The 54,088-nt window shown below is 62.1% G+C and carries 55 protein-coding genes, 1 pseudogene and 1 riboswitch; of the genes and pseudogenes, 24 read left to right on the top strand and 32 right to left on the bottom strand.

Annotation, left to right across the window (positions count from 1 at the left end; all coding sequences use genetic code 11):
- Positions 1-47: 47 nt before the first annotated feature.
- A complete protein-coding gene (locus J3481_RS15080; protein ID WP_407929335.1) occupies positions 48-452 on the top strand; it encodes an L-lactate permease in 405 nt (134 codons plus the stop codon).
- A gap of 137 nt (positions 453-589) precedes the next feature.
- On the opposite strand, the gene J3481_RS11810 is transcribed toward J3481_RS15080, so the two are convergent.
- Together J3481_RS11810 and J3481_RS11805 are read right to left on the bottom strand one after the other, a co-directional pair.
- Entirely contained in the window at positions 590-2,347 is a 1,758-nt protein-coding gene (locus J3481_RS11810) for an acyl-CoA dehydrogenase family protein (RefSeq protein ID WP_206832302.1), read from the bottom strand.
- Positions 2,348-2,351: 4 nt separating this feature from the next.
- Positions 2,352-3,374, bottom strand: a complete 1,023-nt coding sequence (locus tag J3481_RS11805; protein ID WP_206832303.1) for an NADPH:quinone oxidoreductase family protein — start codon at positions 3,372-3,374, stop codon at positions 2,352-2,354.
- A 198-nt stretch (positions 3,375-3,572) separates the two neighbouring features.
- On the opposite strand from J3481_RS11805, the gene J3481_RS11800 reads away from it, so the two are divergent.
- Positions 3,573-5,606 carry a transglycosylase domain-containing protein gene (locus tag J3481_RS11800; protein WP_206832304.1) on the top strand — a complete coding sequence of 678 codons (2,034 nt, stop codon included), beginning with the start codon at positions 3,573-3,575 and terminating at the stop codon, positions 5,604-5,606.
- 132 nt (positions 5,607-5,738) lie between these two features.
- The gene (locus J3481_RS11795) at positions 5,739-6,929 is read left to right on the top strand and encodes a pyridoxal phosphate-dependent aminotransferase (protein WP_206832305.1); all 1,191 of its coding nucleotides are present in this window, start codon (positions 5,739-5,741) and stop codon (positions 6,927-6,929) included.
- A 59-nt stretch (positions 6,930-6,988) separates the two neighbouring features.
- Here the strand turns inward: J3481_RS11795 and J3481_RS11790 are convergent, their stop codons facing one another.
- Positions 6,989-7,231 carry a hypothetical protein gene (locus J3481_RS11790; RefSeq protein WP_206832306.1) on the bottom strand — a complete coding sequence of 81 codons (243 nt, stop codon included), beginning with the start codon at positions 7,229-7,231 and terminating at the stop codon, positions 6,989-6,991.
- Positions 7,232-7,372: 141 nt separating this feature from the next.
- Here J3481_RS11790 and J3481_RS11785 point away from each other — a divergent pair, with 141 nt between their 5' ends.
- Positions 7,373-8,116, top strand: coding sequence for a hypothetical protein (locus tag J3481_RS11785; protein WP_206832307.1), 744 nt, complete (start codon positions 7,373-7,375; stop codon positions 8,114-8,116).
- Between the two features lie 140 nt (positions 8,117-8,256).
- On the top strand, positions 8,257-8,535 hold the full coding sequence (locus J3481_RS11780; protein WP_206832308.1) for a hypothetical protein: 279 nt from the start codon (positions 8,257-8,259) through the stop codon (positions 8,533-8,535).
- Between the two features lie 67 nt (positions 8,536-8,602).
- Here J3481_RS11780 and J3481_RS11775 read toward each other — a convergent pair whose 3' ends face one another.
- The 3 genes from J3481_RS11775 to moaA all read right to left on the bottom strand — a co-directional run bounded on the left by J3481_RS11775 (position 8,603) and on the right by moaA (position 10,449).
- The gene (locus tag J3481_RS11775; RefSeq protein WP_206832309.1) at positions 8,603-9,043 is read right to left on the bottom strand and encodes a Rho GTPase-activating protein; all 441 of its coding nucleotides are present in this window, start codon (positions 9,041-9,043) and stop codon (positions 8,603-8,605) included.
- Between the two features lie 110 nt (positions 9,044-9,153).
- Positions 9,154-9,360, bottom strand: coding sequence for a hypothetical protein (locus J3481_RS11770; RefSeq protein ID WP_012812010.1), 207 nt, complete (start codon positions 9,358-9,360; stop codon positions 9,154-9,156).
- 63 nt (positions 9,361-9,423) lie between these two features.
- On the bottom strand, positions 9,424-10,449 hold the full coding sequence (gene moaA / locus J3481_RS11765; protein ID WP_206832310.1) for a GTP 3',8-cyclase MoaA: 1,026 nt from the start codon (positions 10,447-10,449) through the stop codon (positions 9,424-9,426).
- 121 nt (positions 10,450-10,570) lie between these two features.
- Here moaA and J3481_RS11760 point away from each other — a divergent pair, with 121 nt between their 5' ends.
- From J3481_RS11760 to J3481_RS11750, 3 genes are all read left to right on the top strand, one after another.
- On the top strand, positions 10,571-10,972 hold the full coding sequence (locus tag J3481_RS11760; RefSeq protein WP_206832311.1) for a methylglyoxal synthase: 402 nt from the start codon (positions 10,571-10,573) through the stop codon (positions 10,970-10,972).
- A 61-nt stretch (positions 10,973-11,033) separates the two neighbouring features.
- Positions 11,034-12,284 carry an aminopeptidase P family protein gene (locus J3481_RS11755; RefSeq protein ID WP_206832312.1) on the top strand — a complete coding sequence of 417 codons (1,251 nt, stop codon included), beginning with the start codon at positions 11,034-11,036 and terminating at the stop codon, positions 12,282-12,284.
- Between the two features lie 199 nt (positions 12,285-12,483).
- On the top strand, positions 12,484-13,422 hold the full coding sequence (locus J3481_RS11750) for an alpha/beta hydrolase (protein ID WP_206832313.1): 939 nt from the start codon (positions 12,484-12,486) through the stop codon (positions 13,420-13,422).
- 3 nt (positions 13,423-13,425) lie between these two features.
- Here the strand turns inward: J3481_RS11750 and J3481_RS11745 are convergent, their stop codons facing one another.
- Positions 13,426-13,755: an MTH1187 family thiamine-binding protein gene (locus J3481_RS11745; protein ID WP_206832314.1), complete on the bottom strand. Its 330-nt coding sequence runs from the start codon at positions 13,753-13,755 to the stop codon at positions 13,426-13,428.
- A gap of 372 nt (positions 13,756-14,127) precedes the next feature.
- Entirely contained in the window at positions 14,128-14,232 is a 105-nt protein-coding gene (locus J3481_RS11740; protein ID WP_236011610.1) for a putative holin-like toxin, read from the bottom strand.
- A gap of 468 nt (positions 14,233-14,700) precedes the next feature.
- On the opposite strand from J3481_RS11740, the gene J3481_RS11735 reads away from it, so the two are divergent.
- Positions 14,701-15,960: an MFS transporter gene (locus tag J3481_RS11735; protein WP_206832316.1), complete on the top strand. Its 1,260-nt coding sequence runs from the start codon at positions 14,701-14,703 to the stop codon at positions 15,958-15,960.
- Positions 15,961-15,965: 5 nt separating this feature from the next.
- On the top strand, positions 15,966-17,417 hold the full coding sequence (locus tag J3481_RS11730; RefSeq protein ID WP_206832317.1) for a gluconokinase: 1,452 nt from the start codon (positions 15,966-15,968) through the stop codon (positions 17,415-17,417).
- Between the two features lie 107 nt (positions 17,418-17,524).
- On the opposite strand, the gene J3481_RS11725 is transcribed toward J3481_RS11730, so the two are convergent.
- Positions 17,525-18,235, bottom strand: a complete 711-nt coding sequence (locus tag J3481_RS11725) for a metallophosphoesterase family protein (RefSeq protein WP_206832318.1) — start codon at positions 18,233-18,235, stop codon at positions 17,525-17,527.
- A gap of 212 nt (positions 18,236-18,447) precedes the next feature.
- On the opposite strand from J3481_RS11725, the gene J3481_RS11720 reads away from it, so the two are divergent.
- The 4 genes from J3481_RS11720 to J3481_RS11705 all read left to right on the top strand — a co-directional run bounded on the left by J3481_RS11720 (position 18,448) and on the right by J3481_RS11705 (position 23,100).
- Positions 18,448-19,740 (top strand): homocysteine synthase, encoded by a 1,293-nt coding sequence (locus tag J3481_RS11720; RefSeq protein ID WP_206832319.1) that lies wholly within the window; start codon positions 18,448-18,450, stop codon positions 19,738-19,740.
- A 246-nt stretch (positions 19,741-19,986) separates the two neighbouring features.
- Positions 19,987-21,294: a YeiH family protein gene (locus J3481_RS11715; protein WP_328702128.1), complete on the top strand. Its 1,308-nt coding sequence runs from the start codon at positions 19,987-19,989 to the stop codon at positions 21,292-21,294.
- 396 nt (positions 21,295-21,690) lie between these two features.
- Positions 21,691-22,203, top strand: coding sequence for a DinB family protein (locus tag J3481_RS11710; protein WP_206832321.1), 513 nt, complete (start codon positions 21,691-21,693; stop codon positions 22,201-22,203).
- 465 nt (positions 22,204-22,668) lie between these two features.
- Positions 22,669-23,100 carry a PhnD/SsuA/transferrin family substrate-binding protein gene (locus J3481_RS11705; RefSeq protein WP_206832322.1) on the top strand — a complete coding sequence of 144 codons (432 nt, stop codon included), beginning with the start codon at positions 22,669-22,671 and terminating at the stop codon, positions 23,098-23,100.
- A gap of 52 nt (positions 23,101-23,152) precedes the next feature.
- Here J3481_RS11705 and J3481_RS11700 read toward each other — a convergent pair whose 3' ends face one another.
- Entirely contained in the window at positions 23,153-24,388 is a 1,236-nt protein-coding gene (locus tag J3481_RS11700) for an MFS transporter (protein ID WP_206832323.1), read from the bottom strand.
- A gap of 136 nt (positions 24,389-24,524) precedes the next feature.
- Between J3481_RS11700 and J3481_RS11695 the strand changes: the two genes are divergently transcribed.
- Together J3481_RS11695 and J3481_RS11690 are read left to right on the top strand one after the other, a co-directional pair.
- The gene (locus J3481_RS11695) at positions 24,525-24,980 is read left to right on the top strand and encodes an Lrp/AsnC family transcriptional regulator (RefSeq protein WP_206832324.1); all 456 of its coding nucleotides are present in this window, start codon (positions 24,525-24,527) and stop codon (positions 24,978-24,980) included.
- Positions 24,981-25,071: 91 nt separating this feature from the next.
- Positions 25,072-25,209, top strand: a complete 138-nt coding sequence (locus J3481_RS11690; protein ID WP_206832353.1) for a hypothetical protein — start codon at positions 25,072-25,074, stop codon at positions 25,207-25,209.
- A 135-nt stretch (positions 25,210-25,344) separates the two neighbouring features.
- On the opposite strand, the pseudogene J3481_RS11685 reads toward J3481_RS11690, so the two are convergent.
- The 4 genes and pseudogenes from J3481_RS11685 to deoD all read right to left on the bottom strand — a co-directional run.
- Positions 25,345-25,506 (bottom strand): annotated as a pseudogene (locus tag J3481_RS11685) (DinB family protein); the annotation flags it as partial.
- A 53-nt stretch (positions 25,507-25,559) separates the two neighbouring features.
- A complete protein-coding gene (locus J3481_RS11680; RefSeq protein WP_206832325.1) occupies positions 25,560-26,603 on the bottom strand; it encodes a LacI family DNA-binding transcriptional regulator in 1,044 nt (347 codons plus the stop codon).
- Between the two features lie 63 nt (positions 26,604-26,666).
- Entirely contained in the window at positions 26,667-27,563 is an 897-nt protein-coding gene (gnd, locus tag J3481_RS11675; RefSeq protein ID WP_206832326.1) for a phosphogluconate dehydrogenase (NAD(+)-dependent, decarboxylating), read from the bottom strand.
- Between the two features lie 126 nt (positions 27,564-27,689).
- A complete protein-coding gene (gene deoD, locus J3481_RS11670) occupies positions 27,690-28,397 on the bottom strand; it encodes a purine-nucleoside phosphorylase (protein WP_206832327.1) in 708 nt (235 codons plus the stop codon).
- A gap of 95 nt (positions 28,398-28,492) precedes the next feature.
- On the opposite strand from deoD, the gene dapD reads away from it, so the two are divergent.
- Both dapD and J3481_RS11660 read left to right on the top strand, forming a co-directional pair.
- Positions 28,493-29,200 carry a 2,3,4,5-tetrahydropyridine-2,6-dicarboxylate N-acetyltransferase gene (gene dapD / locus J3481_RS11665; protein ID WP_206832351.1) on the top strand — a complete coding sequence of 236 codons (708 nt, stop codon included), beginning with the start codon at positions 28,493-28,495 and terminating at the stop codon, positions 29,198-29,200.
- Complete coding sequence (locus J3481_RS11660) at positions 29,200-30,327, top strand: N-acetyldiaminopimelate deacetylase (RefSeq protein ID WP_206832328.1); 1,128 nt, start codon at positions 29,200-29,202, stop codon at positions 30,325-30,327. The genes dapD and J3481_RS11660 overlap by 1 nt, the downstream gene beginning before the upstream one ends.
- A 263-nt stretch (positions 30,328-30,590) precedes the next feature.
- Here J3481_RS11660 and J3481_RS11655 read toward each other — a convergent pair whose 3' ends face one another.
- Positions 30,591-31,754, bottom strand: a complete 1,164-nt coding sequence (locus J3481_RS11655) for an aminotransferase class I/II-fold pyridoxal phosphate-dependent enzyme (protein ID WP_206832329.1) — start codon at positions 31,752-31,754, stop codon at positions 30,591-30,593.
- A gap of 137 nt (positions 31,755-31,891) precedes the next feature.
- Between J3481_RS11655 and J3481_RS11650 the strand changes: the two genes are divergently transcribed.
- Both J3481_RS11650 and J3481_RS11645 read left to right on the top strand, forming a co-directional pair.
- Positions 31,892-32,422 carry a hypothetical protein gene (locus J3481_RS11650; protein ID WP_206832330.1) on the top strand — a complete coding sequence of 177 codons (531 nt, stop codon included), beginning with the start codon at positions 31,892-31,894 and terminating at the stop codon, positions 32,420-32,422.
- Between the two features lie 118 nt (positions 32,423-32,540).
- Positions 32,541-33,356 (top strand): G1 family glutamic endopeptidase, encoded by an 816-nt coding sequence (locus J3481_RS11645; RefSeq protein WP_206832331.1) that lies wholly within the window; start codon positions 32,541-32,543, stop codon positions 33,354-33,356.
- A 126-nt stretch (positions 33,357-33,482) separates the two neighbouring features.
- Here the strand turns inward: J3481_RS11645 and J3481_RS11640 are convergent, their stop codons facing one another.
- Together J3481_RS11640 and J3481_RS11635 are read right to left on the bottom strand one after the other, a co-directional pair.
- Positions 33,483-33,974, bottom strand: a complete 492-nt coding sequence (locus J3481_RS11640; protein ID WP_206832332.1) for an MFS transporter — start codon at positions 33,972-33,974, stop codon at positions 33,483-33,485.
- Between the two features lie 74 nt (positions 33,975-34,048).
- On the bottom strand, positions 34,049-34,729 hold the full coding sequence (locus J3481_RS11635; RefSeq protein ID WP_328702129.1) for an MFS transporter: 681 nt from the start codon (positions 34,727-34,729) through the stop codon (positions 34,049-34,051).
- A 410-nt stretch (positions 34,730-35,139) separates the two neighbouring features.
- Positions 35,140-35,220, top strand: a riboswitch (ZMP/ZTP riboswitch).
- A gap of 88 nt (positions 35,221-35,308) precedes the next feature.
- Here J3481_RS11635 and J3481_RS11630 point away from each other — a divergent pair.
- Positions 35,309-36,166, top strand: coding sequence for a bifunctional 5,10-methylenetetrahydrofolate dehydrogenase/5,10-methenyltetrahydrofolate cyclohydrolase (locus J3481_RS11630; protein WP_206832334.1), 858 nt, complete (start codon positions 35,309-35,311; stop codon positions 36,164-36,166).
- Between the two features lie 105 nt (positions 36,167-36,271).
- Here J3481_RS11630 and J3481_RS14980 read toward each other — a convergent pair whose 3' ends face one another.
- From J3481_RS14980 to J3481_RS11580, 10 genes are all read right to left on the bottom strand, one after another.
- On the bottom strand, positions 36,272-37,303 hold the full coding sequence (locus J3481_RS14980) for an ABC transporter ATP-binding protein (protein WP_206832335.1): 1,032 nt from the start codon (positions 37,301-37,303) through the stop codon (positions 36,272-36,274).
- A complete protein-coding gene (locus J3481_RS11620; RefSeq protein ID WP_206832336.1) occupies positions 37,293-38,105 on the bottom strand; it encodes a sulfate ABC transporter permease subunit in 813 nt (270 codons plus the stop codon). Before J3481_RS11620 ends, J3481_RS14980 begins: the two co-directional genes overlap by 11 nt.
- On the bottom strand, positions 38,098-38,940 hold the full coding sequence (locus J3481_RS11615) for an ABC transporter permease (protein WP_206832337.1): 843 nt from the start codon (positions 38,938-38,940) through the stop codon (positions 38,098-38,100). The genes J3481_RS11620 and J3481_RS11615 overlap by 8 nt, the downstream gene beginning before the upstream one ends.
- Positions 38,940-40,022: a sulfate ABC transporter substrate-binding protein gene (locus J3481_RS11610; RefSeq protein WP_206832338.1), complete on the bottom strand. Its 1,083-nt coding sequence runs from the start codon at positions 40,020-40,022 to the stop codon at positions 38,940-38,942. Before J3481_RS11610 ends, J3481_RS11615 begins: the two co-directional genes overlap by 1 nt.
- Positions 40,023-40,211: 189 nt before the next feature.
- Positions 40,212-41,000, bottom strand: coding sequence for an ABC transporter ATP-binding protein (locus J3481_RS11605; RefSeq protein WP_206832339.1), 789 nt, complete (start codon positions 40,998-41,000; stop codon positions 40,212-40,214).
- Positions 41,001-41,026: 26 nt separating this feature from the next.
- Complete coding sequence (locus J3481_RS11600; RefSeq protein WP_206832340.1) at positions 41,027-41,809, bottom strand: ABC transporter permease subunit; 783 nt, start codon at positions 41,807-41,809, stop codon at positions 41,027-41,029.
- Positions 41,806-42,951, bottom strand: a complete 1,146-nt coding sequence (gene ssuD, locus J3481_RS11595; protein ID WP_206832341.1) for an FMNH2-dependent alkanesulfonate monooxygenase — start codon at positions 42,949-42,951, stop codon at positions 41,806-41,808. The genes J3481_RS11600 and ssuD overlap by 4 nt, the downstream gene beginning before the upstream one ends.
- A gap of 18 nt (positions 42,952-42,969) precedes the next feature.
- Positions 42,970-44,016, bottom strand: coding sequence for a sulfonate ABC transporter substrate-binding protein (locus J3481_RS11590; protein WP_328702130.1), 1,047 nt, complete (start codon positions 44,014-44,016; stop codon positions 42,970-42,972).
- A 44-nt stretch (positions 44,017-44,060) separates the two neighbouring features.
- Positions 44,061-44,606: an NADPH-dependent FMN reductase gene (gene ssuE, locus J3481_RS11585; protein WP_206832342.1), complete on the bottom strand. Its 546-nt coding sequence runs from the start codon at positions 44,604-44,606 to the stop codon at positions 44,061-44,063.
- Positions 44,607-44,734: 128 nt separating this feature from the next.
- Positions 44,735-44,893: a YezD family protein gene (locus J3481_RS11580; protein WP_206832343.1), complete on the bottom strand. Its 159-nt coding sequence runs from the start codon at positions 44,891-44,893 to the stop codon at positions 44,735-44,737.
- A 228-nt stretch (positions 44,894-45,121) separates the two neighbouring features.
- Here J3481_RS11580 and J3481_RS11575 point away from each other — a divergent pair, with 228 nt between their 5' ends.
- The 3 genes from J3481_RS11575 to J3481_RS11565 are packed head-to-tail and all read left to right on the top strand — an operon-like array spanning position 45,122 to position 48,709.
- Positions 45,122-45,529: a MerR family transcriptional regulator gene (locus J3481_RS11575; protein ID WP_206832344.1), complete on the top strand. Its 408-nt coding sequence runs from the start codon at positions 45,122-45,124 to the stop codon at positions 45,527-45,529.
- Positions 45,529-47,121, top strand: a complete 1,593-nt coding sequence (locus J3481_RS11570) for an acyl-CoA dehydrogenase family protein (RefSeq protein ID WP_206832345.1) — start codon at positions 45,529-45,531, stop codon at positions 47,119-47,121. The genes J3481_RS11575 and J3481_RS11570 overlap by 1 nt, the downstream gene beginning before the upstream one ends.
- Position 47,122: 1 nt before the next feature.
- The gene (locus tag J3481_RS11565; protein WP_206832346.1) at positions 47,123-48,709 is read left to right on the top strand and encodes an AMP-binding protein; all 1,587 of its coding nucleotides are present in this window, start codon (positions 47,123-47,125) and stop codon (positions 48,707-48,709) included.
- A 77-nt stretch (positions 48,710-48,786) separates the two neighbouring features.
- Here the strand turns inward: J3481_RS11565 and bioB are convergent, their stop codons facing one another.
- The 5 genes from bioB to J3481_RS11540 all read right to left on the bottom strand — a co-directional run.
- Positions 48,787-49,785, bottom strand: a complete 999-nt coding sequence (gene bioB, locus J3481_RS11560; RefSeq protein WP_206832347.1) for a biotin synthase BioB — start codon at positions 49,783-49,785, stop codon at positions 48,787-48,789.
- A 61-nt stretch (positions 49,786-49,846) separates the two neighbouring features.
- The gene (gene bioD / locus J3481_RS11555) at positions 49,847-50,590 is read right to left on the bottom strand and encodes a dethiobiotin synthase (RefSeq protein ID WP_206832348.1); all 744 of its coding nucleotides are present in this window, start codon (positions 50,588-50,590) and stop codon (positions 49,847-49,849) included.
- Positions 50,587-51,804, bottom strand: coding sequence for an 8-amino-7-oxononanoate synthase (gene bioF / locus J3481_RS11550; RefSeq protein WP_328702131.1), 1,218 nt, complete (start codon positions 51,802-51,804; stop codon positions 50,587-50,589). Before bioF ends, bioD begins: the two co-directional genes overlap by 4 nt.
- Complete coding sequence (bioA, locus tag J3481_RS11545; protein WP_206832349.1) at positions 51,801-53,156, bottom strand: adenosylmethionine--8-amino-7-oxononanoate transaminase; 1,356 nt, start codon at positions 53,154-53,156, stop codon at positions 51,801-51,803. Before bioA ends, bioF begins: the two co-directional genes overlap by 4 nt.
- 182 nt (positions 53,157-53,338) lie before the next feature.
- Positions 53,339-54,088: FAD-dependent monooxygenase (locus tag J3481_RS11540; protein WP_206882487.1), on the bottom strand; the 750-nt coding region annotated here is incomplete at its 5' end.

Raw genomic sequence — 54,088 nt, 5'->3', positions numbered from 1 at the left:
AGGGCTGTAGACACTACACGAGTTATCCACAGGTCCCACGAACCTGCATGGGCAAAGGGTTCGTGGGACTTTGTATGACTACGAAGTGTCGAAGTCGGGGCGCGGGCCGAGCCTATATCGCGTGGATACCTTTTCTTGGGGGTCTGGGAGGATATTTAACAGGCAGCAATTCCGCCGCGAACGCGATGTTCGCGTCATTCCAGGCTCAAGCCGCGCGAGCCATCGGCCTTCCGGTTGGCCTGGCTGTTTCATTACAAAACGTGGCCGCATCGAGTGCCACCATGGCTTCGCCATCGCGCGTGACCATGGCGGGATCGTGCTGTGGATTGAGTGAAATTGAATCGTCTCACGTCTCTCGTTGGGCAACTGCCGTGATGGCCGTGACGCTTGCCATCATCTCCGCTGAGGGAACCATCGGGGCCCTCATGCTATCCACACCCCATCATCCGTAGCACTCGGCCACGCGTTCCGCAAGGATGCCTCGGGGACCACCGCTGGTTCAGCAAAGCGCCCTTCTTTCCACCGCCCTGTACACGAACGAGGCAGCCCTGCCCCAGGGCTGCCTCGACTGCCTAAACACAGCGCCCATTCAGTCGATCGGGTATCCGCCTTGTTCCACCACTGCGCGCGCCAACTTGCGCCGCCTTGCGATCCCGTCAGGATCGCGCAGGCCCGCGAGGTTGCGGATGGCGTCGAGTGCCCGCTCCCGCACACCCGCGTGATCGCCAATCGCGGCGAAGAGCGCGACCGCGGCCTGCACCGCCGCCTGGATCTCATCGTCCACCGCGACGCTGGCAAGCGCCGCATGCACCTCGGCCTGCGCCCCGGACGCCGCCTTTTCCGCGCGCGCCAGCGCGCTCTCCGCGGCGTAGAGAGAAATGGCGAGATCGGCCAGATGCATCGCAACCTCTTGCTCCGCGTCGAGCCGGCCGGCGAACCGATCCGCCACCAAGGCGCAGCCGGCGAGGTACAGCGCGCGCATCTGCTCGACCGCCGCGCGCTCGTGGGCCATCGGACCACCGCGCACCTCCACCGGCTTGCCCAGCGCGTCCACCGCCGCGGACAAGCGGGAGACCATCTCCGGTTGACGACTCACGCGGCGCAGAAAGTGGGTGGGGATGAGCAGGCGGTTGATCTCGTTCGTTCCCTCGAAGATGCGCTGAATGCGCGCGTCGCGGAGCATCCGCTCGACGTGATACTCGCGGATGTAGCCGTACCCGCCGTGGATCTGCACCGCCTCGTCCGCGGCTTTCCACAGCGTCTCGGATCCGTGCACCTTGCACACCGCGCACTCGATGGCGTGCTCGCGCAGCCGCGCTTCCTTCTCGCGCGTGGGCACTTCGCCGTAGAGCGGCGCCAGCGCGCCTTCGAGCATCGCCGCCGTCCGGTAGACGAGCGACTCCGCCGCATAGATCCGCGCCGCCACAGAGGCCAGCTTCGCCTGCGTGGCGGGAAACTCCGCGATGGCCCGGCCGAACTGGCGCCGTTCCGCCGCATAGCGGGCCGCCACCGCGAGCGCCCGCTTCGCCCCGCCGACGTTGCCCGCGCCGAGATTGAACCGGCCGAGATTCAGCACGCCAAGCGCCACCGCGTGCCCTCGGCCCACCTCGCCAATGACGTTTTCCACGGGCACCGGGCAGTCGTCGAAGATCACCTGGCGCGTCGACGATCCATGGATGCCCATCTTCTGCTCCTCGGGCCCGAGGGAAATGCCGGGAAAGGATCGCTCCACGAGGAACGCGGTGAAGTGTTCGCCATCGATTTTCGCGTACACGACGAACGTGTCCGCGAATCCCGCGTTCGTGATGAACTGCTTCGTTCCCGAGATGAGGTAGTGCGTGCCATCTTCGCTGAGCCGCGCCACCGTCTTCGCCGCGAGCGCGTCCGATCCGGCCGTGGGCTCGGTCAGGCAGTAGGCGCCGAGATATTCTCCGCTCGCCATCTTCGGCAGGACGCGGTGCTTAACGGCCTCGCTCGCAAAGTATGTGATGGGCAGCGTCGCGATGCAGGTGTGGTTGGAATGCGCGACGCCGTACGCGCCCGTCATTCCCACCATCTCGCCCACGATGCCCTTGGAAATCTTGTCGAGCCCAAGGCCCCCGTACGCCTCCGGCACGCTGTGCGCGAGAAGGCCGAGATCGCCCGCCCGCTTCAGAAGCTGGACCACGCGGTCGAAATCCTCGGCCTCGATGGCATCCTGCTGGGGCCAGACCTCCCGTTCCACGAAGTCGCGCGCGGTCTTCCGAATCATGCGGTGTTCCTCGGTGAACTCCTCCGGCGTGTAGACGTCCGCAGGATCGGCCGACGGCACCAAAAATTCCCCACCTGGCACCTGAACCTGCTCCATGCTCCTATCTCCCTTCTCGCTCGGGCCATGCGTCCGCATCGCGTCGCGACACGGATACGATGACCTTCCCAACCGTCTGCCGCCCGCCGAGCGCATCCATCGCGGGAATCACGTCTTCGAATGGGTACACATGCCGCACCAGCGGGCGGATGCGCCCCGCCTCATACAATCGGATGAGCTCCTCGTGCATCTCGCGAACCGCGTCTGGGTACAACCGATGAAAGAGTCCCCAGTGCACGCCCACGAGGCTGTAGTTCTTGACAAGCGCGTGGTTCATGGGCGCCTGTGGGATCCGCCCGCTCGCAAACCCGATGACGAGCAGCCGCCCTTCGAACGCGATGCACCTGCGCGACGCGTCGAACACGTCTCCGCCCACCGGATCGAAGATGACGTCCGCGCCGCGGCCCGATGTGAACGCTTTCACCACCTCCACAAAATCTCCGCTGCGGTAGTCGACCGCCTCGTCCGCGCCAAGCTGGCGGCACGTCTCCACCTTTTCCGGTCCGCCCGCCGTCGCAATGACGCGCGCGCCCGCCGCTTTGCCGAGTTGAATCGCCGCTGACCCGACCCCGCCCGCGCCCGCATGCACCAACAACACCTCGCCGGGTTGGAGCCGCGCCAGGCGATGGAGCGCGTAATACGCGGTATGGTAGGTGATGAACATCGCCGCGGCCTCCGCCGGAGACGCGCCCTGAGGCACCCTGTGCACCTGCGCGAGCGGCACCACCACCTGTTCCGCCAGGCCGCCGTGCGGCAGCTGCGGCAGGGCAATGACGCGATCGCCCACCTGAAACGTCGATCCCGGCGCGACCTCTTCCACCACCCCGCAGACCTCGACGCCAGGCGTGAAGGGAAGGGGCGGCTTCTCCTGATACTGCCCCTGGCAGACCAGCAGATCCAGGAAGTTCAACGCCGCCGCCTCGACGCGAATGCGCGCGCTCCCCGGCTGCATCGCCGGATCGGGGGTATCTTCAAGGCGCAGCACGTCGCGATGGTGCCCCAATTCTCGCACGACCCAGGCCTTCACCGGTATCCTCCTTTCGAATATGAAACAAAAATTCACAATCGAAACAAACGAACTCCACGCCTCTGTTCTCAGTCTACGTGACCTCGCTCCCTGTGGCAAGTATCGGCCTCGCGCGGGCACGAGGCTTGGCATATTTTTCTTATCGCTGCGCACACTACCGATGTGCCCATCTTCATTCGTGTCCGGAGGTCCCGCGCCATGCCGAAACCTTTCCTTTCCGACGCCGATTCGCCGCTTCCGCGCCGCACCCGGCGTTCCTTCGCCCGAGCCGCCGCCGTGGCCTTTGGTGCCGCATTCGGCGCCGGATTCGTCGGTACCTCGCTCGTGCTCGTGGGCCTCAAGCTCCTCCCTCTTCCGTCGACCGCTAAGACCGCGCCGACCGAACTGACCAGCGCGGACGGCCGCCCCATCGCGCTCTGGTCGCCCGCCGGACAGGCGCGGGCTGCCCTGCCTCTCGGTGCGTTCCCGCGCTGGCTGGTCGAGGCCACACTCGCGACCGAAGACGCGAATTTCTACCGCGATCACGCCATCAGCGTGCGCTCCACGCTCCGCGCGGTGGCGGTCAACGTACGCCATGGCGAGATCGTCCAGGGCGGATCCACCATCACGCAGCAGCTCGCAAAAAACCTGTACCTCACCCAGGATCGCACGTTCGGCCGCAAGCTGCGGGAGGCCATGCTCGCCCTGCAGCTCGAGTTGCACGAGCCGAAGGACTGGATTCTGGACCGATACCTCAACGTCGTCTACTACGGGCACGGCGCGTACGGCGCCCCCGCGGCAAGTCAGCTCTACTTCGGCAAACCGGTTCAGTCGCTCGATCTCGCCGAAAGCGCCTTGCTCGCTGGTCTGCCGAAGGGGCCGGCGCTGTACTCGCCGCTCGATCACCCGGAGCGCGCCAAGGCCCGCCAGAGAGTGGTGCTCGAGCGCATGGTGCAGACGGGTTACATCACACAGGCCGAGGCGGACGCCGCGTACGCCGAGCCCCTACACATTGCGCGCCACCAGCCACCGACGCTTCAGGCGCCGTACTTCAGCGAGATGGCGTTCAACGAGGCCAAGCGCATGACCCGGCTCACAGATGGTGATCTCGACGCGGGCTACGTCCGCATCCACACGACGCTCGACCCGCTGCTGCAAAAGGCGGCGGAGCGCGCCATTCAGTCGACGCTGCCGAAGGGAAGCCAGCTCGAAGCGGCGCTCGTGGCCCTGGATCCGCAAACCGGCGCCATCCGCGCGCTCGTCGGTGGGCGAGACTACCGCGAGAGCCCGTTCAACCGGGCGCTCGGCAAGCGGCAGCCGGGATCGACGTTCAAGGCGTTCGTCTACGGGGCGGCGCTCACGCGCGGTTGGACGCCCGCGCGCGAGGTGGACTCAAAGCTCACGACGTTCATCTACGGCCCGTCCCCCAAGGACGAATACACGGTGCACGACTACGGCGACATCTACGCCGGCCGGCCGCTCACGCTGCGGGAAGCCATCGCCCGGTCGGACAACGTGTACGCCGTGCAGACGGAGTTGGCCATCGGAGCCCAAAACGTCGTAGACTTCGCCAAGAAGCTCGGGATTCAGGAGGAGATGAAGCCTTATCCCTCCCTTGCCCTCGGCGTGTTTCCCGTCACCCCGGTGGAACTGGCGGCGGCCTACGCGGCCTTCGCCAACGGCGGCTACAGGGTCACGCCGCACGCGGTCGAGTCCGTCGACACGCCATACGGCCGGACGGTCCATCCGCTCGAGAAGACGCGCGTCATCTCGCCTGAGCTCGCGTTTCAGATGACCGATCTCATGCAGAGTGTGCTCGCCCCGGGCGGAACCGGATACGGCGCTCGGCCGTACCTGCACGCTCCGGCCGCGGCGAAGACCGGCACGACGGATACAGACGCCTGGATGGTGGGTTACACGCCCCGGCTTGTGGTGGCGGTGTGGGTGGGTTACGACTCGGGCCGGCCGCTCACGGTGCAGGAGTCTCACCTCGCGGCGCCTATCTGGGGGAAGTTCATGGGGACGGCGCAGGCGCACCTGCCCGGGCCGTGGTACACGCCGCCGTCCGATCTCGAGGCCGTCCGGATCGACCCGCTGTCCGGCGCGCTCGCCACGCCTCAGTGCGGCGCCGCGGAGACGGACTACTTCCTGCCAGGAACCGCCCCCACAGCCACGTGCCCGCTTCATCGGCCTCCGGTCGTGCCCGAACCCGCGCCGAGCCGATGGTGGAACTGGCTGCGGCGGCTCTTCTAGGCTCGGCGCGGCCCGCGCCCTGCGCAATGCCGCACGCGCGCGGGCAAGGCTCGCTCCGGCGCGGAATCTTGCGACAAGTCGAGCCCGGCCTGTGGTACAATGGCGGAGAGTAATCCATGGGGGCGTGAACGAGTGGAAGAGCGTCTGTCGAGACGAGTCAGAACCATCCGGCCGTCGGCGACCATGAGCGTCGACAGCAAGACCAAGCAACTCATCGCCAAGGGCCAGCCGGTGATCAACATGAGCGTCGGCGAACCGGACTTTCAGACGCCGGTTCCGGCCGCCTTCGCGGGCATCCGCGCCATCACCAACGGGCAGACCCGCTACACGGAGGCCGCGGGCATGCTGGCCCTCCGCAAGGCCATCGCGCATAAACTTCAGGCCGAAAACGGCCTTCATTACGCGCCGGAGCAAATCGTGGTCTCGAACGGCGCGAAGCACACGCTGTACAACATCTTCGTGACCATCCTCGACGAAGGCGACGAGGTGATTCTCCCCGCGCCGTACTGGACCTCGTATCCGGAGCAGATCCGCGTCGCGGGCGGTAAGCCCGTCGTGATCGAGTGCGGGCCCGAGACGGGCTTCAAGCTCACGCCAGACCAACTCGCTGCGGCCATCACGCCGCGGACGAAGGCCGTGCTTTTGAACAGCCCGTGCAACCCGACCGGATCCGTGTACCACGAGGAAGAGTTGAAGGCGCTCGGCGAAGTCCTCCGCCAGCACGACATCTACGTGGTGCTCGACGAGATCTACGAGCGCTTGGTCTACGGCGTGAAGCACGTCAGCCTCGTCGCGGTGTGCCCGGATCTGTACGATCGCGCGCTCGTCGTGAACGGCTTCTCGAAGGCGTTCGCGATGACGGGGTGGCGCCTCGGCTACGTGGCGGCGCCGCTCGATCTCGCCAAGGCCATGGCGAGCTTCCAGAGCCACTCCACGGGCAGCCCTGCGACCATGTCGCAAATCGCGGGCGAAACGGCGCTTGCGCACTTCGATCCTGGCGTGATCGACGTCTTCCGCCGCCGCCGCGATGCGCTCGTGGCGGGGCTCAACAGCCTCGAGGGCGTGCGCTGCCTCGTGCCCGAAGGCGCATTTTACGCGTTCCCCGACATCCGCGGCGTCCTCGGGCGCCGATACGAGGGCCAGGCCATCGAGACGAGCGCGGACTACTGCGAACTGTTGCTCGAGCACGCGCTCGTCGCGACCGTCCCGGGCGAGGCGTTCGGCGCGCCGGGCTACGTCCGCTTCTCGTACGCCGTGCGCGACGAGGACGTCATCGAAGCCGTGAATCGCATGCGCGAATTCCACAGCAAGCTCACGAACTGACATTCGCAATTCGACGCAAGGGCCCCGAAGCCTCGGGGCCCTCAGTTTGTGTTGCGGCGTCACTGCGGTTCGCTCGAGGCGCCCGGATGCGCGGGATGGATCTCTCCGTGCGCATCGAGGAGTTGGTGATCTTGCTGCACCTCGATAAGGCCCGCGTTGTGCAACGCCTGCAACACCTCAAACAGACTGTCGCGCTTGTCCTCCGGCAGCGATCGCACGAATTGATTGATATCCTGCGCCGGGGCCAGTTGCACGAAGTGCACCCCGCCGTACTTCGCGTACAAGTCGCGCCTGTACGTCATCCGCTCCCCTCCTCGCTGTGCCAACAAGCGTATTGTCCACCGAAGCCGCCGAGCCTATGCCACTTGGGCGCATGCCCCGCACGGCCCTCAGGCGATTGTCATACGCTTTAGGAGCAGGCTGGGGAAACGAGGTGGACTGTGATGAATGCCAAGCCCCAGAAGGCCGAGCGCATCCCCGGCGTCGCGCTCGCGAAGGCGCAGGCGGCGCGCCCCGCGAACGGGCGGGGAACAAGAAGAGCCGCCGCGCGATCCGGCGGGAGAAACGGCGCGCCCGCGCAGGCGAAGGCGGGCAGCAAGGCGCCTGCCCCATCGCAGCTCCTGACGCCCAAGAACATGCAGGACACGCTGAAGACGGTCGGCAATCTGCGAAACATGGTCAAAAACTGGCTGAACTATCTCCAGCAGGCCGACAAGATGCTGGATACCTTCTACGTCACGACCGGGGCTTTGAAGGAAAGCGGCGTACTCGACAAACTGCTCAAGTTCAAGGGCCGCAACCTGACGACCGAAGATTTCACCAACATTCTCGCCGCGCTCTTGTCGTCGCCCTTGGCCGAGGGATTCCTCAAGGGATCGGGCAGCAACAGCGGCGAAAGCGGGTCAGGGCATGAGACGGCCGGATCGGCGCAAGGCGCGCAGTCCGCGCCGAACGCACCAAACGCGGCCGCGACCATGCAGCAGCCGCCCCAAGCCCAACAGGCGCCCGGGCCCACGTACGCGCCGCCGGCCTACGCGCCCTACGCAGCCCCCATGCAGCCGTACGCTGCGCCGCAGCCGATGTACGGAGCGCCGCCACCGTATCCGTATTATGGCCCGCCGCCGACGCCTGTGCCGCCGCCGACCAGGCCCGCGACCGGTGCCGACACTGGGCGCGCGCCCAACTGAACCCCGCGTCATAAGCCGCCTGGCCATCCGCCCGGGCGGCTTCTTGTTCATCTTCACGAAATTTGCGCATGTCCGAATCATCCTACACTCATGCCTCTGCGATACAATGGAGACAGGATGAACCTGTTCGGGGAGGCGCCATGGCCGTGCGCAACCGGTGGATCTCCTGGTTCACGAGGTACTTCAGTTTCGCCGTGAACATCGCCCTGACCGTGTACCTTCTCTTTTTCCCAGGCCCGGGCCCGCTTTGGCTTCGCGTGCGCGACAACGCCTGGATGGTGGCCCTGTTGTGGCTCGTGAACCGCCGCTCCGTCTACCGCACGTTTCCGCAGCTCGTCTGTATTCGAGACGAGCCGGCTTCGGACTCGCGCGCGCAGGCCGGCCATGAGCCGCCCCAATCAAACGACCCGCAGACGTAAAATCCCCCAAACACGGCGAAAGGGCTGGTCCCTCGCCGCATCGGCGGGGATCAGCCCTCTTCTCGTTTCAGTCCTTCGTCTGCTTGGGGACGAACTTCTTAATTTCCTTCAGCGTCTTCTCGTCGACGGGCGGCCCATACTTTTTCACGATCTCGTCGACGTTCGTCGTCGGGCCGTTCTTCGTCGCGTCCGTGTACGCCTTCACAAACTGCTTGAACCGGCTCTCGGGCACGGGCAGGCCGAGCTTGTTCGCGAAGTTTTTCGCCAGCGACTCGACCTGGTTTGGATCCCGCCACGACTCCGGCGGAACGTTCTTGACGTCTTCGAGGATCTCAAAGATGGCCTTCCGCTTTCCGGCCAAGTTTTGCTTCAACACGTCGAGCGATCCCGCCGGCGGCTGCTGCGCTGCGACCGAAAGCGGTGGCTGATCCACCGGCGCCGCCGCCTGCTGCGTCCGCTTGGCCTTCGCCTGTGGCTTGCGCCCCTTCTTTCCGGATGAAGCCGCCATGGTTGCACCCTCCTCCTCGCATTGCCCCTACCGGAGCCTCTCCTCAGGGTATGCGAGCCGAAGAAAGGGTGTCTCGATTCACGCCGCCCAAAATGGCGCTGGCGGCGTGCTTACGACTGCCTCACCTCGGGGCTTCGCAGCCGAATGTCGATGGCGGCGGCGAGAATCGCCGCGAGCACCATCAGCGCGCCGCCGATGGCGCCCCACCACTCACGGTGCGCCGCGCACACGAGAAGCGCAAACCCAGTGAACAGCATCAGGCTCAAGCCGACAAACGCCACCACAAACATGTGAAGGACCTTGCGTACCACCTTCACGAGCCTTCCCTCCGCGTGCTTGGTGACAGCATCATACCAAGGGATGGGCGAAACGAAAACAGGTCAACCTCCGATGCGGGACATCTCCACTTTCGGCTTTCTCGCCGTCGCCTCGCTCCGCAGTTCCGAATATCGGTCCTGGCGCTTGCGCCACACGTCCGCCACAAACGCCCCGATCTCCTCCTCCGACGCGCCGCGATCGAACAGCGGCCGAAGCGAGACGCCGCGCGCGCCAAACAAGCACGTGAAGAGCTCCCCGGCGGCCGTCACCCGGAGCCTCGTGCAAAATCGGCAAAACGGTCGGGAAACCGAGTGGATCACGCCGATCTCGCCTGCACCGTCCCGGTACCGATACCGCGTCGCCACCTCGCCTTCGCGCCGCGGGGGCAGTGGCTCGAGCGGATACCGCGCCTCAATCCAGGCGAGGATCTCGTCCGCCGTCACCACGTCCTCCATGCGCCAGCCGTTGGTCGTCCCGACATCCATATATTCAATGAAGCGCACAATCACGCCTGTCCCTCGGAACCGCTCGGCGATGGCCACCACCTCGTCCTCGTTCCACCCGCGGCGGACCACCACGTTCACCTTGACCGGCGCAAGCCCCGCCTCCTCGGCGGCCTCGATGGCCGCGAGAACCCGATGGACCGGAAACCGGACGCCGTTCATCCGCGCCGCCACGTCCGAGCGCAGGGCGTCGAGGCTCACCGTGATCCGCGTCAGCCCCGCCTTCTTCAGCGCCATCGCCTTCTCGCGCGTGAGCAAACTGCCGTTCGTCGTCATGGCAATCTCGTGAAGCCCGGGCACGGCAGCCACCTTCTCGACGATCTCGACGACCTCCCGGCGCAGAAGCGGCTCGCCGCCCGTGAGCCGCACCTTCTCCAGCCCAAGCGGCATGAGCGCCCGCACCAGCTTCGCGATCTCGTCCGGCGACATGAGCGCATCGGGGCGCAGAAACGGATAATCCGGCCCGAACACGTCGCTCGGCATGCAGTACGGGCAGCGAAAGTTGCATCGATCCGTGAGCGACACGCGCAGGTCCCGAAGCGGCCGCCCGAGCCGATCCGTCAGCGCCTCTTCCCCCGTCGCCATGGTGCATCCCCCATTTCTCGCACACCTTCAGTGTATCACGCGCGTCCCTTCGGTCCATCATTCCCCCAAAGCCACCTTTGCGCTACACTGGGGGCGTAAGATTTGCCGAGGAGGCACAGAGATGAACGTTGCCCTCATTGCGCACGACAACAAGAAGGACGACATGGTGAACCTGGCCATCGCGTATCAGAACATACTGAAGCACCACAACCTGTTCGCCACCGGCACGACCGGCCGCCGCATCCGGGAAGCCACGGGCCTCGAGGTCCATTGCTTTCAGTCCGGCCCGTACGGCGGAGACCAGCAAATCGGCGCCATGGTCGCGAACGACGAGATGGATCTCGTCATCTTCTTGCGCGACCCACTCACGGCTCAGCCGCACGATCCCGACATCTCCGCGCTCTTGCGCATCTGCGACGTGCACAACGTGCCGCTCGCGACGAACCTCGCCGCGGCCGAGATCCTCGTCCGCGCCATCGAGCACGGTCTCGCGGAGTTTCGGCCGCGGGATGGCAAGCGTTAAAGGCCGGTCCACGTCCTCACCGGCCCCATCCCGTTAGCTCCATCTCGAGGAGGTCTCCCTCATGACGGAAACCATGAATCCGTACGCGAAGCGCCGGGAGGCGCTGTTTCGCCGCATCCCCGACGGCTCCATCGCGCTCTTCTTCGCCGGCCAGGCTCCCCACATGTCCGGCGATCACGCATACAGCCCCTTCCACGTCAATCGCAACTTCTTCTATCTGACCGGCATCACACAAGAACACTCGCGCCTTCTGCTCGCGAAGCTCGAGGGCAGCGAACAGGCCATCCTCTTCACGGAGCACGTCTCCGAAGTGGAAGAAAAGTGGACCGGCAAGCGGCTCCCGGACCACATCGCCCGAGACATCTCCGGCATCGCGGAGGTGCAGGATCTCGCCCAATTCGAAACGACGCTCGGGCGCATGCTTCGCACCGGCGAGTACGAGTGGCTGTATTTGGATGTGGAGCAGGACCGGTTTCACCAGACGGAAACCGATGCCCATCGATTTGCGCGCGCCTTTCGGGACAAATACCCGGCCATCGTCATCCGCAACCCGTACGCCGAGGTGTGCCGCATGCGCACGGTGAAGGACGAGGCCGAGATCGAATGCATCAGGCGGGCGATTGACATCACGCGCGAAGGCGTGTTGGCCATGATGAAAAACGCGCGGCCGGGCATGCGGGAATACGAACTTGAGGCGCACTTCGACTTCGCGCTCCGGTCCCGGGGCGTGCGGGAGCACGCGTTTCCGCCCATTGTCGCGGGCGGCGAGCGCGCGTGCGTGCTCCACTACGTGGACAACGACCAGGTGATTGAAGACGGCCAGCTCGTGCTCTGCGATCTCGGCGCGCAGTACGGCTGCTATTCGGCAGACATCACGCGCACGTTCCCCATCTCGGGGCGGTTCACGGCGCGCCAACGGGAGATCTACAACATCGTGCTGGCGGCGATGGAGGCGACCATCGAAGCCATTCGCCCGGGCGTGACGACGGGCGAATTGAACGACGTCACGAAATCCGTTTTGGCGCAGGAGTTGAAGCGCATCGGCCTCATTCAGGACGACAGCGAAGTCGCGCGCTACTATTACCACGGCGTCAGCCATCGGCTGGGGCTTGACACGCACGACGTCGGATCGCCCAAGTGGCCGCTCGAGGCGGGCGACGTCATCACCGTCGAGCCGGGGCTGTACATCGCCGAGGAGGGCATTGGCATCCGCATCGAAGACGACGTGTTGGTGACGGAGGACGGCGCGGTCAACCTCTCGTTGAGCATCCCGAAGGACCCGGACGAGATCGAGCGCATCATGCGCGGGTGAGGGAACGCCCCCTGTCCGCCGGCGACGCCGAGGAGGTCTTTGTGTGGGCCCCTCGGCCCATCGCCGGGCGGCGCCTGACGACTCGCACGTCTGTGGAGGATGGCGTGTCACTGAAAGCGAATTCAATAGAAGCGCAGCGCGGCCCATAGGAAGGAGCGGGCCGTGGATGGGCGCGGCCGTACGGAAAGGATGAGGCACCTTGACGAACGCAGGTCGCTGGGTGTTGCGAATTGTGGTGGGTGTAATGGTTCTCGCCATCCTGGCCTGGCTCGCCACGATGGCCATTGGGTACGTGGTGGCGGAAAAGTTGACACATCCCGCGCGCAAACCCATCACCACGTCCCCCGCCGCGTATGGCATGAAATACGAAAACATCCGCTTCCCGTCCCGCGTGGACCACCTGATGCTCGCTGGCTGGCTGATTCCCGCCGCAAGGCCGACGGATCGCATCGTGATTGAAGCGCACGGGTATCGGCAGAACCGCGCGCTGGATCACCCGGCGCTACCGGTGGCCAAAGCGCTGCACGACGCCGGTTTTGCCGTGCTCATGTTCGATTTCCGCGACGAAGGCGAATCGCCCGGCGGCGAGGTGACCGTCGGCGACTACGAGCTGCGAGACCTTCTCGGCGCCATCGATTACGCGCACAAGCTCGGCTACGACGAGATCGGGCTCATCGGCTACTCAATGGGCGCGTCGACCGCGCTCGAAGCCACCGCGGCCGATCCGTCCGTGGACGCGACCGTCGCCGACAGCCCGTTTGACGATCTCGAGACCTACCTTGAACAGAATCTCAGCGTGTGGACCAACCTGCCCTCGTTCCCGTTCAACGGAGAGATTCTGTGGGAGGTCAAGCACCTGTTCGGCCTGGACCCGAACGCGGTCGACCCGCTGAAACAGCTCGCGTCGGCCAAGCCTCGCCCGATTCTCCTCATCGCGGGGACCGCCGACACCACCATTCCGCCGTCGAACAGCGAGGCGCTGTACGACGAGCTGCATCGGCGGGATCCGGAGGACACGCTGTGGCTGGTTCCGGGCGCCAAACACGTGGGCGCGTACGACGTGGAGCCGAAGGCGTATGTGCAGCATGTCGTCGACTTCTTCGAAGCGTACATGCCGGTGAAGGTCACGTCGTCGTGACGCTCATGGCGTGTCGTTGTGTGCCCCTTCGCCGTTCAATTTCGTCATCACAGCCGCGACCTTTTCGTCCATCGAATGATGGACGTCGCGGCGATCGTCGATTTTGATCACGGTCGACAACCGTTTGGCGCCCATGGCCACGAGCGCCTCGTGCATCTCCTGAATCGCCGCAAAGACGGTGCTCAAATCGCCCTCGATGGTCGTGAACATCGGATCCAGCCGATAGTTCAGTTCTGGATAGCGCGCGAGCACGCGCTCAGCTTCCGCGACAAAATGGCTCACGCTCGTCTCGCCCGTGCCGATGGGCGAAATGCTGACGGCGACCATGGCCATGCACAGTCCCTCCCATGCAAAACATGGCAATCCCCAAACACCAACGCTAAACTGATGATATCAGAATCGTCGCGCGACTGGAGGTTCCGTCATCTGAACGTTCCCGGCCCAACATCCCATCCGCCGCACACGCGCCGTTCGAGTGACACGCTGGTCCATCTTGCCTAATATCCAATCCGTGGTGCGGCCTGGTGAAGGCTGACTGCACATTGACGAATATCCGCAATATGGTACACTTAAACTGAAAAGAGCGCCGGAGGTCGCGACTCCGGCGCTTAGGCACCGACGCCTGGGCAGTGTCCCTGCCCGTCGCTATCTGGCGTGATAGCTGTGAGCAGTGACCGCCCCGAGGCTGGGAGACCTAGGGGGCGGTCACTTGCGCGTCAAGGCAAGAACCAGAGCCACAACAAGCGACAAGAGCGCAATCACGAACGACCCAAACTGGATCGCTAGGGATAGCGCGTTCGCCACCGTCATGGCCTCACCCCCTCCCGTTCTCACGAGCGGGCAGGGAGTGACCCCCAAGGTGGTGCCCACTTGTAGCCTACCAAAATGGCTTTCAGCCGTCACTGCACAAGCGAATCTTCCATAGCACGGTTAGGAGATCCTCCACAGGTCCCCTGGTCTTCTCGCAACGTGATCGTCCGCTCGCCCCATGATAAGCTCATGATCCCTACAAATGCTTGTTTTTTCGTGTGCTGTGCGCCCTGACTTGCCACTAACCCTTGTTGGCCGTGACTGAGTTGCGCGTAGGTACCGATGGTAGATGGAATCACGAAACCCGGACGCAAATCCCCCTTGCTCCGTGAAGCGCTTTCGTGTATGTTCAGTATATCGATTTCGTAAATCGTTTACTTCTGTCGCTCCAGCGCCTGCGCTCCCTTGTTGGCGTCGGGCATGCCGCGCGCTGGAGTCGGCTATCCTGACCTGCAAGGGGGATTGCTCGTGAAGCGCTGGTGGATTGGCCTGCTCATTGGCCTCGGCGTGCTCATCAACTACTTCGACCGAACCAATCTGTCGGTCGCAGCAACGCCCATCTCGAACTTATACCATCTCTCCGACGCCCAGATGGGCATCATCCTGTCGGCTTTCGGATGGTCGTACGCGGCCTTCCAGATCCCCGTCGGCGCCTTGCTCGACAAGATCGGCGTGAAATGGCTGAATCGCATCGCGACCATCCTCTGGTCCATCGCCACGTTCATGACGGCCATCGTGAGTGGCATGGGACTCATCATCCTGTCTCGCGTGCTGCTCGGCATTGCGGAAGCGCCTGCCTTCCCTGCGGCATCCAAGGCGACGGGCTACTGGTTTCCTGTGCGCGAGCGCGGCGTGGCCACCTCGCTGTTCGACGCGGCGGCGAAGTTCTCCAACGTCATCGGCACGCCGCTCGTCGCGTGGGCGGTGACCACGTGGGGCTGGAAAGGCGGCTTCTGGCTCACCGGCGCGCTCAGCCTCGTGTACGCTGCCTTGTACTGGGCGTTTTATCGCGATCCGCACGAAACCCGGCTCTCCCAGGAAGAGGCCGAGCTGTTGCGCGAGGGCGGCGCACAGCAGGCTGGCGAGGCGGAGGCCGGGATCGGCAAGAGCCTCGCGTACCTGCTTCGCCAGCGCAAGGTCTGGGGGCTGACGCTCGGGTTCGCGGCTTACGGCTACTCGTTCTACCTGTTCCTCACGTGGTTGCCGAGTTACTTGGTCAAAGAGATGCACATGACCGTGCTGAAATCGGGCTGGTACACCGCCGGGCCGTGGCTCGTGGCCACGATCACGGATCTCCTCATCGGCGGTTGGCTGGTGGATCGCCTCATTCAGCGCGGGCACGACGTCACGCGCGTCCGCAAGACCGTGCTCGTGGTCGGCATGATCTTCGGCCTTGCCGTCATTCCGGCCGCGTTCACGCACAACCCGAACACGGCGGTCATCTTCATCGCCATCGCGCTCGGAGGCCTGGCGTTTTCGGCGCCGGTCGGCTGGAGTATCCCGTCGCTCATCGCGCCGAAGGGCACCGTGGGGCTCGTGGGCAGCATCATGAACTTCGTCAACAACCTGATGAGCATCGTCGCGCCCATCGTCACGGGGTTTGTGGTGCAGAGGACGGGATCGTTCGAATCCGCGTTTGTCATCGCGGGCGTGGTGCTGTTGCTTGGCATCTTGTTCTACGTGTTCATGCTCGGTAAGATCGAGCCGATTCCGGATCCGAAGGTGTGACTGCGGTGAACCGAGATACCTGTATCGTGGGCCTGGATTTGGGTACCACGTCCATCAAAGCGGTCGCGTATACGCCGACTGGCGAGCTTCTCGCCAGCCGTTCGGCTGTGGTGAAGACGGAGACCGGCCCGGACGGGCGCGCGGTGCAGAACCCGGACGACGTCAAGGAGGCGGCAGCGGCGGTGCTGAGCGGTCTGGCGGCCGAGATCGCGCAGCAAGGTCGCCGCATTGCGGCGCTCGGCATGTCGGCTGCCATGCACAGCCTTGTGGCGATGGACCCTCGCGACGAGCCGCTCATGCCGGCCATGACGTGGATGGACGCGCGGCCCGCCGAGGTGGCGCAAGCGCTTTGGGCTTCGCCGGACGGCCCGCGGCTCTATGCGCGGACGGGCACACCCATTCACGCCATGGCGCCGGTTTGCAAACTGGCCTGGCTTCGCCGGGACATGCCGGACGTGTTTGCAAGGGCTCGGCGCTTCGTCTCCCTCAAGGAGTACGTGTGGCACCACCTGTTTGACGAGTGGGTGTGCGATCCGGCCATCGCCTCGGCCACGGGCCTGTTCGACGTGCAGAGGCTCGACTGGGACCCGGGTGCACTCGAGTTCGCAGGCGTCCGCGCGGATCAACTGAGCCGCGTGGTGCCTGCAGACTGGAGCCAGCCGCTTGCGTCCTGCCGCCTTGCCCCACGTCTGCCGCTCGCCGAAGGCGCACAGGCGGTCGTCGGCGGGTCCGACGGCGTCTTGGCCACCTTGGCTGCGGGCGCCAAGGACCGCGAGATGCTCGTGGTGACCATTGGCACAAGCCTCGCCGTGCGCGCCGCAAGCCACAGGCCCGTGACGAACGCCAGCCTGCGCACGTTCTGCTATGCCCTCGGCGAGGGTGAATACGTGCTCGGCGCACCGAGCAATGCGGGCGGGATTGTCATCGACTGGATCGTGCAGACACTGTTGGGCCGCCCGGGGGAGATTGAGGAACTACTCGCGGCGGCAGGCGACGTTCAGGTGGACCATCTCCTCGCGCTGCCGTACGTGGCGGGCGAGCGCGCACCGTTTTGGGACGAGCGCATGTCGGCCGCATGGGTGGGCCTGCGCCTGCACCACGGTCCTGCGCACATGGTGCGCGCGGCAGTGGAAGGGGTCCTCTTTCACACGCGCTGGCTCGTCGAGGAGATGCTCGGCCTCGCCGAAGGAGCGCGCGGCGTGATGCTGTCGGGCAGGCTGTTTGAGCAGCCGTGGATTGCCCGCACGGCGGCGGCGCTGATGCCCGTGCCGGTGTGGATGCAGGCGGATGCGGATGGAGCTGCGTACGGCGCAGCGATGATGGCAGGGAGGCGCGTAGGCGTGGACCTGCCGCCGCTCGCTGTGATGCCGGGGCCGCAAGCGCAGGCGGCTGCGCGCGCGGATCTGGAGCGGCGGTACGCCACCTGGCGAGAACTCGTCGAGAAGCTTCGCGCGTGATCGCAAACGATGACGCGAGCGGTCCATGCGGACGTCGACGCACGGCACCGACGCCGAGATCCCAAGCCCTTGCAAATCCTCGGTCGCTCCCCCGGCGGGCACAAAGCCTAAGACCCCGCGACGGGCGGATTCAAAATGTGATCCGCAAACTCTCCCGCCTTGGGAGCGCCCGACTTCCGGATCTCCGCTGCGGCACGCTCGAAGTCGTACAGCGTCTCCCGCAATTCGATCTCGGGGCCGATGAGCGCCCAGCACGCGCCCCGCGCCGCGCTCGGAAGGCCGACGCTGCCCGCGTTCACGACGCGCTTGCCCGCCACCATCCGGTCAAACTGGATGTGCGTGTGCCCACAGACGATGATGGACTCGCGCACATGCGCCACCATCGGCAGGATCTCCGCTTCTGGCGTGTCCCGCCGAATGGCCTCCTCGTCACTTCTCGGCGATCCGTGGACGAAGAGTACGTCGCCGAGCCCCTCCACATGAAGCGTCACGTGAGCCTTCTGACTTAGCAAGAACTCGCGTTGATCCGGCGTGAGCTGGTCATGACACCACGCGTTCACTTCCGCAATCCAGCCCCGCACGCCTTGCTCCACGCCGTGGCGCTCGGCGATCTCCCGGTCGGTGTTGCCGCGGACGAAAGAAACAGGGCCGCCGAGCGACGTCACCCGCTCCAGCACCTGCCGGGGCTGCGGTCCAAAGGCGAGATCGCCCCCAAACACCAACGCGTCCGCGCCGGCGCGCTCGACCTCTTGGAGCACCGCGTCCAAGGCAGCCAGGTTCCCGTGGATGTCATACAAAGCCGCGACTCGAGCAGGCATGAAAAACCCTCCATTCCGGGGCGGAACAATTCCGCGCTTTCACGCGTTCAGCCCTCTGTCGGACATCGCCAACCCTTCGCTTGAATTATCATAACTGTTTGACGCATGCAACGCACCCCTGTTATGATAGAATAAATCTCATAAAACAAATCTTCATAGTTTGTTTTTGCGCGACAGATTGGCGCCATAGACCACCGGGAGGGATCACGTCCGTGGAACAGGAGAACAACTGGTCGATCGAAACCATTGCGGTTCACGGAGGACAGCAGGTTGACCCTGCCACGCTGGCCCGCGCAGTGCCGCTGTACCAAACCACATCTTACGTCTTCCAGGACCCAGATCACGCCGCTCGCCTCTTTGCTCTGCAGGAATTCGGGAACATCTATACGCGTATCATGAACCCCACGACGGACGTCTTTGAGCAGCGCGTCGCGCAACTGGAGGGAGGTGTGGGCGCGCTGGCCGTCTCTTCGGGGCAAGCGGCCATCACGTACAGCATCCTGAACATCGCCGAGGCGGGAGACGAGATCGTCTCGTCCGTCAGTCTGTACGGCGGCACGTATAACCTCTTTGCGCACACCCTGCCGAAGCTGGGCATTCAGGTGCGGTTTGTAGAGCCGCATGACCCGGAGAATTTCAAGGCTGCGATTTCGAATCGTACCAAAGCGCTGTACGTAGAAACGATTGGCAATCCAAAATGCGACATTCCTGATCTCCAATCCATCGCGCGGATCGCGCACGAACATGGCATCCCGCTCATTGTCGACAACACATTCGCGACGCCTTATCTGTGCCGGCCGATTGAACACGGCGCCGACATCGTGGTGCACTCGGCGACAAAGTTCATCGGCGGACACGGAACCTCAATTGGCGGCGTGATCGTCGACAGTGGTCGTTTCCCGTGGAAAGAGAGCGGGCGCTTTCCGGGACTGACGGAGCCCGATCCGAGCTATCACGGTATCGTCTATACCGACGTATTCGGCCCCCTCGCCTACATCCTGAAAGCCCGTGTGCAGTTGTTGCGCGACATCGGAGCCTCGTTGTCGCCGTTTAACGCGTGGCTCTTCTTGCAAGGCCTGGAGACTCTCCACCTTCGCATGGCGCGGCACAGTGAGAACGCCCTTGCGGTGGCCCGCTTTTTGGAGCACCACCCCGCGGTGGAGTCTGTCAACTATCCGGGACTTCCGAGTCACCCTGACCACGCTCTCGCGCAAGCGTATTTGCCCAAAGGGCAAGGCGCGATTCTCACGTTTGAGGTGCGAGGCGGCGTGCAGGCCGGACGAAAGGTCATTGAGTCCGTCCGCCTCTTCTCCCACCTCGCGAACGTGGGCGATTCGAAGTCGCTCATCATCCATCCAGCCAGCACGACGCACCAGCAATTGACACCCGAAGAGCAATTGGCCGCCGGCGTGACTCCCGGCATGATCCGTCTTTCCGTCGGCACCGAACACATCGACGACATTCTGCAGGACCTCGATCAGGCGCTGCATCGGAGTCAAGCTTGAGCGAGTGCGGGAACGACAAGGGGCCCCGCCATGTGGTGGGGTCTTGATGTGAACTCGCCCTCTGAGGAACCGCCGTGATCCCTCACCGTGTCGTCGCGTCGATCATCGTTTGACACTTCACACGCACCTGTTGTAGATTAAATATCGAATAATCCAATATGTTAACTTGGATATAGGAGGTGATAGGAATGTGTAGCCTCAGTCCATGGTCCACACATCTTGACAACTGAAGAAGGAGGAATGTCTGTGTCGGTTGCCCTCGGGACTGGACGTTCCGACGAGCCGGTTCGCGTCGTTCGCGGGGACTGGTGGTCCGTTGGGATCGGTCTTCTGCTCGTCCTCGCCGTGGCGAGCGCGTACGGATTGGGCATTCCGTTGGATGTGTTTCAAACATCCGTGCCCAAGCCTTGGCCGAAGACTCCGCTGGGGTTGCAAATTGCGCATCACTGGGCGGCATACGTCGCAACTTGGTTGGTTCTTCTGCTGTTAACGGTTTTACCAGCCGTTCGATCCGGCGTGTCCTTGGGACAGTATGCGCTGGGCTTCACCGTTTTGTTCGCGGCAGCCTGGGGCGTCTTGATTTTGGGCAGTCAACAGATCCTCAAACAGGACGGCCTTGAGTACCCATTCTGGGCGCTCATCCTAGGAGTCGTGGCAGGCAACCTGCTTCGAATTCCGAGCTCCATCGAATCGGCGACTGCACAGTCGGAGCTTTTCATCAAGATATCCATTGTCTTGTTGGGGGCGAACCTCCCGTTTTCTATCGTCGCCAAATCGGGGCCGCGGGCCTTTGTGGAAGCCGCCATCATCGTCGCCGTTGGTTTTGCGGTATCGCAGGTGCTCGGGCGCTGGCTCAAGCTCGACGATCGATATCTGGCAGTGCTCGGCGCAGGCGCATCGGTGTGCGGTGTGTCGGCCGCCATCGCCGTCGGCAACACGGTGCGAGCCAAGCCACGACAAATCGGCTATGTCGTCTCCTTGGTCGTTGTGTACGGTTTGATTCTCATCTTCGTCTTGCCCGCTCTCGTGCACGGATTTCATCTTTCGGCGCTGAAGGCCGGCGCATGGATCGGCGGTTCTGAGCTCGCCGATGCATCTGGCGCGGCAGCGGCACAGATGGTGGGCGACGCCGCAGTCAAGGCGTTCTCGCTGGTGAAACTGAGCCGCGACGTGCTCATCAGCCTCGTGTGCTTGATCTTCGCCGTGATCGCGACGGCCGTATGGGATCGCAAGGCCGGCGCCGGGGACGCGAACCATCCTTCCCTCGGAGCGCTGGTATGGGATCGGTTTCCGAAGTTCGTGATCGCGTTCATCGTTGCCTCGATTCTGTCCACCTGGTGGCAAAGCGCGTACGGAAAAGCGTTTGCCACAGATTTCACGAACAATTTGAACGCACTCCGCACCTGGCTGTTTACACTGACGTTCCTAAGCATCGGTCTCAACACGCGTTTTCGCGACCTGCGGGACGTAAGCGGGAAAGCGATCGCCGTCTTTACGGTGACCGTCTTGGTCAACGTCGTCGTCGGCGGGCTTCTTGCCGCTGCGCTGTTCTAGCGAGCAGCCATCCGCTCGTCGTTCACGCCATGTTCCACTCCACTCCTCCATGAGAGGGATGACGCGTCAACGCGAATCCCGCAACTCTTTTTTCCATCAACCCCTTCCAATGAGGTCCACACCGTTGCGCTCGATCTCGTCCAAAGGCCCGGCACGGAAGATCTATACCACGATCATCCCCCCCAACGCGATCCCCGTGTGCTCTTGCTCCTTCTCGACATGCCTTTCAAAATTCGGGAGCGCTCATGACCCCTTCCCAAAAACTTTTCGTGTACAATTTGTTTGAATGCCGGGCCATATGCCAAGATGGTTTCATCGAGGCGGACTTACGAGCCGCCGAACGACTTTTTTCGCTCTGATTCATGTAAGCGCTATACGAGAAGGGAGTTTGGATGCATGGACAGCTTTGCCTTCGTTTCGTCAACACACCGACAGACGTTATCGCTGCTAGACGAGATCGCGGAAGACGAGTTGAACGTCCTCCCGGGGCCCGAGCGATGGACGGTCGGCCAGATTTTCGAACATATTTTGAAAACGGACCTGTCGATCATCCCCGTGTTCCGTCGAGCCGCCAAGGACCCTCGGCCCTACAGCGGCAAGCCCAAGGGCGTCGAACGCGCTGCCGACCGGCGTGTCAAAATCAAGGCTCCGGATTTCATCACCCCCTCGGAAGCGCCCAAAGTACGTCATTCACTTCGAGCTGCTTTGGAAGAAGCGAGGCAAACCCTGATGGATTCGGCGCGCGCGGTTGGCGATCCTGACGAATTGGAGAAGTGGACAGGGCCGGTGCCACATCCGGTGTTCGGGGAACTTTCCCTCCAGGAGTGGTTGGAGTTTGTGGGTTACCACGAACAGCGCCACCTGGAACAGGCGCGCGAGACCCTGGTCGCTATCCGAAGTGGAACATGAGCGAGCGATGGACAGGCAGAGCCGGTGGCTTGCACCATCGGCCAGCTGTCCGGCTTGCACGCCCGGCTACGATGCACATGAAGGTCCAGAGCGTTTGACCCAGAGATGACGTGGCTCAGATGTTTCATGTTGTGCCAGTTGTTCATGACACATAGCTTAGTCGCGAAATTTTCTCTCCACCATGATCCATGAGATCAATCTAATTGATGGAACTATACATCCAACCAAGATAAACAAGAAATCAAAATTTCTCAATAAAAACAGAAACAAACACACCGCACCAAATACGGCCATCATCCACCACATGCCCGCCGAATTGAGCGGCACGCGTGGGCCAGACCTTCTTAAGGACAATTCCCCATAGCACCTCGTGTGAACTGAATCCACGATTTCCGGAAATGAGAGCAATGTGACGAGATCGCCTTTCGAAGAGATCACGTCGCCGCAGTAGGAACAAATGACCTTATGCTGGGAGGCTCCATCCAAGCGTCTCACCTTCTTCGAAGACCGTCTGCACGCCACACGACAACTGCGGAGTTCCAGTGCACACGAGTTCGGCGAGCCTCTGTCGCTCTCATTGTATCAGAACACTCGCCAAACACAGAACAAAGGTGGTATGGGTGGTATGAATTTACCTCTGGTCCACCTCTTCTTCAGGCCCGCAACAGCGGCAGCTTGGACCTCGGAGAAGTCGGAGGCTCACCGGCCGTCTTTGCCCAAGCGACCCCCGGATCTCAGGTGGCGTATGTGGCCTATGAACCTGAGGTGTATCGAGGCATTTTAGTACCCAAGCAGTCGAACTTGAATACACTGGCCGATCTAAAGGGTAAAAAGGTTGCATATGCTAAGGGTTCATCGGCAAGCTTTCTTGTTCTAGCCGCATTGAACATTTTATGAATCTTTTTTCAAATGCCTACGCACGCGTATCCCGAAGGCAAACCGGCATGGACTACGAGACGCGATCGCGACCTCCCACGCTCTCTCTTGGCCCGCGCGGCGGAGTCTTCGACGCCAACCACGCGCTCGCACTGGCGGCAGCCGTGATCACGGCGCAGAGCATGGCGACGGTCGCGTACCCGGCGTGGACGTCAAGCCAACCCATCGTCGCGGGAGCCAGGAGCACGGCCATGTTGGTCGCAAAACTGTACCACCCCATGATGTGATGTCGGTGTACCTCCGAATATTCACTCAAGGACGCGGTGATGAGCGTCACCGTCAAGCTCTGAAACACACCCCAAACAAAGAGCGTAATGGAGACGAGCCCCACTTGGTTCATCGAATAGGGCAGCATGAGGATGACGGCCGTCAGGGCAACGAGGCTTATCCCAAGTATCCTGCGGCGTCCCCATCGATCCGCCCACCGTCCCGTCACGGCGCTCGTTGCGAACCCGATACCATAGGCGAGAAGCAAGGTGCCACTTTGGACATGCGACGCGAACGCATGGAGATGCCAGGCCACACCAAAAAGCGCGTACATCCCGTAAAATCCGAACATGTTGCCGAACGTAGCGGTAAGGAGGGCCGCGACGCCCTGCAGCCGAAAGAGATCCGCCGTCGCTGTGCGTTCACCAGCCTCCGCGGCGTTTCGATTGGTAAGAAACAAGCGTCTCCGCTTGATTGACCATGCCATGAATAGCATGAGGAGTATCGCCACAAAGCCGAACGACACGAACATCCAACGCCAACCCAGGTCGCGATCGACCCATGTGGCCAGAGGAACGCCGAGGATAAAGGACCACGACCAGCCAGATACCACCCAACCCAGCGCCTGCCCACGAAATTCGTCCGACACGGATGCCCCCGCAAGCGCGTACGCACTCGGCACCGTGAGCCCTGCCGCGAGTCCGGACAAAAACCTCGCCAGCAAAAATTCGAGAAAACTTGTCGCGTATGCGCACAGGATCGAAGCCCCGACAAATCCCGCCAAGCCCAGCCATAATGCAGCCCCTGCGCCCTTGCGATCGCCGACACGCGCCAAGACGGGTGCCCCGAGGGCCAGGGCGAGTCCGTACGCACTGACCGCCAGTGCGGCCTGGCTGACGGAGACACGGAATGCGTTCGATATTTGCGAGAGTATCGGAGACAACACCATTTCATCCGAACCGACCAAGAGAATCGTGAAGGCCAACGTCGTCACGAGCCCCATGGAGTTGCCGATCCGCCTCGGTGCGTCGTGCTCTGCCACGCTGCATCCCTCCATCTTGCCATAGCCGTTCGATGAGCCGTATGATACAAAGCAAAGATTCTATTCTGAATGTGCAAGCAAAAGCGAAACACGGTTTTTTCTTCGAATTTAAAGAACATTGGAGGATAGACTTTCGATGTATGAGTTGGACGAGATCGATTGGCACATCCTCGAGCATTTGCAGAAGAACGCGCGCGTCTCGTATCGTGAACTGGGGGACGAGGTAAGATTGTCTCCGCCTGCTGTAGCGGAACGCGTTCGCAAGATGGAGGATGCCGGAATCCTTCGGCATTACCGTGCCACCGTGGATCCGAAGAAAGTAGGGTATGCGGTGGAGACCTTTATCCGCCTCACAGTCCACGGCGGCCGGTACGGTAGCGCCATCGCCACAGTGAAGGAGATGCCGGAGGTTCTCGAGTGTCATCGCGTGACGGGCGACGCGTGCTTGCTTCTCAAGGTCGTGGCGATGTCCATGGAACACTTGGAACGCGTGATCGACGCGCTGGTGCCCTTCGGCCAGGTCGTCACCTCCATTGTCTTGTCCAGTCCGATACCCGAACGCCCGATTCCGTCGATTGGAATGGAAAGATGACGCGATTGCAGTGCACTGAAACGTCGGAGTCAACTGGACAGGGAGGTGAGAACCGTGTCGAAGTTGGAAGAAGATGTATGAGGAGGGGCGTATGGAAGGACGCATGGAGGGGCACATGGAGATCATCGGAAATCTGCTTCGCAAAGTCATGAAGATTGAAGACATCGCCGAGATGACGAGCCTTCCCAAGCAAGAAATCGAAGAACTTGCTCGGAAGCAGGCGCATTGACACAAATCGATGCGCCCGCGACCTTCCCCTGGCTCCACGGTGTTCTCCTATGCTATGGAAGCACCAAATCGGTGTCGGGGGAACATGGCCAAGGTGCCGCGCCATGGCGACGATTTGCCCCTTATGATGAAACTCATGTGTCACTGCGTGGGTCAGCAACCCTAGGGGCGTGGTCTTCACCGGCTCCTCTTGCCACCGCACGTCGCAACAAATGGTCCGATCCCACTGACCATCATGGACTTGAACAAATCGTTCCACTGTTTCATTCACCAAATCAAATCTCTTGCGAACGCGCATTACGTCTGAACCTCTGATCTCTTCCTCCTATGCGAAAGCAAAGTCGTTTTGGCCTAACGCGAAACGTCCCGGCCAATGCGAGCGCTCTGTTCCCGCCCCGTCGACTCCCGCATCACCAGAGTGGACGCGAGCACGCGAGTCTTTTCTGGCACGTCCTCGCCGCGCAGGCGGGCGATGACCATCCGGGCGGCCTCTTCGCCCATCTCGTCCACGGGCTGTCGGACGCACGTCAGTGGAGGATCGACGAGATCGGCCCAGTCAGGGTGATCAAAGGTCGCGAGCCCAAGTGCGGACGGCACAGGGTGTCCCAATTGGCGCAGGGCGCGGTAACACTCCATGAGAATCAGGCCATTCGCGCTGTACACGGCCGTGCGGCGCCCGCGGCGGATCTCGGCGTCCACGCGCGCGATGGCATCGGCGAAGGACGACGCATCCCCTCGGCGCACCCGCATGACCTCCGGTTCTCGCAGCGCCACGCGGCAAGCCTCCAGATAACCTTCGAGCCGCTCCGTCCGCGTGGGAATGCCTCGTTCGTCTTCCGTGAGATACACGATGCGTTCATAGCCGAGATCGAACAGCTGCCACGCCATTTCCCGCGATGCGTCACGGTTGTTCGTGCCGATGGCGTAGGCGTGAGGCAAGGAGAAGGCGCGATCGACGAGCACCACCGGCATTTCGCGCGCCAAATCCTCCAGGTAGTCGTTGTTGGCTCCACTCGTCTGCAGCGCGATGGCCTCCACGCGGTTTGCGACCAACGACTCGATGAGCTGGCGCTCGCGCCGCGCGTCTCCCTCGGACTCGGCCACCATGAGGTGATAGCCTTCGGCGCCAAGGGCGCGCGAAAACGCGCGCAGAAACCCGACGCAGAACGGGTAGCCCATGTTGACCACAATCGCCCCCACCGTCTGCGTCCGCTGCGCCTTCAGCCCCTTCGCGAGTGCGTTTGGACGATAGCCCAGCCGCGCGATCACGTCCGCGATCTTCTCGCGCGTCCTGTCGCTCATGGACTCGTAGCGCCCGTTCAAATAGCGCGAAACCGTCGTGACGGACACGCCGGCTTCCCGAGCGACATCCTGAATCGTGGCCCGCTTTGGCACCCCTGTTCCCTCCATGACAGCAAAGAGGCGATGCCAGCCATCGCCCCTTCCCTGCGCGAGCTGTCAGGCCCGCTCCACCGCGTGACCTCCGAACTCGTTGCGGAGCGCCGCCTGCACTTTGCCGCTGAACGAGTCATCCTGCATGGACCGATAACGCATCATCACAGAGGTCGCGATGACCGGCACCGCCGCCTGGACCTCGAGCGCCTCCTGGACGGTCCACTGCCCCTCGCCCGACGCGTGCACGACGCCCTTGATCTTGTCGAGCCGCGGATCCTCGCGGAACGACTTCTCCGCAAGCTCCATCAGCCAGCCGCGAATGACCGAGCCATTCGACCAGCAGCGCGCGATCTCGGCGAAGTCGTAATCGAACGGCCCCTTCTCCAGCACCTCGAACCCCTCGCCGATGGCCGCCATCATGCCGTACTCAATGCCATTGTGCACCATTTTGGCGAAGTGTCCGCTTCCCGCGCGCCCGGTGTACACGTAGCCGTTCGGCACCGCGGTGTCGCGGAACAGCGGCTCGATGGTCTTGAACACCTCGGGATCGCCGCCGATCATGTAGCAGGCGCCGTGGCGCGCCCCCTCCATGCCGCCCGAGGTCCCCACGTCGAAGAAGTGAATGCCCACCTTCTTCAAATCCTCGGCGTGGCGAATGCTGTCCTTATAATGCGAGTTCCCGCCCTCGATGATGATGTCCCCCGCCTGGAGGAGCGGCTTCAGTTGATCAATCAGGTTGTCCACCGGCTTGCCGTGCGGGACCATCAGCCAGACGATGCGCGGCGGCGTCAGCTTCGCCACCAGGTCGGAAACAGATTCGGCGGGCGTCGCGCCCTCCTTCGCGACGGCGTCGACGGCCTGCTTGTGCAAATCGTACGCCACCACCTGATGCCCGTGATCCATCATGTTGAGCGCCAGATTGTGGCCCATCTTCCCGAGACCAATGAGGCCGACCTGCATCAAAGAACACCCTTTCCTGCTCCACACGTGATTTCTGTTTCTTTCGCCCCAACTCAGTGTTCCGGCGGAGCCGGTGATGTATGCGAGCCGGAGCGTTGCCGGAGATGGTGTTCTCAAGTGCGCGGCCTAAAACTGGATGGCCGTCTCCAAGGCGATCTCGACCATATCGCCAAAGGACCGCTCTCGTTCGGCGGCGGTTGTCTCTTCGCCGGTGAGGACGTGATCGCTCACCGTGAGCACGGACAGCGCGCGGGCGCCAAACTGGGCGGCCAGGGTGAATAGTTCTGCACTCTCCATCTCCACCGCTAGCATACCGAATTTCGCCCAGCGCTCCAAATCTGCCGTTCCATCGGCGTAAAATAGATCCGTTGTCATCACCGATCCAACGTGGACGGGTGTGCCCCGTTCCCGGGCGATGTCGTGAGCGGTTCGCAGGAGATCGAAGTCGGCCGTGGGCGCATACTGGACATGGCCAAACCGGAGGCGGTTCGGCGCGCTGTTGGTCGAAGCGCTCATGGCGAGGATCACGTCGCGCACGCGGACGTCAGGCCGGATGGCGCCGCAGGTGCCGACGCGAATGAGGGTTTTGGCACCATACTCGGCGAGAAGCTCGTGCGCGTAAATGCTGATGGACGGCACGCCCATGCCCGTGCCCTGGACCGAGACGGGCACGCCTTTGTAGCGGCCGGTGTAGCCGAACATGCCCCGAACCTCGTTGTAGCAGACGCTACCCTCGAGGTAGGTATTCGCGATATACTTGGCCCGAAGCGGATCGCCCGGAAGCAGGACACGTTCGGCGATCTCGCCCAGCTTGGCACCGATATGCGTGCTCATGGAACATCCTCCCTTTCTGAAGCGATCATATCACGCGCGCGACGCGCGCGCATCGCGCGTTGCGCCGCGGAACATTTCACGTGGAGAGGAATCGGATCATGCAGACTGCTGAAGAAATCATTCGTTATATTGCGGAAAGCAAGAAAAAGACGCCCGTGAAGGTGTACCTGCGCGGCAAGCTGGATCAGATCACGTTCCCAGAAGCCCTTCGCCCGTTCGTCGGGCCCACGTCCGGCGTCGTGTTTGGCGAATGGCGCGATGTGCAGGCGTTTCTCGAGGAACATCGGGCGCTGATCGAGGATTTCGAGGTGGAGGCGGATCGGCGGAACAGCGCCATTCCGCTTTTGGATCTCAAGGACATTCCGGCGCGCATCGAGCCCGGCGCCATCATCCGCGACAAGGTGAAGATCGGCGAAAACGCGGTCATCATGATGGGCGCCATCATCAACATCGGCGCCGAAGTCGGGCCTGGCACGATGATCGACATGGGCGCCGTACTCGGCGGGCGCGCGACCGTCGGCGCCAACTGCCACATCGGCGCGGGCGCGGTGCTGGCGGGCGTCATTGAGCCGCCTTCGGCGAAGCCGGTGGTCATCGAGGACAACGTACTCGTCGGGGCAAACGCGGTCATCCTCGAAGGCGTGCGCGTGGGCAGAGGTTCGGTGGTGGCCGCCGGCGCCGTGGTGATTGAAGACGTGCCCCCGGGGACCGTGGTGGCGGGCGTGCCCGCGAAGGTCATCAAGCGGATTGAAGACGTGGCCGCGAGCAAAATCGAGATCAAAGAAGAACTGAGGCGCCTGTGATGGATTGGAACGTGTACGAGGCGCGGCGCGCGCTGCACCAGATTCCCGAGCCCGGCTTTCGCGAGTTTGAGACACAGAAACTGCTGTTGCAGTATCTGCGCGCGCTGCCCCAGGATCACATGGAGATTCGCACGTGGGAAACAGGGATCATCGCCCTCATCCGGGGCCAGAGTCCCAAGCGGCGCGTCGGCTGGCGCGCGGACATGGACGGGCTGCCTGTGGCCGAGGAAACGGGCGCGCCCTTTGCATCGCGCCATCCGGGCATGATGCACGCCTGCGGCCACGACGTGCACATGGCCGTCGCGCTCGGCCTCGCGCAACACTTCGCGCACCATCCGCCCTTGGACGATCTCGTCCTCGTCTTCCAGCCCGCCGAAGAAGGCCCAGGCGGGGCGCAGCCGATGCTCGCAAGCGACGCATTTCAGGCCGTGCGGCCGGAGATGATCTTCGCGCTCCACGTGCAGCCGGACATGGCCGTGGGCGAGATCGGCATCCGCCCCGGCGTGCTGTTCGCCAATACGTCCGAGCTGTTCGTCGATCTCGTCGGCCAAGGCGGACACGCGGCCTATCCGCATCGGGCCAACGACATGGTGGTGGCCGGCGCGCACCTCGTGACGGCGCTCCAGACCATCGTCGCGCGCAACGTGGATCCGCTGGACAGCGCCGTGATCACCGTCGGGCGTCTCGAGTCGGGTACCAAGATGAACATCATTGCCGATCGCGCCCGGCTCGAAGGCACCATCCGCGCGCTGAACGCAGCGACGATGCCTCGGCTGAAGAACCGGATTGAGGCCGTGGTGGCGGGCATCGAGCGAATGTTCAACTGTCAGGCCGAGATCGACTACGGCGCGAATTACTATCAGGTGTACAACGACGAGCGCCTGACCCGCGGGTTCATGCAGTTTGTCGCGGAGTCGAAAATCGCAGAGGTCCACGAGGTGCCGCCCGCGATGACGGGCGAGGACTTCGGGTACTTCCTGCGGGAAATCCCCGGGTTTTTGTTCTGGCTCGGCGCCGCCACGCCGTACGGTCTGCACCATGCGAAAATGCTGCCGGACGAGCGCTGCATCGACGTGGCGCTGCGCGTGCTCATCCCGTATTTCGCCGAGCGCCGGTACGAGGCGTGATGGCCTCAGAGCCAGTGCATGATGAAGTAACGGTGCACGCGGAACAAGAGCAGCATGGCGGCAATCAGCGCAAACAGCACGGCGCCGACGGCGACCCGGGTTCGTCTCGATTTCGTACGCATGCCATCGCCTCCAGCGGACGGGTTCGCCCATAATGTGGGCCTCGCGGGCCCGTTTCATGCGATCCCGCCCGCCGCGGCTATCTCATGCGCCCCAGCCCCATGCGACCGGCGCTGCCCCATGCCCGTCCGCTTCAAGCAGTCTCATCCTTGCCGGCGCCGCTCGACGAACTGCACGACCCGGCCGAGCGCTTCCTGCAACGCCTCCGGAGGGCACGCGAGCGAAATACGCACATACCCCTCGCCGTAGTGCGTGAAGCACGTCCCGGAGACGAGCGCCACGTGTGCCTCGCGCGCGAGCGCTTCGCAGAAGGCGTCCGACGTCATACCTAACGCCTTCGGCAATTCGGGAAAGACGTAAAAGGCGCCCGCGGGCTCGACCACCGGCACGCCCATGCCTCGGAGCGCCTGCATGGCGAGATCGCGATTCATGCGATACGTCTCGCGCATGGGTGCGCTGTCGCCGTGGCCATGGCGCAGCGCTTCAAGCGCCGCCATTTGGCTGATGCTCGACGGGCAGCTCACGCTGAACTGCGCGGCTTTCGCCATCTCCGCGGCGATGGGCGCCGGCGCGAACGCAAACCCGATGCGCCAGCCGGTCATGCTGTGCGACTTCGACAGCCCATGAATGACGAGGGTCCGATCCCGCATCCCCGGCATGCGCGAAATGCTGGCGGGCGATCCGTCAAACTGAAGCTCAGCATAAATTTCGTCCGACAACACGTACAGATCCCGCTCGACACACACGCGGGCGAGCGCGGAAAGCTCATCCTCGCTGTAGACGGTGCCAGTCGGATTGGCGGGAGAGGCGAGAATGAGCATTTTCGTGCGCGGCGTGATGGACGCTCGCAGCGCGTCTGGCGTCAGGAGAAAGCCCGTAGACCGCGTGTCGGCGAAGACGGGATGGCCGCCCGCCAAACGCACGGCGCCCTCATAGCCGGGGTAAGCGGGCGCAGGGATGATCACTTCGTCGCCTGGCGCGAGGAGCGCCCGCGCGGCGATGTCGATAGCGTGCGTGGTCCCCACGGTGACGAGCACCTCGCGATCTGGATCATATCGATGCCCGGTGAAGCGCTCGTAGTAGGCAGAGGCGGCTTCACGCAGCGGGCGGATGCCTCGGTTCGGCGTGTACGACGTGAAGCCCTCGTCAATGGCCCGCTTGGCCGCCTCCGCAATGTGCGCGGGGGTAGGAAAGTGGGGTTGGCCGATGGTGAGGATGATAGCGTCCGGTTCGTCGGCGACGAGATCGGCGAAGCGGCGCATGCTGGCGAAGGCGAGCCCGCGCGTGTGGCCTGAGAGTTCCTGCATGGATGTTGCCTCCTTGATGGACACGTTGCCAACCCCATCATACCCGACCTACTCCGTATGCGAAGCCCAAAACGGCGTTGACCCGTCTGCTATCACATGGTAAAAGGAAAGAAAAGATTGGTTGAGGAGGTAGGTCCATGTCCTCCGTGGAGCGCAGGACTCCCTGGGCAGCGATGGCGGCCTTCTTCGCATCTCAAAGCGTCATCATGCTCGCCCTTTACCTTGTGTGCGCCGTTCTGTCGATTCTGTCCATCCCACTGACGGGATCCTACGGCTACGCCATCTCGGGTCCTGTCGCCTTTGCGCTGTACGCCGCCATCTGGGGCGGCATTTGGTACGCCTCCTACCAGAACAGCGGCATGCAGCACTTCGCGCGGAAGCTCGCGGCCGCCACGCTTCCGCTCGTGATGCTGACCGCGTTGTACGTTGCCCGGCATCCCACGCCGAATTTTCAATTGATGATCCCCATTCTCCCGCAGGACATTCATTTTGATCTGGCTTCCCTGGTCACCATGACGCTTCTATTCCCCTGGTACGCGGTGGTCTGGAGGAAGAGCCTCGCGAGCCCCCGCCGCGCCGCGCGGTTTACGGCGCTTTTCACCCCGTGTGTCATCGCGGGCGCCCTCTGCTTCGCCGCATGTTACACCATGCTGCCCGCGAACTGGTGAGCGGGATGGAAGGCCCCACCAGAGGATTCTGGCCAAACTGTTTTGAATATTGGTGAGGGAGCGGGCTTCACGAGGTTCGCTCCTTTTCACTTCGCGCCACTCAAAGGGGGATCTGTGCATGACTCTCACCACGGCATGGAAAGCGCCGGCTCTGGCGACCGCATCGCTTTTCGCGGCTGGGGCACTCGCGGCATGGCCTCAACTCGCTGTGGCGCCCGCCGCACCCGCCATCTATCATGCGCCGCGGCAAGCGCTCTCGCCGAGCACGGCGCCGAGACCGAACACCATCGAGGCGTCCAGCTTTGGCTGGTCAGCGTCGAACTGGTCCGGGTACGCGGTTACCGGCAGCACGTACAACGACATCACGGGCAACTGGATTGTGCCCGCCGTCAGCCCGTCCAAGAAAAATACGTACTCATCCAGCTGGATTGGTATTGATGGTTTTAACAACAGCGATCTCATCCAGACGGGCACGGAGCAGGACTATGTGAACGGCCACGCGCAATACGACGCCTGGTGGGAGATCCTTCCCGCCCCCGAGACCGTCATCTCGTCCATGACCATCTCCCCTGGCGATCACATGAGCGCTCACATTCACAACAACGGCAACGGGACTTGGACCATCACCTTGACGGACGTCACGCGCAATGAGACGTTCTCGACCACGCAGTCCTACTCCGGCCCAGGATCCTCTGCCGAGTGGATCCAAGAGGCGCCTGAGATTGGCGGCCGGATCGCCACGCTTGCCAATTACGGCGAGACCACGTTCGATCCCGGCACCGTGAACGGCCGTAACCCGGGCCTGACGATGTCGGACGGTGGCTACATGGTGCAAAACAATGCGGTGGTCTCGGTGCCGTCCTCTCCCGACTCCGATACCGACGGATTCAATGTACCATACGGTTTCAACCAGCCGAGCCCGCCCGCGTCCTGATGCCCGGAGAGGCTCAGCCCAGGAAAGGATGTTGCGCCCCGATTGGTTTCGGCGACAACCGGGGCAGCGTGATGCGTAGGAGAACAGCGATAGAATGCCCGGTGCACAGCTCGCTCCTATCATGCGTCATGACATCTCCGGCGCTTTTGGCTGCTGAGGTATCCACGCCGGCTTGACCAAGACGCAGATGAACGCCACCGTCACCACGAACCCGATGAAACAAGCAGATGCGATAAACAACGCCTGAATGGACAGCCACTTCAGGAGCGCCCCGTCGACCGCATACGAAACGGGTCCCAGCACCATGGCAGCCGTCCACAGGATGGACATCACCGGCGCAAGAGAAGAACCGCGAAACCAGATCTGGATGAGCGAAATGGACTGAATGTTGACCCAAACAAAGGCTGCCATGCTGAGCGCCATCAGACAAGCGCACCACGCAACGTGCGGATAGAGCGGGATGAGAAGCCACATCATCGTGCCCACGTACAGACCGCCCAACAACAGGTGCACGGACACGCGAAATCTGCTCGTGAACAGGAGAAGCAACATGCCCGCGAACGATCCGGCCGCTTCACACCCGACCATCAGTGCGTAGGTCGAGGCATTCCCGCGCAATGCGGAAGAGACAAAAAGAGGGATGCCGACACCGGTCGGCCCAAGGTAGCCCAGGTTGATTCCGAGCGTGAGACCTAAGAGAAGGAGGAATGCGGGCTGCGCCAGAAACGGCGCGAATTCCCCTCCGAGGTTGACTCGCCTTCAGCCCCGTCCGCGCCGCTCGCGCTCGTTGTCGCCTCAGGGCGCTCTTCGCTCGACGTCGGGTGAGGTCGTGATCGAGGAAGAACCAAGCTCGTGAGCAGATACAGCGCGGCGACGCCCGCACAGGACGCCCAATAGGCGATTTTTGTGACGAAGGGCGCGAACACAAAACTCGCGACCATGCGCCCAACTTGGTTGGTTCCCTGGATCAGCGCGTTCGCCTGCTGCCAGGACTCCTCGGGAAGCAACTCAGGAACGGCCGTGCCCACGGCGGGAAAGTACACGCCTTCCGTGAACGCCATCACGATCATGAAAGGGATCAAGGTCCAGATGTGCGAAAACGACACTGTCGAAGCGACACCAGCCGCCATGAGTGCGGCCACCCAAGAAGCGCGGCGCATCACGGTCACGGCCGGGTGTCGCTGATTCCACCACGCGGACGAGGCAGAACCGAGAACCCGTGGAATGGAAGTCAAAGTCATCAGGAAGCCGTAGGTCTCAGGCGAATGCACGGCCCGAAGATAAATCCACGGAAGCACGATGGCCAAAAGCTGCCCACCGAATACCCGCGCCGCCTCTGAAGCCCAGAGCCTGCGAAACGGCGCCGGCGGCACGTAGAAGCCGACGAGGCGGACAAGCCCCCCACCAGGTCAAGCCGTCAGAAAGGTTTGAAAAGCGTCTTGTTGATGTATACAACGTTTCGCGACGAAATTCCTCTCTCTCCCTGGGAAATTCGGGCCATCTGTCAAACGTGGTCGCTCGGCTTTCCTCGTGTTGCAGGGTCTCCATGCGTGCATTGGTTGCATTCGCTTGGTGCAGCTGGGCTGATTCCCACAGCTGTACGAGGTGCTTTCTCACAACCCTCCTGACGCCGTTGTAACGATGGAACGCTGGGGCATCTTCTGCCCGAGGCGCCCTTGCGCGCCTCGTCCCATCCTGCTATATTCTCAGTGGAAGCGCTGAAACGCCGCGCTTTCCTTTTGCCTGCTTGTACAAGCTCCTACTCGCACTCACAATTGAAACTGTTCCGCTGTGCGACTGGCGGCTTAGCGTGGAGCACCACGAGGGAGCACAGCGATATCCGCCGACCGCCTGGGCCCAATCACCCAGGCGGTCGTTTGCATTTGTACACGCAAGAATCTGGCTAAACCACTTGCACGAGAGGGATCCTATTCTCAGGAGGTTGTCCCGCCATGCCGAAACAACTGCTCGGCCGGCCGGTCGCGAAGGCCTTGTCGCACGACGTGAGAAAGCGTGTAGAAGCCTGGAAGTCCCGCGGCGTGCAGCCGAAGCTCGTGACGTTGCTCGCCAATGACGATCACGCCGCCAGCGTGTACGCGGCACAGAAGAAGCGCATCGCCGAGCGGCTCGGCATCCAGTGCGACGTGATCGAGCTGCCACATCAGAGCGACACGGAGGACATCGCCCGCGAGATCCAGGCGCTCAACGAAGATCCTTCTGTCCACGGGATCATGATCGAGATGCCGCTCGCGCAGGACGTCGACGTGCAGCGCGTGGTCGGCGCCATTCACGCCCTGAAGGACGTGGACGGCCTGTCCCCGTGCCACTCGTTCGCCAAGCCGACCCCGGAAGCCGCGCTGTATCCGGCCACTCCCCTCGCCTGCATCCGCCTGCTCAAGCACTACGGATACCAGCTGAAAGGCGCAGACGTGACACTCGTCGGCTGCGGCCAGACCGTCGGCATGCCGCTTTTGCATCTGCTGATCGCGGAAGGAGCGACGGTGGCGGCATGCCACGAGCACACGCGTGACGTGCGCGCGCACCTGCGGGACAGCGAAATCGCCATCGTCGCGGTTGGAAAGGGTGGGCTGCTCGGGCCGGACATGGTCCATGAGCATCTGACGGTCGTCGATGTGGGCATTTCCCAGGCAGAAAACGGGGATGTGCAGGGCGATCTCGCCCCAGAAGCGGCGGCAAAGACGAAGGCCTACACCCCGACGCCGGGCGGCGTGGGGGCCGTGACGACCGTGCAAATTTTCGCCAACCTCATGCACGCCATGGAGCTTCAGGAAGCCGCGGGCATGGTGTAGGGCTTCGCGTGCAGCAATGCAAGTGGACAGGGCCCATCCTGAACCTCGCCGGGCGCCGGCAGGATCGCTGCGCTTCACCCGTTGACGATCGCAGCTTCCACAACCTCACGCCGGAAAGACGAAGAACTTGTGCACATCCATCCGCACCCACGCGCCCGGCGACAGAAGGTGCCGATCCGCGCTCGGCACATGCACCTCCCACACCTCGTGATCCCTGGTGCGGACGAAGCACGCGCTGTACGCGCCCTTGAAGGCGGATCGCAGGATTTGGCCCTGCCCCTCCTCCCGGTCTGCAGGGTGCAATTGCACGTCTTTCGGCCGCACCACGACGGCCACAGGGGTGCCATTGGGGATGGCGGGATCGACAGGCAGTCGCAGACCGGCGACTTCGACGGCACCGCCTTGGACGGGCCGCCGCCAGACGTTGGATTCGCCAATAAACGAAGCCACAAACAGCGTCTCCGGCTGTTCGTACACCTCTTCCGGCGTTCCCAGTTGCTCCACCCGGCCTTCGTGCAACACGAGCACCCGATCCGCGATTTCAAGCGCCTCTTCCTGGTCGTGCGTGACAAACAGACTGGTGACGCCGAGCTCGTCGTGCACCTCACGGACGAACTTGCGCAGCTCGCGGCGGATCTGCGTGTCGATGGCGGCAAACGGCTCGTCGAACAGAAGCACCTGGGGCCGCGGAGCCAAAGCCCGCGCCAGCGCCACCCGCTGCTGTTGGCCGCCGGACAATTCGCGGGGAAACCGATTTGCGTACTCCGTCAAGCGCATGTAGCCGAGCAATTCCCGCACCCGCCGGTCGATCTCGTCGCGCGGCACGCGCTTCTCCTTCAGTCCAAAGGCCACGTTGTCATAGACCGTCATGTGTTGAAAGAGCGCGTAGTTTTGAAAGACGAGCCCCACATTGCGCTTCTGGGGAGGCAGATCGGTCACCCGTTTGCCGCCGATCCATATCTCCCCCTTGGTGGGGCGCTCCAGTCCGGCGATCAGCCGCAGGATCGTGGTCTTCCCGCTTCCGCTCGGTCCGAGCAGCCCCACCATTTCGCCTTCCCGAACCTGAAATGAGACCCCGCGGACGGATCGCGCGCCGCCAGGATACACCTTCTCTACCCCTACGAATTCAATGGTCACGCAGCCGGTTCCCTCCCAAGCGCTTCACGAGTTGCAGGACGAGGATGAGAGCAAAGGACACCAGCGCCAACACCGCCGAGACCGCATACGCGGCCTGCATCTGATTGTTGACGGAGGCTTGGTAGACGAACAGCGTGGCGGTTTCGGTCACCATGACAATACTGCCCGAGACGACCAGGACTGCGCCGAACTCCCCGAACGATCGCGCCGCCGTCAGCGCCATCCCGTACAAAAGGCTCCATTTGAGCTGCGGCAGCCAGACGCGCCACAGCGTGCGCCAGGGGGAAGCCCCAAGGACGTAGGCCGCTTGCTCCTGCGTGTCTCCAATGGCGCGAATGGCCGGCACGGTTTCGTGCACGATGAACGGCAATGTGACAAACACTGTCGCAAGCACCATGCCGGGGAACGCAAACGCAATTTTGATGTGCGCGTGCGCGAGCAGCGCGCCGATGAGCGCATTCGGCCCGTACACCACGATGAGCGCCAGACCAGCCACGACTGGGGAGACCGAGAGCGGCAGCTCGACAATCCACTGAATCACGCGCCAACCTGGCGCGGATCTCCGAGCAATCCAAAAGGAAATCGGCACGCCGAGGGCCAGATTGATGAACAGGGTCACCAAGGTGATTTCCAGGGTCATCCGCAGGGCAAAGGCGGCTTCCGGCGAGCTCACGCTATGCCAGAACGACGCCCATCCTCCCGCAAACGCGCCGACGAGGATGGCCACCCAGGGCACCACCACGAATACCGACAGCCACACGTAGACGAGGGCCACGCCCAATGGACGCGAAAGCCTAGACATGAGCCTCTTCCCTCTCCTTCAGCGGATCTGCGTGCCGCCTCCTCCTGGCCAGCGAGGTCAAAAGGCTTCCTTCGAGCGCAAACGCGATGGCGCAAAGCAACATCAGGACCACGGCTGCGGCCGATGCGCCCTGCTGGTCGTAGTTCTCGAGCAACCCGTAAATGTAGACCGCTGCCACTTCGGTTTGCATCGGTTTGTTTCCCGAGACCATCACGACCGAGCCGAACTCGATCATGGCTCGGGTCAACGTCAAGACGAAGGCACTTCCCAGCGCGTGCCGGAGCGCCGGCAAGATGACGCGCAGCCACACGCGATGCGCGTGCGCCCCGAGCGTCCAAGCCGCTTCTTCTTCCCTGCGATCCAACTGCTGCAGCGCAGGTTGCAGCGCCCGCACGGCATAGGGAACTGTGACAAACACCAGCGCAAACAGGATGCCAAGCCGCGTATACACAATGGAGACGCCGTGGCCCGCCAGCCATCGCCCGACGGGCGATGCCGGACCGTACAGCAGCACGAGCATCAGGCCCGATACCGCCGTCGGAATGGCGAGCGGCAGGTCGATCACGGCGTCCAGCGCCATCGAAAGCGGGGCCCGCCACCGCTCCAACGAAACGGCGATGAGCAACCCCATCGCCGTGTTGAGGATGGCGACCACCACTGCAAGCACGACCGTGAGTTCGAAAGCCCGAACCGCAATGGGGCTTGTGACGGCCCGGACAAATCCTGGCCAGCCACCGGCAAAGGCCTGTTCGAACACGGCGCCAAGCGGCAAGACAAAAATCAACAACATCGCTCCAGCAAGGAGCGAATGGAGGGCGATCCGCTCGAAGCGCATCAGCGGCCCTCCAGTACCTGGTTCCAGATGCCGTTCGTGCTATACAGCGTGTCGTTGATCTTGGTCCATCCGCCGACGTCCGCCGCAGTGAAGAGATCCGCAGGTGTTTTGAACTGCTTGGCCGCTTCCGCCTTCAGCGACGGATTGACCGGTCGGAACCCGTACTGCATGAACACGCGTTGCGCATCGGGCCCCTCCAGCCAGTTGATGAACGCTTGCGCCACCTGGCGATCCCCATGCGCGTCGGCATTTTTGTCGACGAGCGCAATGGGGTTCTCAATCAGCATCGTGGAAGACGGAATGACCTCGTCGAAGGTTTTCAGGTGATTGCTCTTTTCGAGAATCTCGTTTTCGTAGCTCACGCAAGCGTCGCCGACCCCGTTGACAAACGTGGTCATGGAAGCTTCTCCTGACTTGTCAAGAACCTGCACATTTTTCACAATCGATGCAAGCAGGGACTTGGCCTGGTCGGCGGAGCCGTGGCGCAACGTCGCATAGTAGATGGCGTTGATGTCCCACTTCGCGCCGCCTGATGTCGCCGGGTTCGGAAGATCCACCACGACGCCTGGCTTTGCCAGGTCCGCCCACGTCTTGATGTGTTTCGGATTCCCTTTGCGCACAGCGATGGCAACGATCGAATCCGTCACCATGCCATGCGTCGGCGTGTCTTTCCAGTTGTGCGTAATGAGGCCTGCCTTCTGAATCTTGTTGATATCCGATTCCAGCGACAGCGCCGCGACGTCCACGGGCAGGCCGTTGGCAATCGCCGTCGCCTCTGCGCCGGATGCGTCAAACGAAGCCTGGAATTGCACCGTTTGGCCGGTCTTCTGTTTCCAGTATTTTTGGAACATGGGGAACAACTTTTGCTCGTAAATCTGTTGCGTGACACTGTAGGAGCCGAAGTAAAGCGTCACCACCTTGCCGCTTGCTGCTTTGGCCTTGACCGATGCGCTCCCCGAATGGGGCGCGTTGGAGGCGTTTGACGCACTCGACGCGTTGGCTTGGCCGCAACCGCTCACCAGTCCTCCCATCACCCCCAAGGTCACCATCGCATGCAGAGCCTTTTTCCACGTTGGCTTCACTCGCGCAACCCCCTCATTCATCTTCGGCGGCCCTGAAGGCCCGTTGCGCTTTATTCTCAGTAATCCGATTTTATTTGTCAAATATGTAGGGACATCATGATGATCATGATGTTATGACAAGCGATCGCGCCAAGGGTCTCCGAGCGACACCGCGTCCCCCGGAGACCGGCCGACGTGAAACGCATTCGCTCACGCCTCCCTGGATGCGACTTCGCCATGCATCCCGGCATAGTGCGAACGGTCACCTTCCTTCCCGTGTCCCAAGATGGTCGACAAGATCTTCGCCTCCATGCGCGCAAACGCGCTTGAACGTTCGCGCGGGCGAGGAAGCGCCACTTCGAGATCCAATTCGATCCGGCCGTTCTCGAGGCAAATGACGCGATCGGCCAAGCGGACGGCCTCGCCAACGTCGTGGGTCACCAGGACGGACGTGAACCGCTCCTCGAGCCAAAGGGTCTCGATCAAATCCTGCATCTCCAGTCGCGTCAGGGCGTCAAGGGCTCCCAGGGGTTCGTCCAGCAGCAAAAGGGGCGGTCTCACCACCAGCGCGCGCGCCAGAGCGACGCGCTGGCGCTGCCCGCCTGACAGTTGAGCCGGCCACTTCTTGGCATGTTCCAGGAGCCCCACGCGCTGAAGCGCCTGCTGGACAAGCTCCTTGTCCGGTTTGGCCAAAACCACCGCGACGTTGTCGAACACGCTGAGCCAGGGAAGCAGCCGGGCATCCTGAAACATGACCCGGGCCGCTGGCGCGAGACCACGGACGGGATGATCATCGATGAAAATTTCTCCTCGCGAAGGCTCTTCCAACCCCGCCATCAGGCGCAACAACGTGCTCTTTCCGGTACCGCTGTGGCCGACGATCGCGACAAACTGGCCTTTCGGAATTCGCAAGTCCAAGTCGGACAGAATCGTCCGATCGCCGTAGGCTTTGGCGACGCCCTGCAGGTGCACGGACACGCCAGCGTGGAATTCGTTCACGCGTCAGACCTCCCTTATTCCGTCTATCAAACCGCCTGCAGCCCAATCGGATGCCACGCGAGAAGCTTGACCTCAAGCATCCTGGCAATGACGTCCGAGAGCTTGCCGAGGAGCGCGTACAGGACAATGCCGAGCACGACAATATTCATTTGCATGAACTCCTGAGCGTTCATGATCATGTACCCAATGCCGGAGTTGGCGGAGATGGTCTCGGCGACAATCAGCGTGACCCACATGACGCCGAGGCTGTACCGGACGCCGGACAGAACGGAAGGCAAAGCCCCAGGAAGAATCACCTTCCAGAACATCTTGGCGCGGTTGAATCGATAGACGCGCGCCATCTCCAGGAGACCCGGATCGAGCGACTGAATGCCGAAATAGGTGTTCATGTACATGGGAATGGCTGTCCCGAGCGCCACGAGAAACAGCTTGGCCTGTTCCCCAATGCCGAACCACACGATCACAATCGGTACCAGGGCGAGATGGGGAATCGTTCGGATCATCTGAATCGGCGTATCTAGAAGGCGCCCCGCCTTCCGGGAGACCCCATTGAGGGTGCCCAGCAGAAATCCCGCAGCGGCGCCGATCAAAAATCCGCTGAAGGCCCGCGCGGCGCTGGTGGCGATGTACGACCAGAGCACGCCTTGGTGCGCAAGCGTCAGGGCGGCCTGCACCACTTCCACGGGCGTGGGCAAGATCCGCTTGGGGATGAGGCCCGCCGAACCAAGGGCCTGCCACAGTATCAGAAGGAGGCCGGGCAGCACCCAGGGTGCGACCCGGTTCCAGAACCACGAGTTCCTGCGGCTCACGCTCGCACCGCCCTCCTTTCTTTCGGAGGCAACGTGTTGGCCACGATCTCGCCAAACGGCCCCGTGAGCGCGCGCTCCGGCGCGGCCTGCGCGTTCTTTTTCACGATTGGGAACACGAGTTCGGCGAAGCGATACGCCTCTTCGAGATGCGGATACCCTGACAGAATGAAGGTTTCGATGCCCAGGTCGGCATACTCCCTCATGCGCTCGGCAACGGTCTCGGGATCGCCGACCAGCGCGGTTCCAGCGCCTCCGCGCACGAGACCCACGCCTGCCCAGAGATTTGGACTCACTTCGAGTTTGGACGGGTCTCCTTGGTGCAGCGCCGCCATCCGATGTTGACCGACGGAGTCCATTCTGCGGAACACTTCTTGGGCGCGCCGGATGGTGTCGTGATCGACGTAGCGAATGAGATCTTTGGCCGCCCGCCATGCCTCGTCCTCCGTCTCGCGGACGATGACGTGCAGGCGAATGCCAAATCGAACCGTTCTGCCTTCGCGAGCGGCAAGTTCTCGCACGACGCGGATTTTCTCGGCCACGTCCTTCGGCGGCTCACCCCACGTCAAGTACACGTCCACGTGCTTGGCGGCCACGCGCTGGCCTGCCTCTGACGATCCGCCGAAGTAAATTGGCGGATAGGGCCGCTGCACCGGAGGATAGAGCAGATGCGCGTCCTCCACCCGCAGGTGATCCCCTTCAAAGTGAACGTGCTCCCCTTGCATCACGTGGCGCCAGATGTGCAGAAACTCGTCCGTCACCTCGTAACGCGCGTCGTGATCGAGGAAGAGGCCGTCTCCCTTGTTTTCGACGGGATCGCCACCCGTGACGATGTTGACCGCGAGCCGCCCCTCCGACAGGCGATCGAAGGTCGCCGCCATGCGGGCGGCCAGAACGGGTGACATGAGGCCTGGGCGCAGCGCGACGAGAAACCGAAGCCGCCGCGTGGCGGGAATCAAAGTGGAGGCGACAATCCAGGCGTCTTCGCAGCTCCGGCCGGTGGGCAGCAGGACGCCGTCGTACCCGAGATGGTCCACGGCCTGCGCGACCTGGCGGAGATAGGGGAGATCCACCTGCCTCGCGCCGTAGGTGGTTCCGAGATAGCGCGTGTCCCCGTGCGTCGGAATGAACCAAAAGATCTGCATACGTTGACCCCTCGCTTGTCATGGAATTTTGTGCAAGTGAAATGTGCCCTGCCAGACATCGTCTTGCACGCGAATCGGCTGAGGAATGAGCCCGAGCTGGTAAAATTCATCGGCGATGGATTGCTGCTCGTTCACGATGTCCTTGGTGATGGGCTCGATGCCAAAACTGTGTTTGGTAAACGACTCGTAGAGCGAGGTCACATCGATGTCCATCTGAGGCGCCAACAGCTTGGCGGTGTCGAGTTTGTGCTGATTGACCCAACCGTCGGCCTGTGCCAAGCCACTCAGGTAGTCCTGAACGACATCCGGGTGCTGCTTGGCAAACTGACGAGTCACGTAATAGAACTGATAGTTGTTGGTCACGCCGGTTCCGTCCGCAATGGCCCGCGCGTGTATCGCGTTCTCCGCCGACGACTCGTAGGGATCCCAAATGGCCCACGCGTCGACCTTGCCCGCTTCGAAGGCGGCTCGCGCATTCGGCGGCGTCAAGAAGTCGAGCGTGACGTCGTGGATGGAGAGTCCGGCCTTCTTCAACTGCTGCACCAGCATGTATTCCACATTGGAGCCCTTGTTCAGCGCGATGGTCTTCCCCTTCAAATCCTTCACCGTGTGAATGGGCGAATTGGCCGGCACCAGGATGGCTTCGCCCTTCGGATCCGCCGGTTCATGCGCCAAGTACAGAAGTGGCGTGCCCGCAGCCTGCGCGAAGATGGGCGGAGCGTCGCCCGTTTCGCCGAAGTCGATGGCACCCGCGTTCATCGCCTGCAGAAGCTGCGGACCTCCCACAAACTGTATCCATTGAACTCGGTATCCTTTCTTCTGTAACGCTTGGTCGAGCCACTTTTTCGCCTTGAGAATGATGTCCGTGCCGTCCAGCTGATACCCAATCCGAACCACGCCGTGTGTGGCCGTGCTGGCCGAACCGGAAGCGGCCGACGGTTGGACGGACGTGTCGACAGCGTTTGAAGACTGCGAATGGCCTTCGGCCCCGCATCCTACGGCGAGGAACCCCCCTGCGAAAATGGCGGCATACGCAGCCAGCTTCCATGGACGTCGATTCAACACATTCAAACCCCCTTCTGGTTTCGAGACGCTCTGTGGATGGAACGTCACCCCAAAATTGCGGCCTGTTGCGGGTTGAGGACCTGCCTGAGCTCTTCAACACTTCGATCCAACCGCTCGCGATCCGCCCCCTGCAGAGGCGACGGGGCCCCAAGCTCTATCGAGGCGTCGAGCACGTAGACGCTTGACACGAAGACCTTGGCGCCCAGCGCGGCCAACACAGGCTTCAACGCGTAGTCAAGGGCCAACAGATGGGCCGGAGAACCTCCCGTAGTGATGGGAAGAACGACTTTGCCTTCCAGCGCACGTGGCGGCAGCAGATCAAGGAACAGCTTGAGCAATCCCGTGTACGCGGCTTTGTACACGGGCGTCGCCACCACCACGGCGTCGCTCTCCAGGACGCGCCGAACAGCGGCCTGAATCCCGACGTGGGCGGCGTCTGCCGTCGCCAACGCCTGAGGCGACAGATCCCGAACGTCAATGCGGTGCGTGTCGACTCCGCCGGAACGGAGCATCTGCTCCGCAACCCTCACCACAGCGGCGGTCTTGGACGGCGATGACGGACTTCCTTGAATCACGACGACGGTAGCCAAACCCCTCACCTCCATGGGAATAAAAGAGAGACCCGTCAGGCCGCACGCGGCCTGTGCGGGTCTCCAGATGTCTGGTCGACCAGCTGATTGAGGAACAGCCCTTGTCGAACATCGCGCAACGAGAGAGCTCAGGAAGAGAAACGCCACTTTTCCAAGCGGTTGATCTGCACCACCTGCCCTTGGTGAACCACGATTTCCACCGACCCATGCGACATGCCTTCCAAAGCCTTCTGGACCGATTCCAGCCACTTCGGGGGACGCTGTTCCTCGCCCCTGAGCGCAGCCATGCGCCATCGCCTCCCATGCGGTGAAGTGAAGCGCGGTGATGATGGTCTTATCTTATTAAACTCATCAAAATTGTCAACATTATGATGATATCATGACAAGTTCCCCTTGCCGGGTGTACGCCCGATCATCGCCAAGGGCTCGCGGCGAAACCGTATTGACGTTCACGTAAGTTTTCAGTATATTTTTTCTATCTTGAAAGACGGTGTCCATCGCCAAGGTGGTTGCCCATGCGCCGATATTACACCATTCGCGATCTCGCCGATCTGTTCGACATCACGCCGCGCACCCTGCGCCATTATGAAGACGTCGGCCTGTTGAAACCGGCGCGCCAGGGCGCGCAGCGGCTCTACAGCGAACGGGATCGCGTCCGGGTCCAGCTCATCCTCCGCGGCCGACGACTCGGCTTCAGCCTCCCTGAAATCGCGGAGATGTTGGATCTCTACGACGCCGATCCCACCGAGATCACGCAGTTGCGCGAGGTCATCCGGCGAGGCAACGAAAAACTGCGCCAAGTGGAACGGCAAATTTCCGAACTCGAGGCGCTGCGCGAGGACCTCATCGCCATGCGCAATCGCCTGGAACAGGTTCTTCAAGAAAAGCTGAACACGTCTGAAGGGAAAGGATGTAGCGACTGATGCGCGCGCTTTCGTACGCCTATGGAACCAATCATTTCTCGCAGGACGCTGTGCTGCAGGACGTGCTCCGCCACTTTTGGCAAGACTTCGAAGCGCACGAAGCCGATCTCACTCGCTTCGGCTCCATCGCCGGCCGCGAGGTGTACGAGACGGTGTATCACGTCGATCACGACGCACCCCCCGTCCTCATCCAGCACGATCTCGACGGCAAGCGGATCGATCGCGTCCGCCTCTCGCCTTCTCACCTCGCACTTCTGAAAGCGCTCGCATTCATCAACCGCCCGCCGTACGAGGGCGACTCCTGGCATCACCACTTCGCGTACGGCTATCTCATCGGCGATCCCGGCCTATACTGCGTCCTGACCATCACCCAGCAGGTCGCCTACGCCATTCACAAGTACGCGCCGGAATTCGGGGAATGGAAGGAGGCTTTGCTCTCGGGCCGCGCATTCGGCGCCACGTGGATGACCGAAGTGCAGGGCGGGAGCGATCTCGGCGCCAACCAGACCACCGCGCGCTACGATGGAACCACCTGGCGCCTCACAGGCGAGAAGTACTTCGCGAGCGGCGCCGGGCTCACCGACTACGCCATCACCACCGCGAGGCCAGAGGGTGCACAGAGCGGCCCAAAAGGGCTCGCCCTCTTCCTCGTCCCGCGCCTGCGCAAGGACGGCCATCTCAACTTCCACGTGCGGCGGCTCAAAGACAAGAGCGCCACGCGGGCCGTCCCCTCCGGCGAGGTGGAGTTCGCCGACACGGAAGCCCACCTGATTGGCGACGCCCATCTCGGCATCTATTACACGCTAGAGAACCTGACCGTGTCCCGCCTGGCCAACGCGGCCGGCGCCATGGGCATCGCACAAAAGGCGCTTCTCGAGGTCATGCACCGTGTCCGCCACCGCCGGAGCTTCGGGCACATGCTGCAGGACCACGCCCTCATCCGGCGCGACCTCACCGACTTCGCCGTCCGCCACGCCGGCGGTCTGGCCTTGACGTTCCAGGCCGTCGATCTGTTCGATCAGGCCTGGCACGAACGTCCGCCGTACAGCCCGAAGTATCATCTCGCGCGTCTCTACACTCATCTGGCCAAAACGCGCACCGCCGATCACGCGGCGCATCTCACCGCCATGGCCATGGAGTTATTCGGCGGGCTCGGCTTTCTTGAGGAATACGCCATCGCCCGCTGGCACCGCGAGGCGCTGATCACACCCATCTGGGAGGGCCCGAGCAACATTCAGGCGCTCGATTTTCTGGAGACGCTGATGAAGCTCGGAAATGTGGATGACGTGATCGACCGCATCGCGGCTCCCCTGATGCGAGGCAGTGTACCCGGCGGACGCGTCGTCGTGACTCGCGTGCGCCAGGAGGTTGCGGGACTCCGCGCGCTTCCCCGCCCAGAGGCAGAATGGCAATCGAAAGCGATTCTTCGCACCGTCGCCGATCTGGCGCAAGCCGCGAGCCTGTATCGGCTCGCCGAGACCGCCGGCGAGCGGTATGAGAAACTCGGACAACTGTACATGTATCACTTCCTCGGGGGCCAGGAGTATCCGTCCTGGGCCTTGTACGACTCGTCCATCTGGGGGTGGATCTGAGATGCGCAAAGGCGTCATTCATGAAATCCTTTTCGACGCCGCTTGGCATCATGGCGACTCAGAGGTTGTCAGCGGGGCGATGCGATTCACGTATGCCGAGACGTGGGAACGCACGGTCAAGGCAGCGCGAGCGATGCGTCGGCTGGGTATTCGACGAGGCGACGTGATCGGAATTCTCGATGTGAATTCCCATCAGGCCCTAGAACTCCAGTACGCGGCGAGCATCTTGGGAGCCGTCGCACACCCGCTGAACTTTCGTTTGCCGCTCGATCACGTCGTGCACACGACGCGACAAGGACAAGACCGCATCCTGTTCGCCAGTCGCGCGATGGAGCCGACGGTGGAAGCACTGAGACCCTTTGTGCCACAGGTGATCTGGCTGGGCCAAGGGCGTCCGGGTCACGGCGATGCGGCCGGATCGCGCGCGGATTTTGACTACGAGGATCTCTTGTCGGGCGAGGAGGCCGGATCGACACCTGACCCAGGTGTGACCAACTCTGATCCGTACTCGCTTCTTCACACCACGGGCACCACCGGTCGCCCGAAAGCCATGCGCTACCGCCATCGCGACATCGTCCAGGCGCCGCTGCAGATTGCGCATCACCTCGCCCTGCACAAGACGGGCGCGAAACTCACGGCGGGCGACGTGGTCATGCCTCTCATTCCGTTCTTCCATATCCACGCCTGGGGCGCGCCCATCTTCGCGCCCTATCTCGGCCTCAAACTGGTCTTGCCGGGCAAAGCCACTCCGGCTGAGCAGTTGCATCTCATCCAGACGGAAGGCGTCACGTGGTCAAACATGGTGCCGACGCAACTCATGATGCTGCTCGAAGCCGCGCGCGACGCAGGCGATGCCGTTCTGCCGCTCAAAGTGCTGACCGGCGGATCGCGACTGCCTGCGGGCTTGGCCGCGCGCGCTCACCAGGCAGGCGTCCGCTTCTCGGTCATTTATGGCGGGTCGGACCAGCTTTGCACGGCCATCACCGTGAGCCCGCATCTGCCGGGCTCGAGGGAAGATCTCGAAGCGCTCTCGGCCAGGCTCGCCCCAATTCCCATGGTGCGAATGTTCATCCGCGGGGAAGATGGCGGGACGGTGCCCGCGGACGGCCAATCCGTCGGCGAGCTGTGGGTGGAGAGCCCGTGGCTCCCAGATGGCTATGTCGGCGACGAAGCCGCGACGCAGGCGACGTACGCGGACGGGGGCTTCCGAACGGGCGATCTCGCCGTGGCCCATCCCGACGGTACGTTTTCAGTCGTCGATCGCGTCAAGGACGCCATCAAGAGCGGTGGCGAGTGGATCATTCCTAGCGCCATCGAATCCGTACTCTCGGAATTGGCCGGCGTGCGGATGGCGGCCGTGATCGCGCGACCGGACGAGCGGTGGGGAGAGCGGCCTGTGGCCATCCTTGCCGCGGATGAACCCGTAGACCTATCGGCGGTCGAAGCGCATTTGGCCCAGGCGGTTGCAGACGGGCGCTTGGCCCGCTTTTGGCTCCCGGACGCGATTCACATCGTGCAGGATCTGCCGCTCACGAGCGCGGGAAAGGTGGACAAGATGGCGCTCCGCGCGACATTCGCCGCCACCTGATCCCTTGCGGACCCGGGCCGCCCAAACGGCGGACCGGCGCCTCTTTCCTGCGCGCATCGTGCACCGGGTTCCTCACTTCACAGCGCGCACTCTTCAATCTCAAACCCGAGGTCTTCAATCATCGCCCAGTCCTCCGTCGGCGCCTGTCCGGGCGTCGTCAGGTAGTCTCCGACGAAGATGGAGTTGGCGGGATAGAGGCCGAGGACCTGCAGGCTGCGCAAGTTCCGTTCTCGCCCGCCCGCGATGCGGATCTCCTTCGACGGATTCACGAAGCGCATCATGCAGAGCAGCTTCAGGCAGCGCCGCGGGTTCAAGGTCTCCATGCCTTCGAGCGGCGTGCCCGGGATGGGATTCAGGAAGTTGCAGGGGATGGAGTCGGCGTCGATCTCCTTCAAGGCGAACGCCATGTCCACCGCCTCTTCGTCCGATTCGCCCATGCCAAAGATGACGCCTGAGCACGGCGAAATGCCCGCCTCTTTCACGCGCTCCAAGGTCTGGACGCGATCGTCGTAGGTGTGGGTGGTGCAGATTTCCGCATATCGATCTCGGCTCGTATTGAGGTTGTGATTGTACCGGTGCACGCCGGCCTGGGAGAGCCTCTCCGCCTGCGCGGGCGTCAACAGCCCGAGGCAGCAACAGATCTTGAGTCTCGTGGTGGCGCGGATTTCCTCCACGGCCTCGGCAATGCGCTCGACCTCCCGGTCCGAAGGCCGCCTGCCGCTGATGACGATGCAGTACGTTCCGGCCTTGCGGCGCTCCGCTTCGCGCGCGCCGGCGATGATGTCCTCTTTGGAGACCAGCGGATACTTGGACACCGGGGCCTTCGAGATGGCGGACTGGGAGCAGTACGCGCAGTCCTCGGGGCACATCTTCGACTTGGCGTTGATGATCATGTTGAGCTTGACCTTCTTGCCGAAGTAGCGCCTGCGGATCAAGAAGGCGGCGGAGAGGAGATCCAGAAGTTCGTCGTCGCTCGAGCGCAGAATGTCGAGGGCTTCCTCGCGCGTGACGCCTCGCGCGTCGAGGACGCGGTGGGCGAGATCAACCCAGGATACATAGTCTGTTTTCATCTTCATCGAGGTCCTCCTACAGAATCTACAAAATTATGTGCGTCCGGCATTTCGTTGCAGCAGAATGTTAATAGCCGGAATACACAGAACCCAAAGACTCGAGCAGTCCAGGGAGATCAACATTTTCCTCCACAAGGCTTACAATATTCGGTTCAGACGTGTATGATGGAATATGGGGGATACTACCAAAGACAGGAACACCCGTTGATTCACGAATATAACTGGCATTCGTCTCTTCTAAGAGAGCCGCGAGACGGCTATCTGTATCATTTTCGGTGCATGGGTCGCTACCTCTATTGAACACGACGCCAACAACTCGGATGTCCTGGTTTCTGAGATATTCAATTGTTAGGATGGAGTGATTCACCGTCCCTAAACCTGGTCTGGCAACGATGAGAACAGGCAGGTCGAGAACCCGAATCACATCGGAAACCCAGGCGTCAGACAAATATGGAACAGCAACTCCACCTGCCCCTTCCACAAAAACCCATTCATGCCGATTGGATGCCCTCCGGCAGAAAGAAACGACATCCTCCATGTAAATATCTACCTCGGACAGTCTCATCGCTAATTGAGGCGCGACAGGCTGGGGCAGAGCACAAAGACAGATGTCCGAGATACTGTCCAGAACACCGGCCAAGCGCCTTAGGGTCATCGCGTCGCCCGTTGGGTCGTCCTTGAGATTTCCACTTTGGATGGGTTTACACACGCCCACATCGTAACCCTTTCGACGCAACGCACGAGCTAATGCACCTGTAACCCACGTTTTCCCTACACCTGTATCGGTACCGGTGATAAACAGCCCCTTCACCGTCTTTCACCTCCTTTAACAAGACTGGTCACCAAGTAATCGTTATGCGCGATTTGTTTCCACTCTCCAAATATTGCGAGCACGCGCTCAATGTCGCTCGTCTCGTGCGCGGCAGTCACACATAAACGCAGTCGGCACTGCCCTTCAGGGACAGAGGGAGGTCGAACGGCCGGAACGTAGACCCCCTTTTTGAGAAAGAAATCAGACATTTCCATGACATTGTGCTCATCACCCACAACTACCGGCACGATTGTCGTTGATCCATCCAGCACCAGATATCCAAGTTTCCTGATGCCAGCGCGTAACACAGCGCTAAGTGAAAGCACCTTCTCTCGTCGCCACGCCTCGTGTTCTGCAATCTTCCGCGCCTTCCGTGCAGCTCCCGCGCATGATGGCGCCAGACCGGTCGAAAAGATGAAAGATCTTGCTCGATTGACGAGATAATCAATTAGAATGCGTCTTCCTGCCACATACGCCCCTTGTGCCGCGAGAGCTTTTGAAAGTGTCCCAATGACAACTATGTCATCGGCAACAGGTATTCCGAGGGATTCGAGCGTACCGGCTCCCTTGGTCCCCAATACGCCCACACCGTGAGCATCATCCAGAACGGTAACTGCTTCGAAACGACGTGCAACACCAAGTAGATCTCCGACAGGCGCGATGTCCCCGTCCATTGAAAATACAGCGTCCGTGACCACGAAGCGCTGGCCTTGACAGCGCGTCTCACGTAGTAACCGATACAGATGCTCCAGATCAGCGTGCCTATAAACCACAACCTTGGACCGAGTCATGCGACACCCGTCAATGATACTCGCGTGATTTAGCTCGTCAGAGAAGATGACATCCTCTGGCTGCGCGAGGGCAGAGACAACACCAATATTAGCAGCATAGCCTGATGAAAAAACCAAGCTTGCTTCCGCGCCGTGCCACGATGCTAACTCCGCCTCCAGCATCACTAGTTCCGGATGGTTGCCAGATATGAGGCGTGATCCAGTGGCTCCTGCGCCGTAGCGCATCGACGCTATTTGTGCCGCCTCTCGCACGCGTGAATCGAAGCTCAGGCCTAGATAATCGTTAGAAGCGAAATGCAGTACTTCCCGCCCCTCAAACCACATGCGCGCCCCTTGGACGAGGCTTGAACTTAGGCTGCGCTCTCTACCAATCTCACGAAGCCGAGCAAGCTCACGCTGAATGCGACTTTCCAATTGATTCACTTTTCTACAGCCTCCTTCAATCCGCGTTCAACCGCCTCACAGAGAATCGATGTCATTTCCTGAATTTCGTCCACGGTAGACGCCAATGGAGGCATGAACACAACAACGTCTCCAAGAGGTCTTAAAAGCATTCCGAGCTCCCTAGCTTGCCAGCAGACGCGCCACCCCGCCCTTGTAGTCAATGGAAACGGACGTTTCGTCTCACGGTCTTCCACTAACTCAATTCCAATCATCAATCCAGCTTGCCGAATGTCACCCACGTGCGGATGGTCGCGCAGCGCATTCAAACGCGTTGATACAACACGAGCTAATTGCGCCACATGATCGATGATTCGATTTCTCTCTATCAAGTCTAAGTTTGCAAGTGCACAGGCACATCCAAGTTGATTGCCTGTGTATGAATGGCCGTGATAGAGCGCCTTGAACTCTTCATACTCTCCGTAAAACGCCGTGTAGATTCGTTCTGTTGCCAGCGTTGCTGCAACTGGCAAGTAACCTCCCGTCAAGCCTTTGCCGATTGTCAAGATGTCAGGCGAAACCCCATCATGTTCACAAGCCCACATGCGGCCAGTTCTTCCGAATCCTGTTGCCACTTCGTCTACGATCAGCAAGACGTCATAGGTGTCGCAAAGTGCCCGCAGTCCCTTCAAGAAGCCCTTCGGCGCTGGCACAATTCCCCCTGCGCCTTGCACTGGTTCGACAATGAGCGCCGCAATTTGGTCAGCTTCCCTCTGAAACAGTTCTTCGACAGCATGAAGTGCTCCGAAGGCCGGATCGGAGCTTGTGTACGGATTACGATAGCTGTTAGGAAAAGGGATTTTATAAGACTGAAATAAGAGTGGAGCGTAACGTGCATGAAACATCGCAATATCCCCCACAGAGACAGCACCTATCGTATCTCCGTGGTAGCCATCACACATTGTCACAAATTTACTTTTCGAACACTTTTCTGTGTTCTGCCAAAATTGATAAGCCATCTTTAGTGCTATCTCCACAGCCTCTGCGCCGGAATCCGAGAAAAATACTTTGGTTAAACCCGTAGGCGCGATCTGAGCTAGTCGTTCAGCCAGCAGTATGGCCGGAACGTTAGCTTGGCCGAGAAGTGTCGAATGAGCAATATCCTCCAATTGTCGGCGAATGGCGTCATCTAGCTCAGGAACCCTATGCCCGTGTACGTTAAGCCATAAAGATGAGACACCGTCCCAGTACGCATTGCCATCTATGTCGATAAGCCTGCGGCCCTCTCCGCGTGCGATCACGACGGGACGGTGATCGAAATAGTCCTTCATTTGCGTAAATGGATTCCATAGATACTTTTTGTTTTTTTCCAGTAAATCAGCGTACGCGTGCATACGCCACCCCCTTGTCCACGAATCGTCAACTCGTTATCCTTTACGAGTTAACATATTAGTCGAACGGGCGCTCTTTGTGAAGGCATGGAGTATACTCCTCATGTACGAATTCTTTTCCGGCCTGCCCATGCCCCGATGCCGTGAATGAAGGCATCCTGCTTGCTCGGGGGTGCAACAGCACCTCACCCGCCCATCATCCACGTCCACACCAGCCTGTCACCGAGCGGCGCCATCCAGCGAAACAGGGTGTCCCGCGCGTACGCGGCGGCCTTCCCTTCCCATTGCATGACATCGCCGAGCCAGCGGGTGACCTGCGCCATCCGCGCCACGCGCCGCTTCCGCATCTCGGCGTAGGCGCGCAGCGCCGCCGTCAACGCGTCCGGCTCCTCCGCCACCCGGTGCGCGAAAAGCGCCCGCATGAGCGCCGCGCCGTCCTCGAGCGCAAGCCCGCCCCCAAACCCCAGGTTCGGCGTGACGGCGTGCGCGGTGTCCCCGAGAAGGGCGATCCGGCCCACGGCGAGGGGCAAACCGGGGGCGAGATCGTGGATGGCATGCGCGTACACCGCCTGCATCGGCGTCGCCGCCATCATCCGTGCCACCTCCGGCGGACCTTCAGCAGCCAGAGCGGCGAGGATGCGCCACGCCTCGGCCGCATTGCCCGCGCGCCCCAGTCGGCTGCGATTGACGGTTGCAAACCAGTACACGTCCCCCGCGCCCATCGCGGCGTAACCGAACCGAAAGCCGCGCCCCCAGATCTCCCGCATCCTGCGCCCAACATCCACGCCGTGCGCGATGCCGCGCCAGGCCACGTAGTGGGTCGGGCGCGTGCGCGCCTGCACGAGCGAGTGCCGAGCGGTGCCCCCAATGCCATCCGCGAGAAGCAAGCCGTCGTAGGTCCGGAGCCCCGCATCCGTCGCCACCTCCACCCGCCC

The sequence above is a fragment of the Alicyclobacillus fructus genome (assembly GCF_017329605.1).
Lineage (GTDB): Bacteria > Bacillota > Bacilli > Alicyclobacillales > Alicyclobacillaceae > Alicyclobacillus > Alicyclobacillus fructus.
The sequence above is the reverse complement of the archived record's forward strand: the minus strand, read 5'-3'. Positions and strand labels throughout refer to the sequence as shown.

Bases quoted from the DNA above. Each gene is read 5' to 3' on its own strand.
- J3481_RS15080 (WP_407929335.1), top strand. From the start codon at position 48: ATGGGCAAAGGGTTCGTGGGACTTTGTATGACTACGAAGTGTCGAAGT.
- J3481_RS11810 (WP_206832302.1), bottom strand. From the start codon at position 2,347: ATGGAGCAGGTTCAGGTGCCAGGTGGGGAATTTTTGGTGCCGTCGGCC.
- J3481_RS11800 (WP_206832304.1), top strand. From the start codon at position 3,573: ATGCCGAAACCTTTCCTTTCCGACGCCGATTCGCCGCTTCCGCGCCGC.
- J3481_RS11790 (WP_206832306.1), bottom strand. From the start codon at position 7,231: ATGACGTACAGGCGCGACTTGTACGCGAAGTACGGCGGGGTGCACTTC.
- J3481_RS11785 (WP_206832307.1), top strand. From the start codon at position 7,373: ATGAATGCCAAGCCCCAGAAGGCCGAGCGCATCCCCGGCGTCGCGCTC.
- J3481_RS11780 (WP_206832308.1), top strand. From the start codon at position 8,257: ATGGCCGTGCGCAACCGGTGGATCTCCTGGTTCACGAGGTACTTCAGT.
- J3481_RS11775 (WP_206832309.1), bottom strand. From the start codon at position 9,043: ATGGCGGCTTCATCCGGAAAGAAGGGGCGCAAGCCACAGGCGAAGGCC.
- moaA (WP_206832310.1), bottom strand. From the start codon at position 10,449: ATGGCGACGGGGGAAGAGGCGCTGACGGATCGGCTCGGGCGGCCGCTT.
- J3481_RS11760 (WP_206832311.1), top strand. From the start codon at position 10,571: ATGAACGTTGCCCTCATTGCGCACGACAACAAGAAGGACGACATGGTG.
- J3481_RS11755 (WP_206832312.1), top strand. From the start codon at position 11,034: ATGACGGAAACCATGAATCCGTACGCGAAGCGCCGGGAGGCGCTGTTT.
- J3481_RS11745 (WP_206832314.1), bottom strand. From the start codon at position 13,755: ATGGCCATGGTCGCCGTCAGCATTTCGCCCATCGGCACGGGCGAGACG.
- J3481_RS11740 (WP_236011610.1), bottom strand. From the start codon at position 14,232: ATGACGGTGGCGAACGCGCTATCCCTAGCGATCCAGTTTGGGTCGTTC.
- J3481_RS11725 (WP_206832318.1), bottom strand. From the start codon at position 18,235: ATGCCTGCTCGAGTCGCGGCTTTGTATGACATCCACGGGAACCTGGCT.
- J3481_RS11710 (WP_206832321.1), top strand. From the start codon at position 21,691: ATGGACAGCTTTGCCTTCGTTTCGTCAACACACCGACAGACGTTATCG.
- J3481_RS11705 (WP_206832322.1), top strand. From the start codon at position 22,669: ATGCTGGGAGGCTCCATCCAAGCGTCTCACCTTCTTCGAAGACCGTCT.
- J3481_RS11695 (WP_206832324.1), top strand. From the start codon at position 24,525: ATGTATGAGTTGGACGAGATCGATTGGCACATCCTCGAGCATTTGCAG.
- J3481_RS11690 (WP_206832353.1), top strand. From the start codon at position 25,072: ATGGAAGGACGCATGGAGGGGCACATGGAGATCATCGGAAATCTGCTT.
- gnd (WP_206832326.1), bottom strand. From the start codon at position 27,563: ATGCAGGTCGGCCTCATTGGTCTCGGGAAGATGGGCCACAATCTGGCG.
- deoD (WP_206832327.1), bottom strand. From the start codon at position 28,397: ATGAGCACGCATATCGGTGCCAAGCTGGGCGAGATCGCCGAACGTGTC.
- J3481_RS11660 (WP_206832328.1), top strand. From the start codon at position 29,200: ATGGATTGGAACGTGTACGAGGCGCGGCGCGCGCTGCACCAGATTCCC.
- J3481_RS11655 (WP_206832329.1), bottom strand. From the start codon at position 31,754: ATGCAGGAACTCTCAGGCCACACGCGCGGGCTCGCCTTCGCCAGCATG.
- J3481_RS11650 (WP_206832330.1), top strand. From the start codon at position 31,892: ATGTCCTCCGTGGAGCGCAGGACTCCCTGGGCAGCGATGGCGGCCTTC.
- J3481_RS11645 (WP_206832331.1), top strand. From the start codon at position 32,541: ATGACTCTCACCACGGCATGGAAAGCGCCGGCTCTGGCGACCGCATCG.
- J3481_RS11630 (WP_206832334.1), top strand. From the start codon at position 35,309: ATGCCGAAACAACTGCTCGGCCGGCCGGTCGCGAAGGCCTTGTCGCAC.
- J3481_RS11620 (WP_206832336.1), bottom strand. From the start codon at position 38,105: ATGTCTAGGCTTTCGCGTCCATTGGGCGTGGCCCTCGTCTACGTGTGG.
- J3481_RS11615 (WP_206832337.1), bottom strand. From the start codon at position 38,940: ATGCGCTTCGAGCGGATCGCCCTCCATTCGCTCCTTGCTGGAGCGATG.
- ssuD (WP_206832341.1), bottom strand. From the start codon at position 42,951: ATGCAGATCTTTTGGTTCATTCCGACGCACGGGGACACGCGCTATCTC.
- J3481_RS11580 (WP_206832343.1), bottom strand. From the start codon at position 44,893: ATGGCTGCGCTCAGGGGCGAGGAACAGCGTCCCCCGAAGTGGCTGGAA.
- J3481_RS11575 (WP_206832344.1), top strand. From the start codon at position 45,122: ATGCGCCGATATTACACCATTCGCGATCTCGCCGATCTGTTCGACATC.
- J3481_RS11570 (WP_206832345.1), top strand. From the start codon at position 45,529: ATGCGCGCGCTTTCGTACGCCTATGGAACCAATCATTTCTCGCAGGAC.
- J3481_RS11565 (WP_206832346.1), top strand. From the start codon at position 47,123: ATGCGCAAAGGCGTCATTCATGAAATCCTTTTCGACGCCGCTTGGCAT.
- bioB (WP_206832347.1), bottom strand. From the start codon at position 49,785: ATGAAGATGAAAACAGACTATGTATCCTGGGTTGATCTCGCCCACCGC.
- bioA (WP_206832349.1), bottom strand. From the start codon at position 53,156: ATGCACGCGTACGCTGATTTACTGGAAAAAAACAAAAAGTATCTATGG.